Raw genomic sequence first — 56136 nt, 5'->3', positions numbered from 1 at the left:
CCGGCGAGGGCGGCACGGTCATGGTGACCGACCGGCTGAGCCAGATCACCGACGTGGACGAGCGCAGGCGGACCTGCACCATGCAGGGCGGCGCGATCCTGTTCGAGGTGGACGAGCACCTCGCGCGGCGCGGCTGGGGCCTGTCGATCATCGGCGACCACGACCACATCACCGCCGGCGGCTTCGCCTCGGTGGGCGGCATCAGCCCCGCCTCCCACCGCTTCGGCCTGTTCGTGGACACCGTCACCGAGCTGGAGTACGTGGACTGGGACGGCGAGGTGCACGTCTGCGGCAGGGAGAACGACCCAGGGCGCTTCCACCGCGTCCTGGCCGGCACCGGCAGGCACGGCGTGATCACCTCGCTCACGGTCGAGATCATCCGTGTCGACAAGCACCGCACCGTGCTGAGCAACCACCGGCTGCTCACCCTCGACCTCGACGACTACATCCGCCGCTCGGCCGACCTGATCCGCGACCCCGGCGACGCGCTGATGGAGCGCGGCGTCTGGGCCGACTTCCCGACGCCCGTCGGCGCGCTGCGGCTCGGCCAGTTCTCCTCCTACCACGAGACCCCGCAGAACCCGATCAAGTCCCTCGTCAACAGCGCCGCCTTCGGCTACCAGCAGTTCCTCGGCTACTGGGCGGGCCGCCTGCCCTCGGCGGCGGACGAGCTCGTCAAGTACATGGGCATGGCCACGATCATGCTCAGCCCCTCGTACGCCAACGGCAAGAACATCGAGCGCTTCACCGACCAGGTGCTCGACGCCACCGTGGGCGACCCGACCCGCATGCTCGTCGTCCTGGCCCCGGCGGAGCGCTACGAGATCCTCTTCCGCCGCCTGTACGACCTCGCCGTCGAGGAGCGGCGCGACAGCGGCGGCATCACGTTCATCTCCGTGTACGTCAAGGCGATCCGCTCCGCCTACCTGTCCAAGGGCGACCGGACCAAGCGGCACTGCGAGCTGATGTTGTACTTCGGCGTCAACCCGGAGCAGATGACGGAGAAGGTCCTGGAGCGGCTGGTGGAGCGCGTGGACGACATCGTCATCGACAACGGCGGCTTCCGCTACATGCACTCGCTCACCAGCGCCTCGCCGGAGCGGCGGCGGCTGCTGGACCCGAACGCCATGTACGCGGAGGGCGCGGGCAAGAAGCGCGGCAAGGGTGTCACGAGCACGACCGGGGAGGTGTGAGCGCCGATGGCCGCCGGGTTGAGCTTCCGCGAGAAGATGTCCGGATATTTCGCGATGGGTTACACGGATCCGTACGAAGGTGCCCGCGTGGGCCGCCGTACGGACTGGAAGCTCACCCTGCGTGCCACCGTCACCGTCTCCGACATCGGGAAGTTCACCGCCGACCCCCTCCACCCCGGCACCCTGCGCGGCGAGATCGAGCTGCCAGGGGTGGGCCGGCGTATCCCGTTCCACGACGGCGTGTTCCGGCTCTTCGCGCCCTCCGGCACTCCCGGCCTCACCCTCCTCGTCTACGAGGCCCCGTTCTCCTACGACGGCCGCCGGTACTACCTGGCCGGCCGCAAGAACGTACGCGATGACCTGGGCCTGGACCTGTGGCCCGACACGACCACCCTGGAGGTGCGCCTGCACCGCGGGCCCGACGCGGAGGGCGAGGTGGTGGGCGCCGGGGTGCTGCGGCTCGGCGTCGGGGACCTGGCGGCGCTGCTGGTGTCGATGCGGGCCGGCGACGCGGCCACGCCGGTCGAGGCGGCGCGCGGCTACGCCCGGTTCGGGCTGCTGTTCGCGCGGAGCCTGCGCGACAGCTATCTGCGGCGCCCGCGCGCCTTCATGCGCGCCCGCCAACCCCGCTGACCTTCGCGGAGAGGAGCAGTCATGAGCACTTCCCCGATGCCCGCGACGAAGGAGCATGTGGACGCGGTGGTCGTCGGCTCCGGCTTCGGCGGTTCCGTGTCCGCCTACCGGCTGGCCGAAGCCGGGCTGCGGGTGGTCGTCCTGGAGCGCGGGCGCGCGTACCCGCCGGGGAGCTTCGCCCGCACGCCGCGCGAGATGAGCAGGAACCTGTGGGATCCGAGCGAGGGGCTGCAGGGGCTGTTCGACGTGTGGACGTTCAACGGGTTCGACTCCGTGGTGAGCAGCGGGCTCGGCGGCGGCTCGCTGATCTACGCGAACGTGCTGCTCAGGAAGGAGGAGAAGTGGTTCGTCAGGCGGGAGGGCCTGCCCGGCGGCGGCTACGAGACGTGGCCGGTGACCAGGGACGACCTCGACCCGCACTACGACGTCGTGGAGCGCATGCTGGGCGCCGCCCGCTACCCCCTGCACGCCCCCGCCTACGCCGACACCCGCAAGACGCTGGCCATGCAGGTCGCGGCCAAGGACCTGGGCTACGAGTGGGAGCTGCCGCCGCTGGCGGTCAGCTTCTCGCCGGGGCCGAAGGAGGCGCCGGGGCTCGGGTTGCCGATCAGAGATCCCGAGTACGGGAACCTGCACGGGCGGCCGCGGCGTACCTGCCGGTTGTGCGGGGAGTGCGACATCGGCTGCAACGACGGCGCGAAGAACACGCTCGACCACACCTACCTGTCGGCCGCCAAGGCCGCGCAGGCCGACATCCGGACTCGCTGCGAGGTGCGCGGGATGCGGCTGCGCGACAGCGGCGGCTACGAGGTCGGTTACGTCGAGCACGACCCTTCGAGCGAGGGCGGCCGCACCGACACGCGCCGCCTGCCCCTGCGCACGATCACCTGCGACCGCCTGATCCTCGGCGCGGGCACCTACGGCACCACGTACCTGCTGCTGCGCAACCGGCGCACGCTCCCGGGACTCAACCTGGACCGGCTCGGCAAGCGCTACTTGGGCAACGGCGACCTGCTGACGTTCCTGCTGCCCAGGCACGACGGCGGCGTGCCGCTGGAGGGCAGCCGCGGGCCGGTGATCACCAGCTCCATGCTGGTGCCGGACCGGCTCGACCGCCCCGACGTCATGGGGCGGGGCTTCTACGTCCAGGACGGCGGCTACCCGGGGTTCGTCGACTGGCTGACCGAGAGCACGGACGTGACAGGTTCGGTGTTCAGGGCCGGCGAGTTCGCGGTGCGGGCGGTGTTGTCCCGCCTGCTCGGCACCCCCGACGGCAACCTGGGCGGCGAGCTGTCCCGCCTGATCGGCGAGGGCAAGCTGTCGGCGGGCTCGCTGCCGATGCTCGGCATGGGCCGCGACGTGCCGGACGGGGAGATGCGGCTGAGCGGCGACCGGCTGCGGGTGGACTGGACGACCAGGACGAGCAAGGAGTACTTCGCCCGGATGCGGCGCGTCATGCGCGACATCGCCGACCACCTGGACACCCGGTACGCGGACAACCCCATGTGGTTCCTCCGCAAGATCGTCACCGTGCACCCGCTGGGCGGCGCGGCCATCGGGCACAGCAGGGAGGAAGGCGTGTGCGACCCGTACAACGCCGTGTTCGGCCTGCCCGGCCTGTACGTCGCCGACGGCGCGGCCATGCCGGGACCCGTGGGCGCCAACCCGTCGCTGACCATCGCGGCGCTGGCGGACCGCATGTGCACCCGCCTGCTGGAGAACCGCTCCCGTGAGAAGAAGGGGCGGACGGGGAAGGGGCGGGCGTCGTGAACCGCATCGCCGTGGCGATCGTCCACGGTGTCGAGATCGCCGACCCCGACTTCGCCGCGAAGCCGGCCCGCCTGCTGCGCGACGCCTTCGCCGACGCGCTCGGCGTGACCCGCCTCGACGCCGACAACGCGCTGGTCGTCGAGCCCGTCCACTGGGCGCCGCACATCGAGGATCGCCAGCGCGAGCTCTTCGGCAGGATGTACGAGGGCGAGGCCCGCTCGTTCTTCGACGACCACCTCGACGGCATCGTCAGGAGTCTCAACGCGGGTTCGGTGGCCGCGCTGGCGCCGCTGCTCCGCTCGATCGTCCGGCGTACGATGCCGGGCCTGCGCGAGTTGCACTACCCGACCGCGCGCTGGCTGACGTTGCACTTCGCCGGCGACATCATCGCCTACGACAGGAAGATGGACGAGTCCAACTACGTCGCCGCGCACGAGGTGCTGGCCAAGGCCCTGGCGCGGCTGGCCGACAAGGCGGGCGAGCGGGCGCCGCTGTGCGTGCTGGCGCACTCGTTCGGGACCGTGCTGGTCAGCGACTACGTCTACGACCAGCAGGAGACCCTGCGCGGGCACAAACTGGTGCCCGACGAGGTGCGCGCGGTCATGGGCACCTCGGCGCTGGCCAGGGGCGAGACGCTCGCCTGGTTGTACACGATGGGCAGCCCCCTCGCCCTGTGGAGCCTGCGCAACCCGGCCGCCCGGCTCGACAGGCCCATCGACTTCCCCGGCGTGGGGATCGGCGGGGAAAGGAACCGGCTGCAGAGCGAGTGGGTCAACTTCCACGACCGCGACGACGTGATCGCCTATCCGCTGCGGCCGCTCGGGCCCGGCTACGCGGAACGGGTGACCATGGACCGGGCGGTGAACGTGCGCGGGCGGTGGCCGGTGTTCCAGACGCCGCTGGTGCACCCGTACTACTGGAGTGACGGGAAGGTGATGGAGGCCGTCGCCCGGTCCCTGGCCAAGGGCTGGCGCACCCTCAACCCGTAGCCGGCACCGTCGCCGGCACCGTGGGCGACGGCGGGGCCGCGGGAACGGTCGGCAGGTTGGCGAACTGGCCGATCCGCTGCTTGACCGGCACCGACACCCGCACCGCCTTGGCGTCCTTGAACGTGAACGTCATCGGCACCTGCGTGCCACGCACCCCGCTGATCGTGCCGATGGGCTGACTGCCGGTGCCGACCGGCTGGTTCGGCGGCAGCGTGAGCGGCCCGGAGAGCTGTACGGAGCCCCCTCCGTCCACGGTGATCCGTTCGAGCTGGTCGGGCCGGCCCGCCTCGTTGATCAGCACCGCGAACAGGGCCTGCTGAGGCGAGGGCGAGGTCGCGTCACCGCTCTCGTTCAGCAGGAAGGCGTTGCGCAGGAGGAGGGTTCCTCCCGCGTCGTCGGCGTTGGCACCGTCGTTCTGCGGGGCTCTGTTGTCCTTGTCGAAGCCCGCGTTCGTGCAGCCGGTGGCCGCCAGGGCCACGACGATCACGGCGGTGACGATGGGACGCGTCGCTGGCATGCCCTCCCGCTACCCGCGAACACACTCCGTAACCATGGGCTCCAACCAGCGGGAACAGCGCGGTTTCCGCCTGGTGACCATCGATGATGCATCATGTACCGTCACCGGTAACGCGTGACCTACCCCAGGAGCGGTAGATGGTTGAGCAGCAAGGACTCGACACGACAGGTCAGCAGAAGAAACGGCAACTGGTCCGGGCGGTGGTCGCCTCCGCCGTGGGGACCTCGATCGAGTGGTACGACTTCTTCCTCTACGGCTTCGCCGCCACCACCATCTTCGCGAAGCTGTACTTCCCCACCAACGCCCCGACGACCGGCCTCCTGCTCGCCCTCGGCACCTACTTCGGCGGCTTCGCCGCCCGCCCCATCGGCGCGGCGATCTTCGGCCACTACGGCGACCGCATCGGCCGCAAGGCCACCCTGATCATCACCCTGCTGTCCATGGGCATCGCCACCGCCCTCGTCGGGCTGGTGCCCACGTACGAGCAGATCGGGATCTGGGGCGGCATCCTGCTCACCCTCCTGCGCCTGCTCCAGGGCATCAGCGTCGGCGGTGAATGGGGCGGCTCGGTGCTGCTGGCCACCGAGTGGGGCAAGTCGCGCGGCGGCAAACGCGGCTTCCTGGGGAGCTGGCCGCAGTTCGGGGTGCCCGTCGGGCTCGTGCTCGGGTATCTGGCGCTGCAGGTGTTCCAGCCGCTGGACCCGTACTGGGGGTGGCGCATCCCGTTCCTGCTCAGCATCGTCATGGCGGCCATCGGGCTCTACATCAGGCTCGGCATCCTGGAGACGCCGGTCTTCGCCAAGGTCGTCAGGGAGAACAGGGTCGAGCGGGTGCCCGTGCGGGTGGTCATCGCCAAGAACTGGAGGGAGATCGTGCTCAGCGCGTTGTTGCGTACCGGGCAGCAGGCGCCGTTCTACATCTTCACCGTCTTCATCCTGACTTATGCCACCAAGACGCTGGGGTTCAAGGCGAGCGACGTCTACACGTACGTGATCGTCGCCGGTGTCGTCTCGCTGTTCACGGTGCCGTTCTGGGGCTACATCTCCGACCTCGTGGGGCGCCGGCGGCTGTACATGATCGGCGCGGCGCTCATGGTCGTCTGGTCGTTCATCTACTGGCCGCTGCTGGACACCCGGGTGCCCGCGCTGGTCTTCCTGGCCATCGTGCTGGCCGCGCCCATCCATGACATCCAGTACGGACCGCAGGCCACGTTCATCGCCGAGAGCTTCACCGGGCGGCTGCGGTACAGCGGGGCCTCCCTCGGGTACCAGCTCGCCTCGATCACGGCCGGCGGGCCCGCGCCGCTGATCGCGGTCTGGTTGTACGCCACCTACGAGAGCTCGTTCGCCATCGCCGTCTACATGGCCATCTGCGGGGTGATCAGCGTGGTGGCGGCGTTCGCCTTGAAGGATCGGTCGCAGCAGGACTACGCCGTCGAATACGACGAAGTCCGCCCTTCCCCCGGTTAAGTCCCCTGCGCTTCTCTCGGCAGGGACCCACCGCCCCTTCCCTCTCTCACCGCAGGAACCCACCGCCCTTTCTCACCAAGGGCCCAGTCGGAGTACGGCGGGGTCGAGAAGGTCGGTGGGATCTTGGCCGGGGTGAGGGAGCGGGTCAGGCGAGGTGTTCGATCGCCGTCATCGTGGCGTCGAGGTGCCGCAGCACGATCCGTACGGCATCCTCCGCGTGCCGCCGCCGAAAGGCCGTCACCAGTTCGCGATGGTCGCGATCGGCCTCCTCCCGGCGCGCCCGCTCCTGCCCGCGCAGCGAGAGGCCGACGTAGACGGCGGCCCCGTCGCGCAGCCCCTTGAGGATCGCGCACAGCCGGGGCGAGCCGGCCGCGTCGCTGAGGACCGCGTGGAACTGGCGGTTGAGCTCGACCCACTCACCGGGGTCGGGCTCGTCCCGCATCAGCTCCTGCAGCCGCGCGGCCCGGTCGACCTCCTCGTCGGTGACGCGCTCGACGGCCTGGCGGATCGAGACGGGCTCCAGCATGCGGCGCAGCTCGTAGATCTCCCTGACCTCGGACATGTCCAGCTCGCGGATCATCGCCCCCTTGTGGGGGTCGATCCTGATCAGCCCCTCGCCGGCCAGGTCGCGCAGGGCCTCGCGGACCGGCGTGATGCTGACCTTGAGCTGCGCGGCGATGTCGGCCTGGACGAGCCGGTAGCCGAGCGGCAGGTCGCCGCCGAGGATCGCCCGCTTGAGCGTTTCGTAGACGAAGGCGTGCGCGGTGCGTGCGGGCGGGCCCGGCTTGAGCACGACGGTCGTCACCCGAACCACTATAAGACGCACGTCACCGCGGTCCCCGGCAAGGTCACGCCCCTTCTGCCACCACCGTGTTGCTCAGCTCGCCCAGCCCCTCGACCGCCACTGTCATCGTGTCGCCCGGCTGCACCGGGCGTACCCCGGGCGGCGTTCCCGTCATGATCACGTCGCCGGGTTCGAGGGTGGAGAAGGCCGACACGTACGCGATCAGCTCCGGGATGCCGAAGATGAAGTCCTTGGTACGCCCGTCCTGGCGCACCTCCCCGCCCACCGTGCAGGTGACGCGCACGTCTGACGGGTCGAACTCGGTGTCCACCCACGGGCCCAGCGGGCAGAAGGTGTCGAAGCCCTTGCCGCGCGTCCACTGCGGGTCGCTCTTCTGGATGTCGCGGGCGGTGACGTCGTTGCCGATGGTGTAGCCGAACACCAGGGACATCGCGTCCTCGGCCGCCACCCGCCGCCCCGAGCGCCCGATCACCACGACCAGCTCGGCCTCCGGGTCGAGCCGCCCGGACAACGACGGATAGACGACCTCGTCGCCGGGGCCGACGATCGACGACGGCGGCTTGAGGAAGATCAGCGGCTCCTTCGGCACCGGGTTGCCGAACTCGGCCGCGTGGTCGGCGTAGTTCCGGCCGACACAGATGATCTTGCTCGGGGTGACGGGGGCGCGCAGGCGTACGTTCGCTCCCAGGGGTTCGCCGGGGACCAGCCCCGTGTACGGGTCGCCGTCGGCGGCGCGCGCCGTGCCGTCCTGGTCGAGCACCCCCCACCGCACCGTGCCCGCGTCGTCGTACCTGATGATGCGCATTTCGCTCCTCAGCAGCCGTTGTACTCGTTCGTCCAGAGGCGGCCCTCGGCCGCGTCCGCCTTTTCCTCGACGATTTTCAGCCTGAGCATGACATCCAGCGTCCGCTGCACGACAACCGGGTCGAAACAGCCCTTTTCGGACAGCGCGGAGGTCATCGCCTTCACCGTGCGGAGCACCGTCGCCCGGTCGTTGCTGCCCAGGTCGTCCATGATCTGCCCGGCCACCGCGTCGGGCTGCTGCTTGACCTTCGCGGTGGCCTGCGCCAGGACGCGGCTGAACGCGGTCGCGGTCTGGACGTTCTCCTCGGCCCACTGCCGGGAGGTGGCCCAGGCGGTGTAGTCGTACTTGTCCAGCTCCGGCACCTCGCCCTTGGGCCCGTCGATGAGGACCACGCCGAAGCCCTTCTCGGCGGCCACGTACGGGGTCGGCGGCGACAGGTGGTAGGCGTCGATCTGGCCCTTCTCCAGGGCGGCCAGCAGCGCGGACCCGCCGCCGAGCGGCACCAGCTCCACGTCGCGCTCCGGGTCGAGGCCGACCGAGGCCAGGTAGTAGCGCATGTACGTGTCGGTGGGGGAGCCCGGCGAGGTGATTCCGATCTTGAGCCCCTTGAGCGCGCTCAGGCGGTCACGCAGGGGCGAGGCCGCGGTGACCTTCTTGCGTTCCGCGACCTCCTTGCGCATGACGAGGGTGAGCGTGACCCGGTTGAGGATGTCGTGGGCCATGACCACCGAGTCGTCGCCCGCCTTACGCAGCTCGGCGAGGTCCTCGAACCCGACGTCGGCGTACTGGGCCTGGCCGGAGGCGAGCGCGGCGATGCTGTCGTTGCCGCTCTCCACCTCGACGATCTCGACCGTGAGCCCCTCCTTGGCGAACAGGCCGTCGTCCTTGGCGACGTACAGGGCGGAGAGGAACACGTTCGGCGCCGACGCGATCGTGATCTTCTTCGCCTCCTGACCGGTCTGCCCGCAGCCTGCCACCAGTACGAGGAGCGCCGCGACCGCCGCTGACCTCATCTCAACCGACCTCCTCATAGGGTCTCGCCGCCGCGGAGCCTGACCTCGGGCCGCCAGCGCAACACGCGGGACAGGGGACGCAGGGACATGGACAGGAGCAGCACGATCGCGGCCAGCACGATCGTGCCCGCGATGACCCCCGCGGTCTGGTAGCGCCCGGCCGCCGCCCTGGTCAGGTAGCCGATGCCGCGGTTGGAGGCGATGAACTCGCCCACCACCGCGCCGATCATCGCCGCGGGCAGGGTGATGCGCAGGGCCGCGAGCACGTACGGCAGCGCGCCGGGCAACAACACCGACCGCATCGTCGCCCACCGGTCGCCGCCCATCACCCGCGTGACGTCGAGCAGCCCCTGCGGCACCTGCCTGATGCCCTCGACGGTGTTGATGAACACCACGAAGAACACGAAGTACGCGGCCAGCACGATCTTGGGCGCCAGTCCGATGCCGAACCACAGGATGAAGACCGGCCCGAGCGCCACCGCGGGGATCGAGTACGCCATGAGGAAGTACGGCTCCACCACCCGGTAGGCCACCCTCCGCAGGGCCAGGGGCCAGGCCAGCGACACGCCGAGCGCCGCCCCGATGAGGAAGCCCAGCGCGGTCGAGGTCAGCGTGAACCGCGCGTGGAACCAGAAGTCGGCCGAGCCGAACCAGTCGATCAACCGCTCGGCGACCGCGTGCGGACTGCTGATGAAGAACGGCCTGATCAGGGTCCCCGAGACGAGCTCCCACACGGCCACGGCTCCCGCCGCCACCCCGAGCCGGCCCGCCCACACGACCGCCCGCCGGGTCCTGCGCCGTCGCGCGCCGCGCCGCCGTACGTCCTCGAGAACCTGTTCGCTCATCCGCGTGGCTCCTGTGCGCACCAGGGCAGCGCCCGCGCCTCCACCGCCCGTATCGCCGCGTTGACCAGCATGACCAGCACGGCCACGACCACGATCCCGGCGAACACGGTCGCCGTCTCGAACTGGCGCGACGAGCGCACGATGAGGTAACCCAGGCCCTGGGTCGCCGCGATGAACTCGCCGAGTATGGCGCCGACCATGGCCCGCGAGAACGTCAGGCGGATGCTCGCCACCACGGCGGGCGCGGCTCCGGGCAGCACGATCGTCCGTACGAGCCCGCCGCCCCGCGCCCCCATCACCCGCGCCACCTCGACCAGCCCAGGACTGATCCCCCGTACCCCGGCCATGGTGTTGGCCAGCACGATGAGGAACACCATCAGCGCGGCCAGCAGCACCTTCGGCAGCAGGCCGAGACCGAACCACATGATGAACATCGGCGCGAGCGCGATCTTCGGAATGGAGTAGAACGCGGCCACGAACGGCCCCGCGATCTCGTCCAGCGCGGGCACCGCCACCAGGACCAGCGCCGCCACCAGCCCCACCGCGATGCCGATCAGGTATCCGGCGCCCGCCTCGCCCAGCGTCACCCCGATGTGCCCCCACAACTGCCCGTCGAGCACGAGCTCCACGAGACGGGTGGCGACCTCGGACGGGCTGCTCACGTACCGCCGTTCGACGGCCAGCGGCGCGCCGAACTCCCAGAGCAGCAGCAGCGCCGCACCCAGCAGCACGATCCCGGACCGCACGAGCAGCCGCTCCCTGGCCGCCGCGGCCCGGGCGCGTCCGGCGGCCCGGGCCAGCACCTCGGCGCCGTCGCTCACCGTGACCTCGCGGAGCGTCATGTCGCCGCGATCTCCATGCGGATGTCGTCCCACAACAGGTCGTACAACTCCCTGAACCGCGGCACGTCGTGAATGTGGAAGACGTCTCTGGGGCGGGGCAGGCTCACCTCGTACTCCCGTTTGATGCGGCCGGGACGGCACGTGAACGTGATGATCCGGTCGCTCAGCGCGATGGCCTCGACGAGGTCGTGGGTGACGAACAGCACGGTCGGCCGCCGCAGCTCCCACAGCTTGAGCAACTCGTCCTGGAGGATCACCCGGGTCTGCGCGTCGAGCGGGCCGAACGGCTCGTCCATGAGGACGACGTCGCTGTCGTACGCGAGCGTGCGCACGATCCCGGCCCGCTTGCGCATGCCGCCGGACAACTCGTGCGGGTAGTGGTTCTCGAAGCCCGCCAGGCCGACCAGTTCGATGAACTCGCGGGCCCGCCTGCGGCGTTCGTCCTTGGGCACGCGGCGGAGCTCCAGGCCGTACTCGACGTTGCGGGCCATCGAGCGCCACGGCAGCAGGTTGTCGTCCTGGGTGATGTAGCCGACCTCGGTGTTCACCCCGGTGACGGCCCTGCCGTGGTGCATGACCCGCCCCGCGGACGGCTGGGTGAGCCCGGCGAGCAGGTTGAGCACGGTGGACTTGCCGCACCCCGAAGGGCCGACCAGGCTGATGAACTCGCCGGGGCGCGCGGCGAAGCTCACGTCCTCCAGGGCGAGCAGGGGCTGCGTGGAACGGCCCCGCGGAACGAACGCCTTGTAGACCGCCTCCAGGCGGATGGCCTCGTCGAGTGGTGGGTTGGCCGGATCTACCATTCGATCAGCTCCATACCGGATACCGAAGATGGTAGACCGTCTACAATTCAGATCAAGACCTCGCGAGGAGATCGCGCAGGGCCTTCACCACCTCTCCCGGGGCCTCCTCGGCCATGAAGTGGCCGCTCGTGACCGTGCGGTGCTCCAGGTTCTCCGCCCAGGCCCGCCACCGCCCGGCCGCGTCGAACCCCAGCGCCGCGCCCCAGTCCTGCTGCAACACCGTCACCGGCATCGCCAGCCGGTGGCCCGCCCGCCGGTCGGCCTCGTCGTGCTCGACGTCGATCGTGGCCGTGGCCCGGTAGTCCGCCACGATCGACGGAACGGCCTCGCGGGACGCCTTCAGGTAGGCGGCGCGCACGTCGGCGGGGATCGCGTCCGGGTCGACGGCCCAGACGTCCAGGAAGTGGCCGAAGAACGTGTCCGCCGAGGCGGCGATCATGGTTTCCGGCAGGCCAGGGGGCTGCGCCATCAGGTACAGGTGGAAGCCGACGGCCGCCGAACGGCCCCGCATGACGTCCCAGCTGTCCAGGGTCGGCAGCACGTCCAGCGAGGCAAGGTGGGTGACGACGGCCGGATGGTCGAGCCCCGCCCTGACCGCGACCAGCGCGCCCCTGTCGTGGCCGGCCAGCGCGAACCGGTCGTGCCCGAGCGCCTTGGCCAGTTCGACGATGTCGGCGGCCATGGTGCGCTTGGAGTAGGTCTGTCCTGTGTCGGCCGGCTTGTCGCTGTCGCCGTAGCCGCGCAGGTCGGGGCAGATCACGGTGTGGTCGGCGGCCAGGTCCGCGGCGACGTGCCGCCACATCAGGTGGGTCTGGGGGAAGCCGTGCAGCAACACGATCGGGCTGCCGGAACCGCCGACGGCCACGTTCAGCGCCACGCCGTCGGCGACGGTGACCCGCCGCCGCGCGAATCCGGGGATCTTGGGCATCATGTCGATCTCTCCTCGGTGAGTCGTGTTCGTGAGTACGTGTTCGTGAGTGCGTGTTCGTGGGTACGTGCTACCAACCTGCCGCGCCTCGATCAGCACCTGGTCAGCGACCGGTCAGCCCAGGTCACACGGGCGGATAGGTTGGGGGCGCGATGGTGAATTTCGGTGTGCTGGGCTCGCTGACGGCCGCGGACGAGCGCGGCCCGATCCAGCTCAAGGGGCCCCGGCACCGGGCCGTCCTGGCGCGGCTGCTGGTCGCCAGAGGCCGGGTCGTGCCGGTGTCGTGGCTGATCGGCGACCTCTGGGAAGAGCCGGGGGAGGGGGCGCTGGGGGCCGTACAGACCTTCGTCGGGGCGCTCAGGAAGGCCCTCGAACCCTCCCGCCCGCCCCGCACGCCGTCGCGTCTTCTCATCACCTCGCCCCCCGGCTACGCGCTGCGCGCCGACCCGGGAACGGTGGACGCCTGGCGCTTCGAATCCGCCCTCGCCTCCTCCGCCCACCTGCCCGCCGAGGAGGCCCGCGTCCTGCTCGACGAGGCGCTGGGGCTGTGGCGGGGTCCGGCGTACGCGGAGTTCGCCGACCACGACTGGGCCAGGGGCGAGGCGTCCCGGCTGGACGAGCTCCGGCTGCTGGCCGTGGAACGCCGCGCCTCGGCTCTCCTGGGGTCGGGACTGGCGGCCGAGTCGGTGCCCGACCTGGAGGCGCACGTCTTCGCCCACCCGCTACGGGAGGACGGCTGGCGCCTCCTGGCCCTGGCGCTGTACCGGGCCGGGCGGCAGGGGGACGCGCTGGCGACGTTGCGGCGGGCCAGGGAGGTGCTGGCCGCCGAACTGGGACTGGACCCGGGCTCAGCCCTGCGCCGCCTCGAATCCGACATCCTCACCCACGCCCCCCACCTCACCGCCCCCGCCGAACAACTCCCAGACCACCGGCCGACCCCGCATCTGGCTGAGGGCGATGACGGGGCCTCGGCTGCCACGCGTCCCGCGGAGCCGGGTGAGCGTCCGTTTGTGGGGCGGGTCGGTGAGCTGGCTGAGCTGGAAGGTGTCGCGGCGGATGTGGCGTCGGCGGGGCGGTCGCGGCTCGTGCTGGTGTCCGGGGTGGCGGGCGCGGGCAAGACGGCGCTGGCCAGGACACTGGCTCGGCGGCTGGAGGCCGGCGGCTGGGCCATCGCGTGGGGCGCCAGTCCCGAACTCCAGGGCGCACCGGCGGCCTGGCCATGGACCCAGATGCGCGAGCAACTCGCCGCGGCCGGACGCCCGATCACCGCACCCGACGGCACCGACGCCTGGGCCACCGGCGACGCCCCTACGCTCGGCGGCGCCGATGGCGGTGACGCGCTTGGTGGGAGGTTCAGGCGGCATCGGGTGATCGCCGCGCAGCTTGCCGCAGTGGCCGCGCAAGGGCCGGTGTTGCTGGTGTTCGATGACCTGCACTGGGCGGATGAGGAGACCCTTGGCCTGCTCACCACGCCGGCCGCCGGCCTGGGTCCCGTGCTGGTCGTCGGCACGTACCGCTCGACCGAGATCTCCACGGGGCTGGCGGAGGCGCTGGGGCGGGCCGCACGGGTGGAACCGGCCCGGGTCTATCTGGGGGGACTGACGCAACCGCAGGTGCGCGAGCTGGTCCAGGCGGTCGGCGGGCGGGAGATCAGCGCGGACGAGGCCAGGACGATCCATGTGCGCAGCGCGGGGAACCCGTTCTTCGTGCGGGAGCTCATCCGTGTGTGGGAGAGCGAGGGTGAGGCGGGACTGCACACCGTTCCCGCAGGGGTACGTGACGTCATCCGGCACCGGCTGGCCGCACTACCCGACGCGGCCCGTACACACCTGCGCCAGGCCGCCGTCATCGGCCAGGAGGTCGATCTCGACGTGCTGATCCCGCTGGCGGGGGACGAGGAGCAGGTCCTGGACTCCGTGGAGTCCGCCCTGCTCGCGGGCTTCCTGGTCGAGCGGGACGCCGACCGGCTGCGGTTCGCGCACGCGCTGGTGCACGAGACGCTCTACGACGACGTCACCCGCTCCCGTCGCGCCCGCTGGCACGCACGAGTGGCCGAGCTCGTCGAACGTGCCCGGCCCGGCGACGTGGAGACCATCGCCCACCACTACGTACGCGCGGAGGGCAGGGCGGACGCGACCCGCACCGCCCACTACACGCGGGCGGCGGCCGAGCGGGCGGAGCGCAGATCCGCCCCGCACGAGGCGGCCCGTCTGTGGCGAGAGACGATCGCCGCCCTGGACCGCGCGAAAGCCACAGCCTCCCCGCACGCCGCCGGTTCCCCGCCGGCTACCGATGCGTCGGCTCGGGTGGAGGCGGTTATGGGGCTGGTCAGGGCGTTGGCGGTGACCGGGGGGTTGCGGGAGTCGCGGGAGTGCCGGGCCGAGGCGGTCGGGGCGGCGGAGGCGCTGGGCGATCCGGTGCTGACCGCTTCCGTGATCGGGTCGTTCGACGTGCCCGCCATCTGGACCACCAACGACGACCCGGCCCTGTCCGCACGTCTCGTCGCCGCCGCCGAGCGTACGCTGGCCGCCCTGCCTCCCGGGCATGACCCCGAACGCGCCCGGCTGCTGATCACCATCGCGATGGAACGGCGGGCCGACGCGGGCGGGCGGGGCGCGGAGGCGGCGCGCGAGGCCGAGGTCATCGCGCGCCGGCTGGACGATCGCACCCTGCTGGCCTACGCGCTCAACGGCCGTTACATGCAGACCTTCCACCGGGCCGGGCTCGCGCGGCAGCGGGCCGCGATCGGTGAGGAGTTGCTCGGCCTGGCCGCGGCGCAAGGCCGTGGTCCGGCGCCACACCGCCGCGACGGCCTGGTGACGTTCGAGGTGCTCGGGCACCTGATCCTGATCCAGGCCCGAGCCGCGCTCGCCGACCTCGAAGCCGCCGACCGGCACGCCGCCGCGGCCGATCGGCTCGCCGACCGCTACGACCTCCCGCTCGTCGGCGTCTTCACCACCTGGTACGCCGCCCTCCGGCGCGCCGTGACGGGAGAGAGCGGGGCACGAGCCGCGTACCGTACGGCCGCCGCCCGGCTCAGCGGCACCGGCATGCCCGGCGTGGAGGACGGCATCCTGCCCCTGGCCCTGCTCTGCCTGGAGGTGGCCGACACGCGGTGGGAGCCGCCGGGCAAGGATCGCGACCCGGCGGACATGGCGTGTGACCCCACCCCGGTGGCCGGGTCGGCGAGGGCTGGCTGGGGGCCGTACGAGCGCTGGGCCCGGCCGCTGGCCCTGCTGGCCCAGGGGCGGCGCGAGGAGGCGTCGGCCGCCGCCCAGGCGATCCCCGACTCACCGCGTGACCTGCTCTTCGAGGCCAGGACCTGCCTGCACGCCATGGTGGCGATCGAGACCGCCGACCGACCGGCGATGGAACGTCTCTACGACCGCCTGCTCCCCGCGGAGGACGAGCTGGCAGGCGCCGGCAGCGGACTGCTCACCCTCGGCCCCGTCGCCCGGCACCTCGGCCGCCTGGCCACCGCCCTCGGACGGCACCGCGAGGCCGAAGGACATTTCCGGCAGGCAGCGGCGCTCACCGCGCGCGCCCGAGCGGTGAAGGCCGCCACCGACCGGCCCCCGCCGAAGCCCGCGCAGACCGCCACCGACCAGCCCCGGCCGAAGCCCGCGCAGACTGCCGCCGACCGGCCACCTCCGGTGCACTGAGATTCCGCCGGTACCCTGCTTGTCGTCGGAGGAAGCCGATGTGTGACATGTGAGCGGTATCCGTCATCGGCAGCCCCACCTCTGAGTTTCCGAAAGTTTCGGGCAACTTAACGTCCCGCCATGCCTTGACCCGCTCCTGAACTCGGATGAAGCCCCGGTCGGCAGGATTCGCAACATAGCAGGTTGGCGGCACTCTTGACACGCCACAACAGGCCCCATATGTTGCCGCAAGATTAAACAAATCTGCTTGAAAGTTTCGGCGTCACCCCCGCGTTACACCCCCCGCTCTCGCCGCGGGCGGCGCCGTCATGGCCGAAGGGATGGCATGAGGGGCCAGGTACCAATCGACACAAGCTCGGCATCCGGCGAGAGCGAGCAGTGGCGGAACACGCGCTTGTCGCCCACCGAGCGGGCCGACGCGCTCATCCCGCTGATGACCCTCGAAGAGAAGGTCGCCCAGCTCGTCGGCGTGTGGGTCGGCGCCGACGCCTCTGGCGGAGGCGTCGCCCCGCACCAGACCGACATGGGCAGCGGCCCCGAATGGGACGACGCCATCCGGCAGGGCCTCGGCCAGCTCACCCGGCCGTTCGGGACGGCGCCGGTCGATCCCGTGGCGGGCGCCCGGTCGCTGGCGGCCTCCCAGGACGAGATCGTGCGGGCCAGCCGGTTCGGGATCCCGGCGCAGGTGCACGAGGAGTGCCTGACGGGGTTCGCGGCCTGGCGGGCGACGGTGTATCCGGCGCCGCTGAGCTGGGGCGCCTCGTTCGACCCCGAGCTGATCGAGGAGGTCGCCGGGCGGATCGGCCGCTCCATGCGCGCCGCGGGCATCCATCAGGGGCTGGCCCCGGTGGTGGACGTGACCAGGGATTACCGCTGGGGGCGTACCGAGGAGACGATCGGCGAGGACCCGTACCTGGTGGGGACGGTCGGCGCGGCGTACGTGCGGGGCCTGGAGGGCGCCGGGATCGTCGCCACGCTCAAGCACTTCGCGGGCTACTCGGCCTCCCGCGGCGGCAGGAACCTCGCGCCCGTCGCGATGGGGCGCAGGGAGCTGGCGGACGTGGTGCTGCCGCCGTTCGAGATGGCGCTGCGCCTGGGCGGCGCCCGTTCGGTCATGCACTCCTACACCGAGATCGACGGCGTGCCGGTGGCGGCCGACGAGAGCCTGCTCACCGGGCTGCTGCGCGACGAATGGGGCTTTGACGGCACCCTGGTCGCCGACTACTTCGCGATCCGCTTCCTGGAGCGGCTGCACCGCGTGGCCGCCGACGCCGGTGAGGCGGCCGGGATCGCCCTGCGGGCCGGGATCGACGTCGAGCTGCCCACGGTGGACACCTTCGGCGCCCCGCTCATCGAGGCGCTCAAGGCCGGGACGGTGGACGAGGCGCTGATCGACCGCGCCCTGCGCCGCGTGCTGGCGCAGAAGGCCGAGCTGGGCCTGCTCGACGAGGACTGGCGGCCGCTGCCGGGGCCCGCCGAGGAGGTGCGGCTCGACGACGAGGAGAGCCAGGAGCTCGCCCTGCGGCTGGCCCGCGAGGCCATCGTGCTGCTGCGCAACGAGGACGGCCTCCTGCCGCTGGCAGCGGGACGGAAGGTGGCCCTGGTCGGCCCGGTCGCCGACGACCCCATGGCGATGCTGGGCTGCTACGCCTTCCCCGCGCACGTGGGCCCGCACCCCGAGCACGGACTCGGGCTGGACCTGCCCTCGCTGCGCGAGTCGCTCCAAGGGCTCGTCCCCGGTCTCGCCTACGCCCGGGGCTGCGGCATCAGCGACGGCGACACCTCCGGCATCGCCGAGGCGGTCGCGCTGGCCGCCGAGAGCGACGTGTGCGTGCTGGCCGTCGGCGACCGCGCCGGGCTGTTCGGGCGCGGCACCTCGGGCGAGGGTTGCGACGCCACCGACCTGCGCCTGCCGGGCGTGCAGGCCGAGCTCGTCCAGGCGGTGCTCGCGACCGGCACCCCGGTGGTGCTGGTGCTGCTCGCGGGCCGCCCGTATGCGCTGGGCGGCGAGGTGGACGCCGCCAAGGCCGTCCTGTTCGGCTTCTTCCCCGGCCAGCGCGGCGGCCAGGCGCTGGCCGAGGTGCTGACCGGCGCCGTGAACCCGACCGGCCGCCTGCCGGTCAGCGTGCCGCGCGACGCGGGCGGCCTGCCGGCCACCTACCTGGCCCCGCCGCTCGGCCGCCGCTCGGACGTGTCGTCGGTCGACCCGACGCCCGCGTACCCGTTCGGCCACGGCCTGAGCTACACCGCCTACGAGTGGAGCGACGCCCGCGTCCAGGGCGGGTCCACGCAGTGGCCGGTGGACGGCGAGGTGGCCGTCGAGGTCACGGTCCGCAACACCGGCGAGCGCGACGGCGCGGAGGTCGTCCAGCTCTACCTGCACGACCCGGTCGCGCAGACGACCAGGCCGGAGGTCCGCCTGATCGGCTACGCCCGCGTACCGCTGGCGGCGGGGGAGTCGGCACGGGTGAGCTTCACCGTCCCCGCCGACGTCACGTCGTTCACCGGCACGCACGGCCGGCGCATCGTGGAGCCGGGCGCCGTCGAGCTGCGGCTCGGCCGCTCGTGCGCCGAGGCCGCGGCCACCCTGCCGCTGCGCCTGACCGGGTCGGAGCGGGAGGTCGGCCACCGCCGGCACCTGCGGGCGCCGGCGCACATCGACCGTAACCCTCCGGAGGGCCGAGGATGAGCACACCTGAGACGCTGAGCCCCAGCAAGGTGCGGGAACCAGAGGTGAAACCGGCGACCGGGCGCCGCCGGCGTCAGAACGGCAACTCGTGGGTGCGCGCGCTGCGCCGCGACTGGCAGCTCTACTCGCTGGCGGTCCTGCCGATGCTGTTCTTCCTGATCTTCCGGTACGCCCCCATGCTCGGCAACATCATCGCCTTCAGGAAGTTCGAGCCGGGCGGCAACATCTTCGGCGAGGAGTGGGTGGGCCTGCGCTACGTGAAGATGTTCCTGAGCGACCCGACGTTCTGGAACGTGTTCACCAACACCCTGATCCTGGGCACGCTGACCCTGATCTTCTGCTTCCCGCTGCCGATCGTGCTCGCGCTGCTGCTCAACGAGGTGCGGCGGCGCACGCTGAAGCGGTTCCTGCAGTCGGTGACGTACCTGCCGCACTTCCTGTCGATGGTGATCGTGGCCGGTCTCGTCATGCAGATGACGTCGATCGACGGGCCGATCAACGCCTTCCTCGACTTCGTCGGCAGCGAGAAGGTCTCGTTCATGCAGGACCCGGACTGGTTCCGGACGATCTACGTCAGCTCGGAGGTCTGGCAGACCGTCGGCTGGGGCACGATCCTCTACCTCGCCGCGCTGACCACCATCGACGGCCAGCTCTACGAGGCCGCCAGGATGGACGGCGCCGGCCGGTGGCGGCAGATCTGGCACGTGACGCTGCCCGGCATCCGGCCGACGGCGGTCACGCTGCTGATCCTCAACATCGGCACGTTCATGGCGGTGGGCTTCGAGAAGGTCTTCCTGCTCTACAACCCGCTGACGTATCCGACCGCCGACGTGATCTCCACGTACCTGTACCGGATGGGCCTGGAGGCGAGCAACTTCAGCTACGCCGCCGCCATCGGCCTGTTCGAGGCGCTGGTCGGCCTGGTGCTGATCCTCTCGGCGAATGTGATCTCCCGTCGCACAGTTGGGACGAGCCTGTGGTGACAACGCACGACATGAACCGGGGCCACCGTGTCTTCCAGTGGTTCAACGGGGTCATCCTGACCGTGGTCGTGGTGGTGACGCTCTATCCGTTCGTCAACATCCTGGCCCGCTCGTTCAGCTCCCAGGGCGCCATCAGCGCGGGCGAGGTGAACCTCATTCCCAAGGGGTTCAACCTGACGACGTACAAGATCGTGGCGTCGGACCCGATGTTCTGGACGAACTACCGCAACACGATCGTGTACACGGTCGTCGCGACGTTCATCGCGATCGTGATGACGACCTGTTACGCGTACGTGCTGTCCAAGAAGCACCTCAGGGGCCGCAAGTTCCTCGTCGGCGTCGCGGTCTTCACCATGTTCTTCTCCGGCGGCCTGATCCCGAACTACGTGCTGATCAGCGGGCTCGGCATGAAGAACTCGCTCTGGGCGATCGTCCTGCCCAACGCCATCAGCGTGTTCAACCTCCTGGTCATGAAGGCCTTCTTCGAGAGCCTGCCCCAGGACCTGGAGGAGGCCGCCGCCATCGACGGGCTGAACACCTACGGCATCCTGTGGAAGATCGTGCTGCCGCTGTCGAAGGCGGTCCTCGCCACGATGATCCTGTTCTACGCGGTCTCGTTCTGGAACTCCTGGTTCCCTGCGTTCCTCTACATGAACGATTCGGACCTGTTCCCCGTGACGGTCTATTTGCGCAACCTCATCGCCGGTGCCACCGGCGCCGACTCCTTCGGCGCGGCGGCCGCGGAAGTGACGCAGGCGGGGGCCAACATCCAGGCGGTGACGATCGTGCTCACCGTGCTGCCGATCCTCGTCGTCTACCCGTTCGTCCAGCGTTACTTCGTCTCCGGCGTCATGCTCGGCGCGGTCAAGGGCTGACCTTCCCGGCGCCTCACACCCCAGAAAGGATCCCCCCAATGCGCGAAATTTCGCGGCGTCAGGCGATCATCGGCCTCGGTGCCTTCGCCTCTCTCGCCCTGACCGCCTGCGGCAGCGACGGCGAGACCCCGGCGAAGGGCGCGGGAACGCCGGCCAACAAGGCGGGCTCGATGGCCTCCTATGGCGTCGGCCAGCAGTTCAAGGCCACCGAGCCGGTGTCGTTCGACGTGCTCTACAACAACCACCCGTTCTACCCGGACAAGGCCGACTGGTTGCTCTGGCAGGAGATGACCAAGCGCACCAACGTCACGCTCAAGCCGGTCGAGGTGCCGCTCAGCGACTACGAGAAGAAGCGCAGCCTGCTCATCGCCTCCGGCGATGCCCCGCTGATCATCCCGAAGACCTACCACCCGCAGGAGGAGGCGTTCGTCTCCTCCGGCGCCGTCCTGCCTGTCAGCGAGTACTTCAACCTGATGCCCAACTTCCAGGACAAGCTCGCCAAGTGGAAGTTCCAGCCTGAGCTGAACTCGATCATGCAGAACGACGGCGAGATCTATCTGCTGCCCGGCCTGCACGAGGGCGTCTGGGCCGACTACTCCTTCGCGGTGCGCACCGACATCCTGGAGAAGCTCAAGCTGGAGGTCCCCAAGACCCTGGACGACTTCTACAACATGCTCAAGGCGATGAAGGCCGAGTATCCGGACCTCTACCCGATGACCGACCGGTGGGGCGTGCCCACGCCGGGCGGCAACCTGTTCAAGCTCATCATGTGGGCGTACGGCAGCAAGGGCGGCTGGGCCTACGCCCACTCGACGTGGGACGCCGCCCTGGGCAAGTTCGCCTACACCGGCGCCATGCCGCAGTACAAGCAGGCGCTGGAGTACCTCAACAAGCTGGTGAAGGAGAAGCTGCTCGACCCCGAGAGCTTCACCCAGCAGGACGAGGCCGCCAAGCAGAAGTTCATCTCGGGCAAGTCCTTCGTGATCAGCAGCAACGCGCAGTCGCTGATCAACGACTATCGGGCCGCGCTGACCGAGAACAACCCGGACGCCAAGATCGCCAAGATCCCGGTGCCGATCGGGCCGGTCGGCGCGTACAAGTTCGACAGCCGCATGGAGAACGGCATCATGATCTCCAAGAAGGCCAAGGAGAACAAGAACTTCGTCGCCATGATGCAGTTCATCGACTGGCTCTGGTACTCCGAGGCGGGCCTGGAGTTCGTCAAGTGGGGCGTCGAGGGCACCACGTTCACCAAGGACGCCTCCGGCAAGTACAAGCTGGCCGACGACGTCGACTACGTCGGGCTCAATCCCGGGGCCCCCAAGCACCTGCAGAAGGACTTCGGCTTCGGCAACGGCGTGTTCGCCTACGGCGGCCCCACCAAGCTGCTCCAGTCCACGTTCTCGGACGAGGAGATGGAGTTCCAGAACGTGATGAACACCAGGAAGCAGTGGCCGGTCGAGCCGGGCGCCCCGCTCAGCGAGGAGGAGCGCGAGCAGGCCTCGATGTGGGAGACGCCGCTGAAGGACCACGTCACCCAGAACTCGCTGAAGTTCGTCCTCGGTGAGCGTGACCTCGGCGAGTGGGACGCCTACGTCAAGGAGCTGGAGGCCAAGAACTCCACGCAGTACATCACGCTCGTGAACGGCGCCTACGAGCGGTTCAAGAAGACGCACGGCGGCTGATTCCCCTCCAGGCCGGGCCACCCCCTCCTGCCGGGGTGGCCCGGCCGCCCTCTTTCCCAAGGACTGATCCATGCGCGACCTCGTACCCGGCGAGCCCACCGGGCGGCTGTCCGACGCCTGGCGCCACTGCGTCGGCACCGGACGCTTCGACCTCGCGCTGCGGCGCGACTACCAGGACTCGCTGGCGCTGGTCCAGCGGGAGATCGGCTTCCGCCACATCAGGGGGCACGGCCTGCTGAGCGACGGCGCAGGCGTCCACCGGCCCTACGAGCACGAGGGCGAGCGCCATGTCCTGCACTCCTTCACGTACGTGGACCAGGTGATCGACGCCTACCTCGACCTCGGCATCGAGCCCTTCCTTGAGCTGGGCTTCATGCCCTCCGGGCTGGCCTCCGGCGAGCAGACCGTGTTCTGGTGGCGCGGCAACGTCACCCCGCCCAGCTCGTGGCAGGAGTGGGCGGACCTGGTCAGGGCCACGCTCACCCACCTGATCGACCGGTACGGCCTCGACCGCGTGCGCCGCTGGCCGATCGAGGTCTGGAACGAGCCCAACCTCAAGGAGTTCTGGCAGGGCGCCGACGAGGCCGCCTACCACCGCCTGTACGAGGTCACCGCCCTGACGGTCAAGGACGTGGACGCCTCGCTCCAGGTCGGCGGCCCCGCCATCTCGCCCGGCTCCGACGACTGGATGACGCGCTTCGCCGACTTCGTCACCGCCCGCGACCTCCCGGTCGACTTCGTCAGCCGCCACGCCTACACCTCGGGCCCGGCCCAGCACGTGCCGTTCGGCGTGCACCAGACGCTCCGGCCCGCCTCGGAGCTGCTGGAGCAGTTCGCCACCCCGCGCCGCCAGCTCAAGGGCGGCCCGCTGGCCGGCCTGCCCGTGCACATCACGGAGTTCAACACCTCCTACCGCCCCGACAACCCGATCCACGACACGGCCTTCAACGCCGCCTACCTCGCCCCGGTCCTGGCGGAGGGTGGCGAGCTGGCCGACTCCTGCTCGTACTGGACCTTCAGCGACACGTTCGAGGAGGCCGGCATCCCGACGTCGATCTTCCACGGCGGCTTCGGCCTGCTCACGCACCGGCAGATCAAGAAGCCTGCTTATCACCTGTACGCCTTCATGGCCCGCATGGGCGACCAGCTCCTGACCAGGGGCGAGGACCACCTGGTCACCAGGGACGAGACGGGCCGCGTCACCGTGCTCGCCTGGGCGCCGGTGGACGTGACCGGCGCTCCCGCCGTGGCCGGGCACACCGTGCGCCTGCGGATCCCCTTCGAGGCGCCGTCGGTCTTCATGCTGCGCTCGTCGGTGAGTGAGGAGATGGGCAACGCCTGGGCGGCCTGGTGCGAAATGGGCCGTCCCCGGTCACCACACCCCAGACAGCTCGATATCCTCCGGGAAGCGGCGGAACCGGTCCGCCGTCACCGGAGCCTGCCGGCCGAGGGCGGGTCGGTCGATCTCGACCTGACGCTCGACCGCCACGAGGTCACGCTGGTCGAGCTGACGCCGGTGGCGGACGAGACCCCGCCGTGGCATGACGACCGCCGGATCCTTGGACGGGGGGAGCGCACAGGATGAGCGACGTGACGACGCTCCTCGGAGCAGGAGAGGCCGGGGGATGAGCGACGTGACGACGCTTCTCGGAGCGGGAGGGGCCACGGTATGAGCGACGTGACGACGCGCAAGTTCGGCACGGGGCCGCTCTCACGCGTCTCCGCGCTGGTCTACACCCTGCTGACCGTCGAGCTGCTGATCCTGCTCACCACCGTCCCCGGCCTGGTGGCGCTGGTCCTGCTCGACCGGAGCGCCGGCAACTTCCCGCTGGTCGCCGCCTGCCTGCTGCCCGCCGGCCCGGCGATCTCCGCCGCCCTGTACGCCCTGCGCCACCGCAGCAGGGAGCTGACCGACCTGCGCCCGGCGACGGCGTTCTGGCGCGGCTACAAGCTCAACTTCGGCGGCGTCATGAAGATCTGGGCGCCCTGGCTGGTGCTGCTGGCCCTGCTCGGGACGAACCTGGGCAACCTCTCCGCCGCCGGCGTACCCGGCTGGTGGGCCGCGCTGCTCGTCGTGCTCGCCGCCGGCTCCACGCTCTGGGTGGCCAACGCGCTGGTCATCACGTCGTTGTTCGCGTTCAGGGCGGTGGACGTGGCCAAGCTGGCGGCATATTCACTGGGCCGCTTCCCCCGCGCGACCCTGGCCAACGTGTGCCTGCTCATCGTGGCCGGCGGCGTCACGCTGGTCGCCTCGGAGGCCGTGCTGGGCCTGCTGGCCTCGGTGCTCGCGGCGACGCTCCTGTGGAACGCCGGGCCGATGATCACCGAGGTCCAGCGGCGGTTCACCCGTCCTCAGTAGACGCGCCGCCCGCGCGCGTCGGGCACGCCGGACTTGCGCAGGAAATAGGTGTTGACCTGGTCACGCCACTCCTCCGCGCAGCGGATCTGCTCGTCGAGCCGCTCCTTCACCCGCGCGTGCAGCGCCGGGTCCACCTCGCCGGCCAGCTTCTCCCAGAGGGGCCGCAGCGCGGCGGCCTCCTCGGCGCCCGCGAAGTGGGTGTCGTAGATGTGCTGGACGACCGTGACGCCGCTGCGCAGCACGTGCTCGTAGGGCACGTGGTGGAAGAACAGGAGCAGCTCGTCGGGGCACTCGGCGAGCGACTCGTACACCTCCGACCACGGCTCCGGGTACTGCCCCGTGAACCCGGTGCCCGTGGCGCGGGTGCGGTCCACGCCGATGCCGTCGCGGTCGGCGAAGTGGTAGGTGCCCCACGGCGTGTACTCGTATCCGTCCACGTCGGGGCCGTAGTGGTGGCCGGGGCGGACCATGAAGCCGACGCCGAGGGGCGCGGTGTAGCGCTCGTAGGTCCGCCAGGAGCCGTCCATCATCGTGTGCAGCGTGCTCCGCAGCGCCTCGCCCGCCTCCGGGAACGTCAGGCCGATCCACTCGTCGAGGATCGCGGCCGGGTCGCTTCGCGGCGCCCAGGCGAGCCTGCCGAACGCGTACAGGTTGGCCTGGGCGAGGGGGTGACCCGTCCAGTACGGGTCGTCGCCCGCGTTCGAGACCGCGACCAGTTCGGTGGCGACGTCCGCGACCGTGTCCTCGCTCCGGAAGCGGAACCCGAGCACCTCGCTCCACATCGGGGGCAGGTAGCACACGTGCCGCTGCTGCCCGGTGTACTCCTGCGTCACCTGCAACTCCACCGCCAGCCGGGTGCCCGGCATGGCCCCGATCACCGGTGACACCGGCTCGCGCGTCTGGAAGTCCATGGGGCCGTGCTTGACCTGCAGGATCGCGTTGTCCCTGAACTGCCCGTCGAGCGGGGCGAAGTGGTCGTGGGCCGCGCGGGCCCGGTCGGTGGCGCGGTCGCGCCAGTCCTGGCGGTGGTTGTAGACGAAGGCGCGCCAGTGCACGACCCCGCCGTGCGGCGCCAGGGCGTCGGCCAGCGTGTTGGCGCCGTCGGCGTGGCTGCGCCCGTAGGCGAACGGTCCCGGCTGGCCCTCCGAGTCGGCCTTGACCACGTAGCCGCCGAAATCGGGGATCGTCTCGTAGACCCGCTCGGTCGTCCTGGCCCACCACTCCCGCACGCTCTCGTCCAGCGGGTCGGCGCTCGGAAGGCCGCCGAGCTGGATGGGGGAGGCGAAGTTGACCGACAGGTGCACGCGGATGCCGTACGGGCGCAGCTCCGCCGCGATCGCCGCGACCTCGCCGAGCCGGTCGGTCAGCAGGCGGGCCTCGGTGGCGTGCACGTTCACGTTGTTCACCGTGACCGCGTTGATCCCGGACGCGGCCAGCAGCCGCCCGTAGGCGCGCACCCGGGTCAGGTCCGCGCATCGGGCACCGTCCCGCCAGAAGATCGAGCCGCCCGAGTAGCCGCGCTCGACCTGCCCCATCACCGGGTGCACGTCGATGTTGTCCCAATGGTCCAGCATGCGCCGCTTGAGCGCCGGCCGGTGCCGCTCGGCGGGTCTCTGCGCGGGCCGGTGCGGCTCGGCGGGTCTCTGCGCGGGCCGGTGCGGCTCGGTGGGCTCCAGCGCCGGAGGGTGCGGTTCGGTGGGCTCCAGTTCGGGCCGGTGCGGCTCGGCCGGTGGCGCTGCCTCGGGGGCATGGTCACCGGCCGGCCCGAACGCCGCCTCGCCCTGCCGGACCACCTCGAACCACCCGTACAACAACCCGGCCGGGTCGTCGGCGAGCACCACCGTGACGCCGTCCTGACGACCCAGCAGGAAGCCCTCAGGACCGATTTCAGGCCCTCTGACCGCCTCGGCGGCGGGCGGCAACGCCCGCGCCGAGGTCAGCGCCAGAACGAGGTCGCACGCCTGCCCAAGAGCGGCCACGGCGCCGCCGTGCCGGCCACAGGCCTCCGCCACCTCAGCCCGCACGGTCGCAACCAACGCCGCCCCATCGGCCGGCGCCGCCCCTTGAGTCGGCGCCGTCCCTTCGGCCGGTGTGTGCCCGTGAGCTGTTGTCGGCTCGTCGGCCAGGACGAGGACGCGGCGTGAGCCGGCCGCGCGGAACGCCGCTGGGGGCAGCCAGGCCGGATGGACGCCGGTCGGGTGGGGAATGGTCACGGGGGCTCCTTAGGTCTCTCCGGAAGCGAATCTACCGGTGCCCGCCGAGCCGCTCTTATGTGGTGGCGGTGAAGGGTGTGAGGCGCAGCCGGATCGACGTGGGGGCCAGGTCCTGGATGTAGGTGGACCAGTCGGCGACGTCGTCGTACGGGTAGCCGTACGCCCTGCCGCTGACGGTGTTCTCGTGCAGGACGCGGGCGTAGTGGTTGGTGATGGCCGGCAGGTAGAACGTGGCCCGGTCGGTCGTCGGCTGGTTCGGGTGGCTGAGCAGGGTGGTGCGGTTGAACCCGGCGCCGAGGATGGCCGCGACCGGGCCGGAGACGCCGTCGGAGTGCAGGGCGCCGTTGCAGTAGAACACGTCGCGGGTGCTCGGCTTGGCGAAGGCGCGGATGCCCCTGTCGAAGACGAGCTGCCCGCCCGAGACCCGCCCCGTGTACGTCACGCCGCTCGCCGTGACCCGCACGCTGGCCGAGGTGTAGGCGCTCCACACCTGGTTGATGTAGGAGTCGAGGTAGTTGGCGGGGAAGATGCCGGCGTCGATGCCGTGGCCGGGGGCGATCACGCGCAGATTGTCGCCCACGATGAGCGGCTTGAAGTTCGGCCTGGCCGCGATGCCGGCGAAGATCTGGTCGCGGCCGTTGGCCACGAGCGTGCCGGAGGTCTGGGTGGACTGGCCGGCCAGCCGCAGCTCCATCGGGATGCTGAACATGTCGACCATGGTCGTGTTGCAGAACATGCCGCCGCCGTTGAAGTTGAACTCCATGAAGTCGTGCAGCACGTTGTAGCCCGGGTCCGACTTCACCCAGCCGGCGGGGTGCTGGAGCGCGGGCCGGCCGTTGCCGTCGAGCACCACCTTGAACTTGAGCTTCTGTCCCATGGAGACGTACACCCGGCCCGCCATCCAGGGCAGCGTGACGCGCGTGTCGCCGCTGCCCGCGAGCGGGATGGACAGGTCGGCGAACCCGTCAGGGCCGTTGAGCGAGAGCGACACCGGCACCTTGGTCCCGTCGGCCCGGACGTAGACCTGGTTGCCGGTGGCGGGGTCGGTGCCGACGACGTAGAGGTAGATCGCGTTGTTGGCGTAGCGGTAGGTGTGGTTGACGACGGTCAGAGGGAGTGTGGTCGCGGCGTCGGCCCGCTGGGCGAGGGCAAGGATGGGGGTGGCCGCCGCGCCGGCCAGCAGAGCCCGTCTGGTGATCATCGGTAGACTCCTAAGAGAGCGCTCTCTCGCGATTTCGGTTAAGTTTCTTTCCAGTAACGTCCGGCTGTCAAGAGCCTTCACTCCGCCTGGCTTGCCTCTTCATGAACGGCACCGAGGTCGCCGCCGCGTGGGAGAGCGCTCTCTTAGTGGATGCCGTTGCTGGTCTGGTCCGATGAGTTCAACGGATCCGCCGACAGCGACCGAGCCAAGATCGACAGTCGATCGACAGGCCGGACCGGCATGGTGGTGGACATGAGCCGACACCCGACTATGGAAGTGGTCCCGATGGTCATGTGCCACCCGCCCAAGGCCCACGATGTGGCCGGCTGGGGGCTCCCGCACCGGCCCGGCACACCGGCGCAGGCGCGTACGGACGTGTTCGAGCGGACGCGGCAGTTCGCGGCGGACGCCTCGCATGAGATGCGCACCCCGCTGGCGGGGCTGCGCGCGGAGCTGGAGGAGGCCCGGCTGCATCCGGACGAGACCGACCTGTCCGAGCTGCTGGAGCACGCCCTGCGGAATGTCGACCGGCTTCAGGCGATCGTCACCGACCTGCTGCTGCTGGCGCGGGTCGAGGTGGGCGCGCCCGTGGAGCGGGTGGCGGTGGATCTGGCCGAGGTGGCCGGGGCCGAGGTGGATCGGCGCACGAACGTCGCCGGGCGCCACCGGCCGGTGCGCGGCTGCCGGCGACCGGCCGGCGAGGCCGAGATCCGGTTGCGGGTCGTGGGCGAGCCGAGTGTCAGCGCCGTACGCGGCCAGCTCGACCGGCTGCTGGCCAACCTGCTCGACAACGCGCAGCGGCACGCCCGTTGCCTGATCCACATCGAGGTGCGCGAGGACGGGGACGCCGTCGAGCTGACGGTCTCCGACGACGGTACGGGAATCGCCGAGGCGGACCGCGAACGGGTCTTCGAACGGTTCGTCAGGCTGGATGCCGCGCGCAGTCGCGACCACGGCGGCACCGGCCTCGGCCTGGCGATCGCCCACGACATCGCGCTCGCGCACAACGGAACCCTGCGCGCCGAGAACTCGCCGGCCGGCGGCGCCCGATTCGTGCTACGACTGCCGAAACAGCCCCGCGCCACGTGACTGACCGCCTGCTTCTCACGACACGTCAATCCGCGCTACCGGGCGGGAGCAGCGGACGCATGAAGGTGCGTTCATAGCGAATGACGCACGCGCTTTCATCGCGGATCCTGTCGGCGGCGATGAACTCCGGATCCTTGCCGAACAATTGGCGGTAGGTCTCGTAGGCGGCCAGGCTGGGGAAGCTGAAAAGGGCCAGAGCTTTGTCACTGGCGCCCTCGGCGGGCAGGAAATATCCGTGGTGTGTCCCGCCGTGCCGGTTGACCAGGTCGATCCAGCGGCGTGCGAATTCCTCGAACGCGGCGATCTTCGACGGGTCGATGGTGTAGTCGACGACGCAAGTGATCATTATTCCTCCCGCCCTGGACGCGGATCAAGAATATCGATGCTCCTCGGCGGGAGGGGCAGGCCAGGTCCCCGGCATGGAGATGTGCTCGTGCGTGATCAGCCACTCGTCACCGGACCGTTCGCAACAAACACTTGACCGTATCCATACCGCGCCATCGACGCCGTTGTTGCGCGTCCCGCTGTCCAGGTGCAGCATGTGCGCGAACGCGACATCCGCACTCACCGCGACGTTGAGCTCGTGGGTCTCCAGGCCGATCGGGCCTTCGTATTCGTCGAACCACCGCACAAAGTTACGACGGACGTCAGCGGCTCCCACGAACTGCAGAGGTGGCACCACATCGAAATAGACGATGTCAGAAGCGTAAAGCGACATGAGCTGGTCGATGTCCTTTTCCCGGCAGGCGGCGACCCGCCTGTCGAGCAGCTCTCTGACGTCGGACTCGTTTGAAGTCATCGCATCCTCCAGGAAGATGAGTGAATCGGTCAGGCGGCGCGGCCGGCCTTGAGCGCGGCGGCGATGTCCACTGCCCGCCGGGCCTGGTATCTGGCCGCTTCCAGGGCCACCTCGCCGGGCGAGCCGTCGCCGGCCACATGAGAGGTGCCGTACGGATTGCCCGACTTGAACTGGACGGGATCGGTGTAGCCGGGCGGCACGATGACGCCGCCCCAGTGGTAGAAGGTGTTGCCCAGCGCCAGGATGGTGGACTCCTGCCCGCCGTGGGCGGTGTTGGAGGCGGTGAAGGCCGAATACACCTTGTCGGAGAGCTTGCCCTGGAACCACAAGGGGCCGGTGGTGTCGATGAACGCCCTGAGCTGGCTGGCCGGGTTGCCGAAGCGGCTGGGTGTGCCGAACAGCACCACATCGGCCCAGTCCAGATCCTCCAGGCCGGCCTCGGTGACGCCGGTCGTGCTCTCGAGGTGCCGGCCCCAGCCCGGATTGGCGTCGATCGCCTCCCGAGGGGCCGTTTCCGCGACCTTGCGCAGTCGTACGTTCGCGCCGGCCTTTTCCGCACCCTCGGCGGCGGCCTGTGCCAGGGCGTGCACGGTGCCTGTGGCGCTGTAGTAGATGATCGCGGCGTTCACGGGTGCCATGATCGATTTCCCTTCTTTCGCGAGGTCCTATCGATACGACAAAGCAGCCCCCCGGAACGTCAGGCGACGCCCACCTCACATTTACGGGTGCTGTTTTGTCGAACTGATGAGGGGCAGCCGCGAGCAAGGGAATCGACACCACCATGACCACCCCATCCGAGCCAGGAGACGGCCGGCTCGACCCGCGCCTGAGCGTGATCGTGAGCGAGCGACACCAGCTGATCAATCTCGCCTACCGGCTGCTCGGCTCCCTGGCCGAGGCGGAGGACGCCGTCCAAGAGACCTACGCCCGCTGGTACGCCATGTCCCGGCAGCAGCAGGAAGCCATCGAATCCCCGGGAGCCTGGCTGACGAAGGTCGCCAGTCGCATCTGTCTCAACCTGCTCGGCTCGGCGCGGGCGCGGCGGGAGAGCTATGTGGGCGAATGGGTCCCGGAGCCGCTGCCCGAGCCCACGGAGTGGATCAGCGGCCGGCCGGGCGGCACCACAGGCGACCCGGCCGAGCGCGTCACCCTCGATGAATCGATCAACATGGCCTTCCTCATCGTGCTCGAGTCGATGACCCCGGCTGAGCGCGTCGCGTTCATCCTGCACGACGTCTTCCGCTACTCCTTCGCCGAAGTGTCGGAGATCGTCGGCCGTACGCCGGCGGCGTGCCGTCAGCTGGCCTTCTCGGCCCGTCGCCGCATCCGCGAGTCGCAGCCGTCCGCGACCCCGGCGGCTCAGCAGGCCGGCATCGTCAGGGACTTCAAGCAGGCGTGGGAGGCCAAGGACATCGACGCCCTGGTCGGCCTGCTCGACCCCGATGCCACGGCGATCGGCGACGGTGGCGGCCTGGCCAGCGCGGAAACCCATCCGATCGAAGGCGCCGGGCAGGTCGCCCGCTTCTTCGCCGACCGGGCCGGCGCGGGCGACGTGACGATCCTGGAGTGCACGGTCAACGGTCAGCCCGGTCTGGTGGCTCAGCAAGACGGCGGCACCGTGTCGGTGCTGGCGTTCGACGTCGCGGGAGGCCGGATCAAGCGGATCTGGGCGGTACGGAATCCCGACAAGCTCCGTTCCTGGACGACAGCCGGCTCGTAGAAGGGGTCAGCGGGCAGGCCTGACGTACGACCCCTGCGAGAGATCCTCGACGAGCGTGGGCCTGGCCGGCGTCCAGCCGAGAGCCTGCCTGGTCCGCGCGCTGCTGATCGCCTGGTCCAGAGCCAGCGAGGCGGCATACTGCTCGCCGATCTCGGCCGCCGCCTCGGCCACCGGCCAGGCCAGAGCCCGTCCGGGGCCGCCGGCGGCGAGGTCGGCCGCCACGGCGACGTCGCTCACCCGCACGGCCTCCTCCCCGACCCCGTGCAGGATGGCTCCGGGCGCGGCCGCCGGCCGATCAACCGGCACGTGTTCGCCATCACCCGGCATGAAGGCGATCGCCATCCCGCGATCAGCGTCTTGCTGGAGCATCTGACCAGGGCGGCGAATCGTCTCGACCTCGCTCCTTCTTCGCGGTCAGACTTATCGAACGGTTCCGTTTCATAGTACAACGGAACCGTTCTATAGTGGTCGGCATGCGTGCCCCCAGATCGGCCCTCCGCGGTCCTCAGCTCGCCGGCTGGACGCCGGCGGTGCCGCCGAAGCCGCGGTATCGGGTCCGCACTGAGCCCGATGTGGCCATTCCGCTGGCCGACGGCACGGTCCTCGTCGGCGACGTCTACCGCCCCGACACCGACCAGCCGCAGCCTGCCCTGCTGGGCTGGAGCCCCTACAACAAGGACCTGATGCCCACCGGGGTTCCGGCGCCGTTCAACGAGCCGGGCGACGTCACTTACCTGGCAGGTTGCGGCTATCCGGTCGCGGTGGTCAACGCCCGGGGGACCGGACGGTCCGGAGGCGAACTGCCTGCGGAGATGTTCGGCCCGGGCGAGGTGGACGACCTCGGCGCGACCATCGCCTGGCTCGCCTCCCAGCCGTGGTGTGACGGCCGGGTCGCGATGACGGGAATGTCATACTTCGCCATCAGTCAGCTGGTGGCGGCCGGGCACCGGATCCCGCACCTCGCCGCGATCGCTCCCTTCGGCGCGGCGACCGACCTCTACCGGATGATGATCTACCACAACGGCACCCTCACCTCCGGGTTCCTCGGCCGCTACGTCGCCATCAACGGCGCGGCCCAACGAGCGCGGCTGCGCCCTGCCGTACGGCACGCGCTCGGGCACGTCGTCGGCACCCGGCCCGCGCAGGCCGCGATCCGCACGGCGATGGCCCGCGCGTTGCCGCGGCTGACCCGGCGGCTTCCCGTGCCCGAACCGTGGCTGCGCCGCTGGGCCGCCTACGCCCTGGACGCGCCCTTCGACGGGCCCCTCTACCGGGACGCCTCGGCCTGGCCGCGGCTGGGCGACATCGACGTTCCCGTGCTGATCGGGTCCGAGTGGAGCATGGTCGGCCTGCACCTGTTCGGCGCGTTCGACGCCTGGCACGCGGTGACGGCCCCGAAGAGGATGTTCATCGGGCCGCGCTGGAGCCGGTGGCCGTTCCTGCGCTATCAGCAGGAGATCGCCGCCTACTACGACCACGTGCTGCGCGGCGTGGACAACGGCTACGACGCGCTGCCGCCCATCCGCTACTGGCTGCACGGCGCCGAGCGGTGGGAGAGCGCCGAGGACTGGCCGGTGCCCGACGCCCGCCCGTGGCGGCTCCACCTGACGGGTGAGGAGCTGTCCGGCTCGGCCGCGGCGGCGGACGAACGCTGGTGGGCGGCCATCCCGCCCGGCATGGAATACCCGGGCGCCTTCGACGGCCACCACGTCCTGCGCTATCGCACCGCGCCCCTGCCCGTCCACGCGCACCTCGCCGGGCCCGCCCACCTCACCCTGCGGATGACCAGCACGGCCATGGACACCCACGTGCAGGTACGGCTGAGCGACGTAGCTCCGGACGGCACCGCCACGGTCATCAGCGTCGGCTGGTTGCCGGCCTCCCACCGGGCCGAGGACGAGCGCCGCAGCACGCCCACCGAGATCGTGCACGACCACACCCGCCCGACGGCGCTGACGCCCGGCGAGCCCGTCACCCTCCGGATGAGCCTGGCGCCCTTCGCCCAGCTCGTGCGTGCCGGGCACCGGCTGCAACTGGAGATCGGCAGCGACCCGGTACGGCTCGCCCCGCCCGCCTCCGACTACGTCTACTTCGGCATGGCCGGCCCGCCCTACGCCGCGCGCAACACGGTGCTCCACGGCAGCCGGCTGGAACTCAGCGTCAGAGGGGAACTGCCCTGGTGAGCCGCCCGGAACCCGAGCTCGACCCCCGCATCCCGCGCACCCGCGACCGGGTGCGGCGCGCCACGCTCGACCTGCTCGCCGAGCGCGGCGCCGGCGGCCTCACCATCGAGGCCGTGGCGCAGCGCTCCGGGGTGGCCAAGAGCACCATCTACCGCCACTGGCCCGGCCTGTCCCCGCTCATCCTGGACTCCTTCAAGTCGGTCAACCCGGCCTTCCCCGAGCGCCCATCGACCGGCCACGTCGGGGAGGAGGCCCAGATCTTTCTCACCGAGCTGGCCCGCACCATCACCCAGGCTCCGTGGGCTCCGCTGATGGTCGCCCTCGCCGACGCCGCCGAGCGGGACGACGAGCTGCGCGACCTGCTCAGCGCCTTCATCACGCAACGACGGGCGCCGCTGCGGGACATCCTCGCCGACGGCGTGGAGCGCGGCCAGCTTCCCGCCGGCACCGACCCTGACTTCCTGGCCGGAGTCCTCGGCGGAGCCCTCTTCTACCGCCGCCTCATCAGCCACGAACCGGTCGACGACGCCTTCATCCGCCAGTTGCTCGGCCTCTGTCTGCCTGGCTGACCGATCCGCGCTGAGGCGGGTAAGCCCCACACCACCGCACCGGAAGGAGACCTCGCTCGTGTACGCCAAGCAGTACGAGATCACCCTGCCCGCCGACTACGACATGAGGATCATCCGCAAAAGGGTGGCCGACGGCGGCCACGTCCTCGACGACCGCGCCGGACTGGGCCTGAAGGCGAGCAGCTCGACACCGATGACGCGATCCGATACGCCCTGCAGGAGCAGGCGGATGGCGTGCCCGGCCGGCCTCCCGTTCCGACAGCGAACCGACAGTGACACCCGCTCGACCGACAACGTATCGACAGAAGGCGTTGGCAGAGTGGACTCAGAAGGCGGAAGGGAAGGCCCCGAGCAGGTCACAGAAGTTCCGGCCAGGACTCACGGGACAACCGGAGCCCTGGCCGCGGAAGGGATCGATCATGAGCGTGCGCGACGCGGAGGCGGTGCAGATCCGCCGGTTCAGTGCGCGGCTGTCTGAAGTCCGGCACGTAAGGCGTTTCGTCGGCGAATTCATGGCCGGGCGTTCGTGCGCGGACGACGCGATCATCGCGGTCTCCGAGCTCGCCGCGAACGCCATCCAGCACTCCGGCTCCGATGGCGGCGGCGATTTCACGGTCCGGCTGGCTCCCAGAGAGGGGGCCGTGCTCATCACGGTCACCAATGCCGGCGGGGCGGAACGGCCGACGCTGGGCCGCAACAGCCCGGAGGACACGAGCGGGCGTGGATTGTTCATCGTCGACAGCATCTCCCGCCGCTGGGGCGTCGTTCAGGGCTCGGCAGGGACCAGTGTGTGGTGCGAGATCGGCTGCGTCCATGCGCCCGCCCTCCAGGAGTGCCTGGCCGCCTGACGGCCGATTCGCAGCGGAGTCTCACGTAGCGGCGAGCAGAGCCTGTGCCTGCCGGCGGGCATGGCCGATGGGATCCGCGAAGATGTTCAGGCCCTCGGCGACGAGCGCTCCTTCGTGGAGCAGCATCAGGGTCAGGCCCAGCTCGCCGGCCCGCTTCTGGTCGATGTCCTCGGCGAGGCCGGTGAACAGGGCGAGCATCCACTGCTTCTGCCCAGTGATGATCGAGTACGCCGGATGTGACGGATCGCTGATCTCAGCGTGCGCGTTGACCATGCTGCACCCCTTGGAGCTGTATTTCGCCGTCCACGCGCGTGAGGCGTCGAAGACGGCCAGGACGCGCGCTGTGGGCGTCGGCTGCGCGGCGCGCAACCGACGGTCGAGGAAGGCCCGCCAGCGTTCGTCGCGATCCGCGAGGTACTCCACGATGACCTGCTCCTTGCTGCCGAACCGGTCATAGAGGGTCTTCTTCGTCACCCCGGCTTCGGCGGCGATCCGGTCCACTCCGACGGCATGGATGCCGTGCTCGTAGAACAGTCTTTCCGCAGCCTCCAGGACGCGACGTGCGGCCGGCGTCATCGTGATCCGCTGCGGCCCCTCGCTGGTACCCATGGCGCACAGTATACCGATCTGTATAGTGAACCCGTTGAGTATACCGATCTGTATAGCAAAAGGGCTGGTCATGAACCTCCTGCTCTCGATCGCCTTCGTGCTCTGCTGGAGCTCCGGCTTCATCGGCGCCAAGCTCGGCGCGGGCACCGCGTCCGCGGTCACGATCCTGACGTGGCGGTTTCTGCCCCTGGCCGTCATCCTGATGATCATCGCCGCCTTCTCCAGAGCGTCGTGGCGGGGCCTCGCGGTGCGCGATGTGGCACGGCAGGCCATGATCGGCGTGCTGTCGCAGAGCGGCTACCTGCTCACGGTCTACTACGCCATTCAGCTCGGAGTCTCAAGCGGCACCACGGCCCTGATCGACGGCGTCCAGCCGCTGGTGGCCGGAGCGCTCGCCGGACCCTTGTTGCGTCAGTACGTCTCACGCCGGCAGTGGTTCGGCCTGTGCCTGGGGATGGGGGGCGCCGCCATCGTCACCATGGCCGATGCCACGGCGGGCGCCGGCGCGGTCTGGTGGGCCTATCTCATCCCGTTCCTCGGCATGTTCTCGCTGGTGGCGGCGACCCTCCTCGAAGGGCGCTCCCGCGTGCGGGTGGCGCCCACGGTGGCGATGGCCGTTCACTGCGCCACCAGCGCCGTCATCTTCACCGCACTGGCTCTGAGCGCGGGAGCCGTGGTCCCGCCCGCCGAGATCTCGTTCTGGGCCGCGATCATCTGGCTCGTCGCCCTGTCGACCTTCGGCGGGTACGGGCTGTACTGGCTCATCCTGAGGCGCAGCGGAGTCGCCAAGGTCAATACGCTCATGTTCCTCATGGCCCCGGTCACGGCCATCTGGGGAGCCCTGATGTTCGGCGAGCCGTTCGGTCCGCAGACCGCCCTCGGCCTGGCCGTCGCCCTCGCCGCGGTTGCCATCGTCTATCGTGCTGACACCTCATCCACCAGGGCGCGCTCACGGAACGCGGACACCTGCGAGGCCGCGAGACCAGCCATCCGTCGAGCCCCGTCTCCCGCTTCAGCCGGCCGCCCCGGGCGCCGGAGGCTGCCTTGACCGCGACCACCTTCGCGGCTGACCGACGGCACGGACTCCCAGGTGAGCCGGCTCGGGCCGGGCCGAGTTCGTCCGTCACCCTGGCACGGAAGTCGTCCTGGGCGACGCGGGGGACGAAGCCGCGGACGGGCTGACTAGAGTCTGTCCCGGGCGTAGTTGGCGGCCTCGGTGCGGTTGCGGACGCCGATCTTGGCGAAGGCGTTGTTGGTGTGCGTCTTGACGGTCGTCTCGGCGATGAACAGCCGACCGGCGATCTCCGCGTTGTTCAGCCCGCGCGCGATCAGCCGCAGCACCTCGACCTCCCGCGCCGTCAGGCCGTCCGGGCACTGCGTCACCGGCTCGGGCACGCCTCGAGAGAGGGCCTCCACCAGCCGCTTCGCCGCCGTGGGGGAGAAGGTGGACTGCCCGGCGGCGGCCGAGCGCAACGCGGCGGTGATCTCGGCTCGCCCCGCGTCCTTGGTGAGGTACCCGCGCGCCCCCGCCAGCAGCGCCGAGTCCACGGACCTGTCGTCGTCGTACGTGGTCAGCACCACCACGGCCACCTCGGGATACTCCCTGGCGATCCGCCGCGTCGCCTCCACACCGTCCATGACCGGCATGCGCAGGTCCATCAGCACCACGTCGGGCCGCAGCGCCGCCACCAGGCTCAGCGCCCGCTCGCCCTCGCCGGCGTCGCCCACGACCTCCACGCCGTCCACCAGCCCGAGCAGCGCCACCAGCCCTTCGCGCATCGCCTGCTGGTCATCCACCACCAGCACCCTCACTCCGGCACCTCCGCCCGCACCTCCCAGCCGCCGTCCGACGGCCCCGCACCCAAGGTCCCGCCCGCGAGCGCGACCCGCTCCCGCATCCCGGACAGCCCATACCCGGACTCGGGCACCGCCCCCGCCGGACTACCCCGCGTCCGGCCCTCCCCGCGTCGGCCCCCGACAGTATCGCCACGCACACCCGAAGACGCCGGAGCACCCGCCTCCGCGGCCGAAGACGCCGGAGCGTCCGCTTCCGCTCCCCGGACAACATCACCTTCCCGGGCCGCACCATCGCCCGGTTCCGTTGCCGGGGCGGCGCCGTTCTCCGGCGCCTCGGCCGTGCGGCCGCCCAGCCCTGGTGCCTCGCCCGGGACGGACATGGGTGGGAGGGGGTTGCGGATCGTCAGGCGGACGGTGTCGTCGCCGTAGGACAGGTCGAGGGTCACCGGCCGGCCAGGGGAGTGCTTGGCGGCGTTGGTGAGGGCCTCGCGGGCCGTGCGCAGCAGGCAGACCTCCGCCGCCGGCGTGATCGGGCGGCGGGTCCCCGTCGTGCGCAGCGCGACCCCTACGTCGTGGTTGCGCCGGTGCTCGGCCACCAGCAGCCCGAGCGCGTCCGGCAGCGGCGGCACGTCCTCACGCAGCGCCGCCACCGCCGCCCGCGCCTCCACCAGCCCTTCTCTGGCCAGCCCCCGCGACCGCCGGATGCGGGCCACCGCCCCCTCCACGTCCCCCCGCTCGGTCAGCAGCGCCTCGGCCACGTCGAGTTGCACCCCCAGCGCCCCGAGCGAGTGGGCGAGCACGTCGTGCAACTCCCTGGCGATGCGGGCGCGCTCGTCCAGCGCCATGGTCCTGGCCCGGTCGTCCAGGGCGCGGCGGTATTGGCGCCGGTGCAGCGCGAACAGCACCGCGCAGGCCACCACCGCCCCCTGGACGACGATCCCCGACCGGGGCCGCCCGAACCAGAGCATGCTGCCCGTCATCAGCACCAGATCGCCCATCGCGACGGCGGCGATCGCGCCCAGGCTGGGCGTCATATGCGTCGAGAAGAGCAGCAACATCGCGAACAGGAAGATCGTCGGCGCCGCCGACTCCGACCCGGCCATCGCCGCCGCCAGCGCGGAACCGGCCGCCAGCAGCACCGGGGCCGAGCGCGGGAAACGGCTGTCGAGCAGGACGAACGCCAGCCAGCAGACCAGCGACACGCTCAGCCCCGACCACACCAGCGGCGCCGCCTCCGCGGGCGCGGCGACCGCCAGCGACCAGCACAGGAGCAGGCTGATCAGGACCCTGATCAGCTGCCCGGTCTCGGGGTCGTCGGCGGCCAGCAGCCGCGCGACCCGTCCCCACACCTCGCGCATCTTCTAGCGGGAGTCCCTCAGGCTCAGAACCATGTCCACCAAGATAAGGCGGAACGCGATGAACCCGACGACGACGATCACGGCCACGGCGGCGACCGCCAGCAAGAACTTTCCGTTCACTTTTCCCCCAGTGGCGTTCAGCAGCCATTTGAGCAGCTCAAGACGTTTGTCCATGGCCACGACGTTAGGAAGGGGAGGGGGTGGAACGGCACCTGCGAAAGGTGGAGACGAGGGTGGAGTCCTACGTGGAGGTGGCCCGCAGGCGGGAGCGGTACCACAACACGGCCCCCAGCCCGGCCGCCATCAGGGCCCACCCGATCGGGCGGGAGAGCGCGAGATAGGTGGCTGTGGGCAGCCGCAGCGCGAGCAGCAGCATGACCAGCGAGTGGACCGCCAGCGTGCCGCCGATGATCGTGGTCAGGACGGACGCGACGCGGCGGATGTCAGGCCGGCGCACCATGTCCGCCGCCCTCCGGTTCCGCGCGGCCAGCCGGCGCAGCACCACCAGGTAGAGCGGCCGGCCCACGACCACCGACACCAGCCCGACCAGACCGAGCGGCCCGGTCAGCACGGCCTCGTGCAGCTTCAGCACCAGCGGGTTCCCGCCGCTGAGCAGCAGCGCCAGCAGGGCCACGCCGTAGGCGAGCACGGCGATCACGCCGATCACGTCGATCCGCCGCCGCACGGCGAATGTGGCGACGGTGTAGAGCACCGGGATCCCCGCCGCGACGGTCAGCGCGGTGGCGTCGGACCCGGTGTGCGGCCGGACCAGCGCGTACGCGGCCAGCGGCGCCAGCACGTTCAGCGCCCCGCTCACCGCCATCCGCCACACCCTGTCCCGTCGGCCCCGCTCTGGTGGCGCGGCCGTCTTCGCGTACGACATGATGACGCTTCCTCTCTCTGGAATTCACCACCAAAGATCGCGCGTGGGACCCCCGCCGGTCGTCGGAGCCCGGGTGGAGCTTCGCCTCTCCACCCACGGGTGGACACGGAACCGCTGGAAACGCCTGCGCTATGATCGCAGCGCGGAACCCAGCAAGCTGGAACGATCCCACGCCGGGGACATGAGGGACGATGTCGAGCATCAAAGAGGTCGCCCGTCTCGCCGGGGTCTCCGTCGGCACCGTGAGCAACGTGCTCAACCGGCCGGAGATGGTGGCCCCCGACACCCTGCACCGTGTGCGGGCGGCGATCGAGCGGCTCGGCTACGTACGCAACGGATCGGCCCGCCAGTTACGGGCCGGGCGCAGCCGCATCATCGGGGTCGTCGCCCTCGACCTGGCCAACCCGTTCTTCATCGACGTCCTGCGCGGCGTCGAGACCGCCGCCCAGCGGGCCGACGTCACCGTGATGGTCTTCAACAGCAACAAGGACGCGGGCCGCGAGGCCGGGCTGCTGGACACGTTCGAGGAGCAGCGCCCTCTCGGCGTCCTGATCACGCCGGTGAACGACAGTGGCGAGGAGGCGCGGCTGAGCCGGCTCATCGCCCGCGGCATCCCGGTGGTGCGCTTCGACAGCTCCGCCCGGCACAGCCACGGCTGCGCGGTCGCGGTGGACGACGTGCTCGGCGGGCGGATGGCGGGCCGTCACCTGCGTGAGCGCGGGCACCGCCGCATCGCCTTCGCAGGGGGCCCGTTCAGCGTGCGGCAGGTACGCGAGCGGCGCGACGGCCTGGCGGCCGTGCTCGGCCCCGACGACACGCTGACCGTGATCCCCTTACCCGACCTCACCGTGGCCACCGGCCGCACCGTCGGCCAGGAGATCGCCGCCCTGCCCCCGGCCGAACGGCCGACCGCGGTGTTCTGCGCCAACGACCTGGTCGCGATCGGGGTGCTCCAGGAGATGACGCTGCGCGGCCTGCGGGTCCCCGCCGACCTGGCCATCCTCGGCTACGACGACATCGACTTCGCCGCGGCGGCCGCCGTGCCGCTGTCGTCGATCAGGCAGCCGCGCGAGCAGCTCGGCCACACCGCCGCCCTGCTCCTGCTCGAAGAGGCCAACCAGCCCGCGGGGCACGAGCACCGCCAGGTCATCTTCCAGCCCGACCTGGTGGCCCGCACCTCCACGGCGGCACCCGTGCACAGCGCGAATTAGTTTGTCACCGGGGCGTCTGGTTAATGTGCGGAAAAGCCAGGGGATAATTTGATCGGCAATTCGCCGACACCCGAAGGAGAAGCATGATTGCGCTCCTTGTCATCGACGCGCAGCAGGAATACTCCCGATCCGGGTCGCTACCCGTCGAGAGATTCGACCAGGCGATAGGCAACATAAAACGCCTCCTGGAAACCGCGCGCTCGAGCGACGTCGCCACCGTGGTGCACATTCGCCACATCAGCAAGGTGCCCGGAGATCAGAGTTTCGACGCGGGCAGCCCGGGGATCAACTTCGTGGACGCGGTCCGGCCGGAACCGAACGAATTGGTGCTGACCAAGCACTATATCGGTTCGTTCTCGAATCCCGATCTCGACAGGTTCCTCCGCGGCCAGCAGGTCGATCGCGTCGTGATCTGCGGGTTCACCTCGTTCATCTGCTGCGACACGACCGCACGGGAGGCGGTGCAGCTCGGCTACAAAGTCTTTTATGTGGACGACGCCATCAGCGAATTCAGTCTCGGCGAAATAAGCGCCGAGGAGCTGCACCGGATCGTCGGCGCGGTCCAGGGCGCCGTGTTCTCGACGGTGACCACCACCGAAGACGCGATCGCCCTGCTGGCGGGCAAGGTCTAGCCACCGTGTAGTCACCGTGTAGTCACCGTGAGGCCGGGGCGGCCCACTCCGCCCCGGCCTCCGGTGCTCGTTCAGACGGAGACCACCCTGATCGAGGGGTGGTTCTCGGTGTTCAGGTGGATCCGCTCCTTCTTGCCCTCCTGCTCCAGCTCGACGACCAGCCGGTAGCGGTACACGCCCGGCCTGGCGGTGCTCAGCACGGTGCCGGCCCAGTAGTAGTAGACGGGCGTCAGCGCGTCGCGCATGCGGTCGGGCGCACCGTAGATCTTGAGCTCGATGCAGATCTTCTTCTCCGAGACGTCCTCCTCGTCACCGGACTCGGTGTCCAGGAAGACGATGTTGTTGATCTTGGGCATGGGCGGCCAGGTGCCGTCCCGCCGCCGCTCCATGTCGATCGGCCGGATGATCCAGTTGAGCACCTGTCCCTGCTTGCAGACCGTCTCCAGCCGCGAGGTGCCCTGACCCGTGCCGCCGATGCTGTTGTCCACCATGTACATGGCGTCGGCCAGCGACTTGTTCTCGACCGCCTTCTCCATGTCCACCAGCGTGACGATGTTGAGCTGTACGGAGTTCAGCTGCCCGGGGTTCTGCTTCTCGACGCCTCCGGAGCGGGCCTTGGTGGTCGGCATGACCATCAGCGTTGCCTCCTTTCAGCCCACCAGCGTGGGCGACAGGGTGGTGACGATCGGCTCGGCCCTCGTCCCCACGAGGAACCTGATCTGGTACGGCACGACGGAGATGTCGTCCTTCTTCACGGTTCCGATCCAGTACGCGACGTCGGTGCCCGGGTACACCTTCCGCTCCGGTTCGCACACGTCCTTGTCGATGTCGATGCCGGCGATCCCGACGTACGCCTCGCACTCCAGCGCCAGGACGTTCCACAACACGCGGTCGCCCATCCGGACCCTGGTCCGGAGCTCCTCGGTGCCGAAGCCGGAGGAGCCGCCGGCCTTGTTGGTGTCGTACATGTACAGGTGGCCGCGGACGCTGCCGGAGGACAGGGCGCCTACGGCGTCCACGACGGTGGTGATCGAGATCGGCGCCCTGCCGTTCTCACGCGGCTTCGCTCTGGGGGGCACGGTTCCTCCTTCAGGCCGGCGGGATGGGAAGCAGGCCGAGGCCCGACTTGGTGAAGGCGTTGCGCTTGGGCTCCGAGCTGATCCTGATCTTCGACTCGCAGGTCAGGTCCACCGGCTCCCAGGTCCAGTCCCCGCCCTGCAGCAGCAGCCGGTGGAGCTGGATCGCCATCGTGTAGCCGTAGGTTCCCGGCCTGGTCGAGTCCACGGTGGCGGACCAGTACCAGCCGTCGGTCACCATGTCAGGTGAGCCGTACTCCGCCGGATACATGATCTTCTTGTCGACCGCCTCGCCGTAGACGTCGGTGATCACCGGCGGCGGATAGCTGTGCGCGGCCGAGCCGTCGTAGGAGATCACGTTGCCCGTGACGTCCAGGACCTTCTGCGCGGCGGGGCCGCGGGTGCGCTTGGTGCTCCTGACCCGCGTGCCGATCGTCTGCTGGATGTGGGTGAGCTGGGTCGTGGCGTCGGTGCCCGCGTTCGGCGGCTTCTGCACCATGGCGGACAGCTCGGACAGGGCCTGCTGGTCGGTCTGGCGCGCCCGGTCGGCCTGGTAGCCGCGGGGGACCGTCGGGGGGATGGAGCCCAGGCTGTACGGCAGCCAGTTCAGCACCTGCTCGCTGGCCTGCGAACCGTCCCGCCAGTAGGAGCCGTGGATCGCCGTCACCAGCTCGCCGGTGCCCTGACCCTCCGAGCCGTGCAGCCTCATGTTGTCGAACAGGTAGGTGTTCCCGTCCAGCGTCTTCATCTCCAGCGCGTTGCCGACGTCGACGAGCACGATGATCGCGAGTTGCTGGGGCATGGCCTTCCTTCCTAGATGCGCATCAGCGAGGGGGTTTCGACGTGCAGCACGCTGTAGGAGCCTTCGTACATCTGGAACTCCATCCGGTACCGGTAGGCCACGCCCGGCACCATGTAGTACGGCACCACCCCGGCCCAGATGTCGAGGTCCAGCTTCTCGCTCTCCATGGTGGGGGCGCCCATCATGGAGCTGGGCCCCGGCGGGAAGGCGGCGGCCCCCGCGTACGCGGGCTGGGCGGCCATCTGCGGCGGTTGCGGGACGGGAGCGGGGGGCTGCGGGCCGGGCATCGGCAGCCGGAGGAACTCGATGTTCTTGATCTCGACCGGCGTCTGCAGGTCCACCGCCAGCGCGGTCCACTGCACGACCTGCCCCGTCTGGACGATGGTGCACAGGTCCGGCGTGCCCTGGGCCCTGCTCTGGTACGACCCGTCGTCGATCATGCACAGGTTGCCGTCGAGCAGGGAGCGGCTGGAGAGTGCCCCGATGACGTCCACCAGGGCGATGATGTTGACTTGCTCTTTCATGGCCACTTCTGATCTCCTTTCTCGTCGTGCCAGGTCAGCCCCGTTCCCGGACCAGGGGCACCTTGCCCACGTTCGTCCGCTCGATCTCCGGTGACGACCGGTGCACGAACCGCAGGTGGAACCGGTAGCCGGTCTTCTCGATCGAGGCGGGGTTGGCCTCACCCTGGTTGAACAGCGACAACGAGCGCGGCAGCGCGTTGAGGAACAGGTGCTGCGCGCCGTACGGGCCCAGCGCGGCCTCGGCCGCGTACGTCGTGGCCGCCACGTCGTCCACGGCCGCCAGCAGCGTGATCGCCCGGTCCTCGCGCTGGTTGACGAACTGGATCTCGTGCGCCACCTCGTCCAGGTCCACGGGCGTGACCGCCCGTAGGTCCTCCCGGACGGCCGTGTAGGCGCGGCCGGCGGAGTACTGGCTGTCGGCGATGTGCAGCACGTCCCCGGTCCGGCCGGCGAACTCGAACCGGTGGGCGCGCAGGCCGGGCTCGTCGAGCGCGGGCCGCCTGATCATCCGGTCGCCCAGCTTGAGCCGCAGCAGCGGCGCCTCGTGCGCGTGCAGGCGCGTGACGACCAGCTCGCCCTCCTCGCCCTCGGCGACCCAGCGCCCCGCCTCGTCCACGATCTCGATGAGGTGCAGGCCCGGCACCGCCGTAAGGTAGGGGGATTGCTCCTCCAGTTGCAGCCCGATGGTCTCGGCCTGGGTGGCGGCGAAATAGCTGAGGATGGCCAGGTTCGGGAAGAGGGCCTTGAGCTCGGCCCGCCTGCGGTGGGCCAGCACGCCGCTGCCGTACAGGGCGACGCGGAAGCTCTCCCTGGCCTCGCGCTTGAGCCCCACGCCCAGGTCGGCCAGGATCGCGATGCCCGCGCTGATCCCCATCAGCGCCTTCGGGCCCGGGTAGGAGAACATGTGCTCCAGCACCCCGGCCGTCACCGGTCCCGCGCCGACGTAGTTGACGCCCGGCACGTTCTGCAGCACACCGCCGACCATGGTGCCGCTGCTCCACATCTGGTAGTCGGCCAGCGTGGTGAACAACCATTTGGGCTGGTCACCGGTGAGATGGCGGGCGAGCTGGTGCTCGCCCATGAACGTCGCGGCGATCCGGTAGGTGTCGTGCAGCTCGCGGATGGCGTACACGATCTCCAGCGGGCTTCCGCCGCTGGTGCCGCCGCTGGCCACCACCTCGAACCCGCCCCGTTCGAGCGGGACCACCAGGCCGGGCCGCGACTCCATGTACAGATCGCGCTGGACGTCCTTGTCCGACAGCGGGATCCGCTGCCACTCCTCGAACGTCGCCGGGTCGCCGTGGCCCTCCAGCCGCTCGCGCCAGGCCGGGTTGAGCCGCACGGTGTTGACCATCTGCCGCAGGCGGCGCAGCACCAGGGCGTCCTGCACCTCGTGGGGCAGCGCGCTGTAGGGCGTCCCGTGGATCCGCTCGCACTCGCGCATCTTGCTCGCGAACGACGGCAGCGCTGTCACCGCCTCCACCGAGGCGGGCCTCAGCTCCTCCTCCGGGATCAGCTTCTCCGCGAGCTCGCGGGTCTTCTGGCTCATCGCAGTCCCCCCACGTGCTGCCGGTCGCCGGACAACTCCAGGCCCACCGCCCTGATCTCGGCGAGCAACATCCTGAAGTGCTCCTCGGTGATCAGGTGGTTCATCATGACGACGCGCAGCGCGGCGACGCCGTCGATGTCCACCTTGGAGATGAAGAAGGTGCCCTGGAGCTTGATCCGGTCCCTGATGGTGACCTGGAGACGGTGTACGTCCTCGTCGCGGACCCAGCCGGGCCGGTAGCGGAAGCACAGGATGTTCGACTCCGGGAAGTGCGTGGTCTCGAAGTCGGGCTCGCTCAGCAGGATCCGGTGGACGTCCCGGGTCAACCGGCACAGGTAGTCGATCTTCTCGGCGAACAGGGCGCGGCCGTACATGGCCCAGAGCACCCACAGCGGCATGATCATCGGGCGTTTGGTGCACTCGATGGTCTTCCCGCCGCTGTCCATCGCGGTGTAGACGTCCGGCTCCTCGTCGAACACGTAGCTCGCCACCTGCCGGAACGCCCGGCGGCTCTTGTCCTTCTCCCGGTAGAACAGCAGCGTGCACGGCGCGGGCGTGAACATCATCTTGTGCGCGTCCCAGGTCAGGGAGTCGGCCTGCTCGATGCCCCTGAGCCGGTGGCGCAGCTGGTCCGACACCAGCAGGCTGGCCCCGTGCGCGCCGTCCACGTGCAGCCAGATGTCACGTTCCCGGGCCACCTCCGCGAGCCGGTCGATCCGGTCGAAAGCGCCGACCGACGTCGTGCCGGCGGAGGCCACCAGGCAGAACACCCGCAGTCCGCGCCGCTCGGCGGCGTCCAGGGCGGGCCGCACCCGGTTCATGTCGATCTGCTGCGCGCCGTTCAGCGGCAGGCGGACGATCTGGGCCTCGCCGATGCCCATGACCCCGGCCGTACGCGAGACGCTGTAGTGCACGTCGTCGCCCACCGCGATCGCGGGGCGGGCCTGGCCGGGTAGGGCCGCGCTGCCCTCGGACCAGAAGCCGGGGAACTTGTCGTTCCTGGCCGCCAGCATCGCGGTCAGGTTGGCCAGCGAGCCGCCCGAGGTGGTGACCATGGCGAAGCTGTCGGGAGGCCAGCCGATGAAGCGGTTGAGCTCGTCGGCCATGATCTTCTCCACCACGTTGGGGAGCTGGCCGGCCTCGTAGAACGACGACGGCTGGTTGACCACGGAGCTGACGAAGTCGATGACGCCGGCGAGCGGCACGGTGCTGGAGAACTGACGGCCCATGTAGCCGGGGGAGTGGACCTGGATCCCGGTCTTGACGTACAGGTCGAGGATCGCGGCCAGGCGGTCCCCGTCGTAGCCCGCGATGTGCTCCTGCTCTGTCGTCATCAGGGCCTTGGCCGCCCGCGACAACACGGCGGGCTCGGTCAGCGCCAGTCCTTTGATCGACAGGTCGGCCAGATGTTTCTCCAACGTGGCCACGGTCGCCTCGGAGCTCTCACGGAACAGCCCGACATCGAAGGGTTTGAGCGATAACCCGCCCCGATCAGTGGGTGGAGATGAGGGCTCTGGATCCTGCGGCCGAGATTGTGTCAAGGCAGCCTCCAATGAATTCTGCTGAAGTTTTGCGGACGAGAAGCAGGCCGTCCCCGAAATTCGGAATGCGTCCTCATACCTGGGATGAAAGCGTGGTGAATGGCGCGCCAACAGGCATGGTGCGCTCGCGGCCATGAGAAGTGGAGCCTCTCCATTTCCCCCGGGCGGAGGTCCGGGCTATGCAGCAGGAAAGATCTGTGCATCCTTACCGTGACCCGGCCATGGAAGGGGGGTGGGCCGGTATGAGCGAACAAGCCGGATCAAAACACGGATCCGAGACCGGCGCAATAGGCGTCCGATGTCTCAATGCGGACAGCCTGATTTTACTGTCCGCATATCGCGGCGCAGCGGACCAATACCGTTTTCCTGAAAGTTGTTTTCGGTGTCCGGGATTACCTGAAAGAGCGGGCGAATAAAAAGCCGGCCGGATCGGGCCGAAAGTGCGCGGCCCGGCTCCGACCGGGAGTTCTATCGGTTGTTTCGGCCGATTGTTGAGTGGCCGCTCAGTGGTGCCCGGGGACGTCCAGCGTCGGATTGCGGTCGAAGAAGCCCACGGGCTTGAGCGTGAATCCGGCGTGTTCCACCGGCATGATCGGCCAATCCTCCGGGCGGGGGGAGTGCGTGAGCCCGAACACGTGCCAGACGACCAGAGAACGGCCGTCGAGGTCGCGATCGGCGGCGGCGAAGGCGGGCAGCCCGGCCCCGCCCGGGTGCTGGTTGACGAAGTCGCCGGCCGGGAAACGCTCGGCCGGATCGTAGGCGGTCACCCACAGGTGCCGGGTGGCGAACGCGGCCCGCGCGGCGATCGAGGAGCCCGGGTCGGCCAGCAGCACCGGCTTGCCCTCCGGATAGAGCGCGTACGCCACCGGGTTGCCCAGCGCGTTGAGCGAGGCCGGGTTGGTGACGTGCCAGACCCGGTTGACGCTCGTGTCGGCCGCCCGCTGGGCCAGGCTCTCCCTGGTCAGCGGGGTACGCTGATAGGTGTAGGCGTTGCCGCGCGGATTGCCCGGCCCCATCGGGACCCGGGCGACCTCCACCTCCTCGACCCGGTTGTCCGGCCCGTCCACCGCCATGTCCAGGCGGGCGCAGAACAGGTGCTGGTGGTAGGTCGCGCCCAGGCTCGGCGCGACCTCCACCGCGTACGCCGACCCGCCCTCCGGATAGACCGAGGTGAACAGCACGCCCGTGGCCTTGGCCTCGAACTGGATGGCGCCGTCGAGGTAGAGGTACCAGTAGAAGCCGTAGTCGTAGTTGCCGACCGTGGCGAAGAACGACACCACCAGGCGGCGCTGGCGCCGGACCTCCGAGGCGCCCGTCCACAGGTCCGTGTGCTTCCACAGGATGCCGTGGTCCTCCTCGTGCACGCAGATCGCGTTGGGCAGGGTGCGCGGGGCGCCGTGCTCGTCGGCGATGACGGCGTCGAGGTAGGTGATCTCGCCCACGCAGTCGCAGCCGAGTTCGAGGGCGTTGGCGTACTGGCCGAGGAGGTACTCGCCGACGTCGAAGTAGTTCTGCCAGGAGCGTACGGGGGCGGGGTCGGCGTACGGCACCACCATCTCGGCGATCGAGGCCCGGTGCACGATCGAGCGCCCGCCGAACCCGATCTGGTGCAGGATCAGCCCCTCACGGGCGTCGAACCCGATGCGCAGCGACCAGTTCTCCCAGCTCAGCAGATTGCCCTCCAGGGTGAAGGAGGGCCCGTCCGGCTGGGTGATCTGGATGGGCCGCTGCGTGGTGCGCGGCGGGCCGGTGACGGCGGGGTCGTCGTAGTTGCCCGACCCGCCGGGCACCGGGACCGGGCCGAAGTCGATGACCTGGTCCACGGTGCGGTTGAGCACGTCCACGTACGCGACGAGCCCGTCCACCGGGTGCGCCCAGGCGTGGTCCTTCTCGTGTTCCTGCACGAACGCGAGCCCGCGCAGGATGCGGCGGCCGGACTCGCCGGGGTACTCCTCGGCGTACACGCCGGCCGACAGCGGCGCCACCCGGACCTTGGCGACGTCCAGCCCCCGGCTCTTGAGCGCGGCCAGCCACCGCTCATCGGTGGCGAGCACCTCCTCGACGATCCCGAACTCCGCGTCCAGCACGGGAGGCTGGCCGTCGACGGCGGGGTCGAGCACCCGGTCGGCGTCGATCGCCCCCCGCGTGATCGCGACGATCAGGTCGCGTGGCGGCGCTCCGGCGGTGTCGAGCAGCAGGACCCGGGCCCGCCGGTCGATCGGGTCGTCGGCCGCGCGGCCCAGCACCGTGTCCTTCGCGGGCTCCTCCAGACCGGCGTACGCGACGCGGGTCGTGTCCTTGACCAGCCCGGCGGCGGCCAGCACGGTGCGGGTGGCGGTGATCTCGCCGGGCGTCAGCGGGTCGAGCGGGTGAGTCATGGCTTCTCCCTAGGACGGGGGGTACGCCCGCCAGAGAACACCAGCGGCACGGTGATTTCCAGGGCGGCCCGTCACGACAGGAGATCTGCAACCGATTGTCTTCGTTGTCATTCGATGTTACACATGCGTCAGTCAACTCTCGTGTCAGCATCAGCACCCTCAGCGCCTCTTTTCCTGGAGTGGCGATGTCCCATGCAGCCAGGCTCAGCGGGATCGTGGTCGCGGTGGCCGCCCTCCTGACACCGTTCCTGACGGCGGCCCCGGCGCGGGCGGCGGTGGACGTCTACCGCTACCTGGAGGATCCGCAGATGGTCGCGGAGGGCCAGCAGGCCCCGCACGCGATGCTGCGGCCCTACGCCGACACCCGCGCCGCCCTCGCCGACGCCGCCGAACATGACGCCCGCTCGCCGTGGATCGCCACGCTGAACGGCGACTGGCGGCTCACCATCGCGCAGCGGCCGGAGGAGGTGCCGGCCGGCTTCCACGAGGCCGGTTACGACGTGTCGCGCTGGCCGGTGGCGAAGGTGCCGCACACGTGGCAGTCCGACTTCACCGACCACCCGATGTTCCGCAACATCGCCGAGGAGGTCTGGCCGGACGACCCGCCCAAGGTGCCCCGAGACGTGAACCCGACCGGCGCGTACGTCCGCCAGATCGACGTCCCCCGGACGTGGTCGGACCGCCGCGTGTTCCTCAGGTTCGAGGGCGTCACCAGCGGCTACTTCGTCTGGGTCAACGGCGAGTACGTCGGCTACGACCAGGGCGGCTACACCCCCGCCGAGTTCGAGGTGACCGGCGCCCTGCGGCCGGGGGCGAACCGGGTGGCCGTGCAGGTGCACCGGTGGGGCGCGGGGTCGTACATGGAGGACTACGACCAGTGGCGCTACAGCGGCATCTTCCGCGACGTCTGGATGTACTCGACCCCCCAGACGCTGCTGCGCGACGCGTACATCACCACCGACCTCGACGCCCAGCACCGCGACGCCGCGCTCACGGCGCGCGTCCAGGTGGCCGGAACGGCCACCGGCTACAGCGTGCGCGGCACGCTGGCCGACCCGCGCGGCCGGCCGGTCGCCACGGTCACCCAGCCCGTGGACGCCGCCGGCCAGGCCACCCTGACCGCCCAGGTGAGCGACCCCGCCAAGTGGAGCGCCGACTCACCCACGCTGTACGCCCTCGCGCTCGAACTCCTGGACCCCGGCGGGAAACCGGCGCACACCACGGCCCAGGCCGTCGGCTTCCGCGAGGTGGAGGTCCGCGACCGCCAGATGCTCGTCAACGGCGAACGCATCCTCATCAAGGGCACCAACCGCGCAGAGACCGACCCCGACACCGGCCGCCACCTCACCCGCGCGGCCCAGCGGCGCGACGTGGAGCTCATGAAGAGCCTGCACCTCAACGCCGTCCGCACCTCGCACTACCCCTCCGACCCCTACCTGTACGACCTGGCCGACCGCCACGGCCTGTGGATCGCCGACGAGGTGGACATCGAGACCCACTCGCGCGAGTCGTGCCCCCGCAACTGCCTGGCCGACCGCCCGGAATGGCAGGCCGCCTTCGCCGACCGCTTCCGCGCCATGGTCGCCAGGGACAAGAACCACCCCAGCGTCATCATCTGGGACACCGGCAACGAGGCCGGTCTCGGCGCCGCGCACTACGCGATGGCCGAGTGGGCCGACGCCAACGAGCCCACCCGCCTGCTCTACCACCAGTCCAACAGCCCCAACGGCGACGCCCCGTACGCCGACGTCTGGGGCCCCCGCTACCCCACCCCCGGCTACGTGGACTCCATCGGCAGGACCACCACGCGCCCGGTCGTCTTCGGCGAGTACGCCCACGCGATGGGCAACAGCCTGGGCAACTTCGACCGCTTCTGGGAGCTGATCCGCCGCTACCCCTCCCTCCAGGGCGGTTTCATCTGGGACTGGGCCGAGGCCAACCCGCGCCAGCCGCTCGTCCTGACCCCCGACTCCTCCCGCAACCGCATCCAGGCCTTCCTCGTCGGCAAACCCCGCGCCGTCCAGGGCCATCGCGGCCAGGCCGTCGAACTGTCCAGCCTGGACGACTTCGTCAACGTCTTCAGGGACCGCCGGCTCGACCTCACCGGCCAGGCCGTGACCCTGGACGCCTGGGTCAAGCCGGGCCCGTGGGCGGGCAGCTTCCCCATCGTGACGAAGGGCAGGGCGTACGCGCTCCAGATGCGCGACGAGCACACCCTGGAGTTCGGCGTCACCACGGGAGCCTGGAAGGCGGTCTCCGCCCCGGTGCCCGGCGACTGGTACGGCTCCTGGCACCACGTCACGGGCCGCTACGACGGCTCGGCGCTGAGCCTGTCCGTCGACGGCGAACAACTGGCGACGATCGCGCAGTCCGGCGCCCTGACCCCCGGCCTGTACGAGGTCAACATCGGCCGCAACGCCGAGACCCAGCAGGACAACACGCCCACCAGGCTCGCTCGGGGCGTCATCGACGACGTCCGGGTGTACGCGGCCGGCGACGAGCCGGTGCTGGCCCTCGACCTCGACCGGTACGAGCGGCGCGGCGACTTCCTCAGCCTCGGCCTCAGCCTGTCCGGCACCGACGGCCTGGTCGGCTCCGACCGCTACCTCCAGCCCGAGACGCGGGAGATGGCCTGGGCGCACGCCCCGATCCGCTTCACCTCCGCCGACCCGGCGACCGGCAAGGTAGGCGTGCACAACGAGCAGCCCTTCGGCGCCCTCAACGTCAAGGTGCGCTGGTCGCTGGAGGAGGTCGATCGCACGCTCCGCTCGGGCACCCGCGACCTGCGCCTCGCCCCGGGCGCCACCGTGGACCTCGACCTCGGGGCCGCGCCCGCCAACCCCAGGGACCGGCAGCGCCTGCTGAACCTGGAGGCCGTGGCCGACGGCCGTCGTTACGGCTGGCAGCAGTTCGCCGCCGGGGGCGGCGTCGTGCCCGGCATCGCCCACCCGCCCTCCGGCACGCCTTCCCTGCGCCGCGACGGCGACACGATCACCGTTTCTGGCACCGTCTCCGGGCAGGGCTGGCGCTACCGCTTCGAGGCGGGCGCCCTGACCTCGATGAACGCCGGGGGCCGCGAACTGCTGCGCGCCGGCCCCGGGCTCGACGTCTACCGTTCGCCCACCAGCAACGAGACCTACGACTGGGGCACCGCCGACCGTAACGTCTGGCATCAGACGGGGCTCGACCGGCTCCGTACGCAGGTCACCGGCGTCCAGGCGGACCTCGACGGGGACACGGCGGTCGTCGCGGTCACCAGCACGGCCGCCGCGCCCGGCATGGAGAGCCTGCTCTCCTTCGAGCAGGGCATGACGTACCGGATCGACGGGCGCGGCACCATCACCCTGCGGCACCGCGTGGTCCCGCGCGGCTCCCGGCTCACGACGCTGCCGTACCTGCCCAGGGTCGGCGTCCAGGTCCGGGTGCCGGAGTCGATGGACGGGCTCGCGTACTACGGCAAGGGGCCGTACGAGACGTACAACGACCGCTCCAGCGGCGCGTTCACCGGCGTGTGGCGCGGCGACGTGGACGAGGAGTACGTGCGCTACTCCCGCCCCCAGGCCCACGGCAACCACACCGGGGCCCGCTGGATGACCCTCAACGACGGCCGCTCCGGGCTGCTCGTCGGCCGTTCCGACGGCGGGATCGACGTCAGCGCCACCCGGTACGACGAGCTGGACCGCGCCGAGTACGACTTCCAGCTCCCCCTCGTCCGCAACGACGACTGGATCACCCTGCACGCCGCGATCGGCGAGACCGGCATGGGAGAGACGCCCAACTCGGTGCTGGAGGAGTTCCGCGTGCCTCCCACCAGGACCCAGGACTACACGCTGACGTTGCGCCCGCTCACCGCCAAGGAGGTCAGGTCGGGCGGCGTCGTCGACTCCGACGCCACCGCGCCCTGCCCGCCCTCCGTGACGGCGACCGGCGACGGGGACGCCGACCCCGGCGCCCCCGAGCGCGTCACCGTGACCGTCACCGCCACCTGCGCCGACGGGCTGAGCGCCGCGACCGCCGCCCTGACCGCGCCGCAGGGCTGGACGGTGGCCCCCGCCACCGCCTCACTCGGCACGATCGCCCAGGGCACACCCGCCCAGGCCGCGTTCACGCTCACCCCGCCCGCCGACGCCGACTTCGGCGAGCACGAGCTGACCGCCACCGTCACGGCCACCTCCTCCGGCTTCCCCGTCACCGCGCGGGCCACCACGACGCTGCGCACTCCGCTGCCTCCGGGCGCTGTGTGGGCCGGCGACCTGCCCTTCACGGCGTCGGAGAACGGCTGGGGGCCGGTGGAGCGGGACCGGAGCAACGGTGAGCAGCCGGCCGGGGACGGGAGGGTGCTGTCCATCGGCGGGCGGACGTACGAGAAGGGCATCGGCGCCCACGCGCCCTCCCGCGTCGCCATCGAGCTCGGCGGGCGGTGCACGTCGTTCCGCGCCGACGTCGGAGTGGACGACGAGATGGGCGGGAGCGGGTCCGTGACGTTCGAGGTGTGGGTGGACGGGGAGCGGCGTGCCGCCTCCGGCGTGCTGACCGGTTCCGGCGGCGCGGAGCCGCTCTCGGCGGACGTCACCGGCGGCGACCTGCTGGAGCTGCGCGTCACGGACGCCGGGGACGGCAACGGCGCCGACCATGGCGACTGGGCCGCCGCCCGCCTTCTCTGCGCCTAGTGTGCCGAGGTCGTCACGGTCCCGCCGGTGGGGCGAGGGCCGTGATGATCCGGGTGAGCAGCGCCGTCCACTCCTCATCGTTCACCGCGTGCAGGTCCGGCGTGACGAGCGCGCTGCCCATCGCGAGCAGGAGGCAGAAATGGGCCAGCGCGTCCGCCGACAGGCCGGTGTCCAGCTCACGGTCGCCCTGCGCGGCGCGTACGAGGTCGGCGATCCACTCGGCCCGCTCGCCCATGTAGTCACGCATCGGCCCGGCCACGTCCTCATCCCGGCGGGCCGCGACCAGCGCCTCGACGATGAGATACCCCTCCGCGTCCCGGCGGCGAGACAGCCGGCGGCCGAGCGCGAGCAGCAACTCCGTGGCCGACCGGTCGGGATCGGTGGCCAGCAGGGTCGCCAGCATGCGCCGCCCGTGCGCCCGCAACGCGGCCACCAGCAGGTCGGCCTTGGAGCCGAAGTGCGCGTACAGGGCGCCGTTGCTGACCCCGGCGGCCGCGGCGATGTCGGCCACGCGTGTACCGTCGTAACCGCGCTCGCCGAAGACGTCGGCGGCGGCCCGTAGCAGCCGCTCCCGCGTCGCGGCCGCGGTGACCCCAGCGATGCGTCCCATGAACGAATTGAAAAGTCGTTCATTTGTCCCGTCAAGTGCCCGTCCGAAAGTCGTCATCCTTTCGGCCCGTAGGCCGACATGAGGATGTGCACGAGGGTGAGGACGACGATCCAGACCATGGCGCGCCTGGTCGGTGGGGGGCCGCCGCGCAGCAGCGAGATGCCCAGCGGGATGAGGGCGACGCAGAGGCCGCCCACGGCGATGAAGGACCCTCGTCGGCAAGGGCATGTCCAACTCCGAGCTCGCCGAGCACCTTCACCTCACCGTCGGCACGGTCAAGACCCACATCAGCCGCCTCCTGGCCAAACTGCACGCCCGCGACCGAGCCCAGCTCGTCGTCGCCGCCTACGAAAGCGGGCTCATCACCATCCCGGACGGTCGGCGCTAACTACTGCGCCGGGCAGTTCCGGGGGTCGACGCTCTTTCCCGCACCGATGACGGTGACCTGGGCGGGGCTTTCCGGTGCGGTGGCGGCGGCGGTCGTGCACACGATCTGCTCGACGGCCAGGGCGGACAGCTCGCTCGCCGGAGTGGACAGGCTCACCACCAAGCGGTCGTCCGGCGCGGCGGTCACCAAGAACGGGACGGCTTCGGGCGGGACGTCGGTGCTGAGTCCGTGCGCCTCTTCCCTCGGGGTGGGTCCGGCTGCCAGCAGCGCGAGCTTGTCCTCTTGGAACAGCGGACGATCAGTGGGCCGCGTTACCACGCTGAGCCGGCCGTTCTTCACCAGATAGAGGGCGATCGTCATGGTTGGTGCGAGGCGTCCGCTCGGCGGGGCGACGCGTCCGCTCGGTGGGTCGCCGGCGCGGATGGCGTCGCTGGGCTGCACACCGCAGCCGGCCACGGCGACGAGGGATACGAGGCCCGCGGCGAGCGCACGGCGGGCGGGTCCGGTGCTCATGCGGGTGCTCATGTGGGGGTTCCGTCGGGGTCGGGTGTTTGGTGGGGGAGGTGCAGGGTGAAGATGGCGCCGCCGTCGGGGGCGTTGGTGACGGTGAGGTCGCCGTGG

At 70.5% G+C, this 56136-nt stretch carries 51 protein-coding genes and 1 pseudogene (1 of these 52 only partly in view); 23 read left to right on the top strand and 29 right to left on the bottom strand.

Going from position 1 to position 56136, the window contains the following annotated elements:
- The 4 genes in view from ACFPZ3_RS30130 to ACFPZ3_RS30115 are tightly spaced (at most 21 nt apart) and all read left to right on the top strand, a layout consistent with a single transcriptional unit that may run on beyond the window.
- A protein-coding gene (locus tag ACFPZ3_RS30130; protein WP_379517648.1) for an FAD-binding oxidoreductase crosses the window boundary here: on the top strand, positions 1-1193 show its 3' portion. 232 nt of this gene lie to the left of the window's left edge; 1193 of the gene's 1425 nt are visible here — the last part of the coding sequence; its start codon lies beyond the left edge, outside the window; it ends in the stop codon at positions 1191-1193.
- A gap of 6 nt (positions 1194-1199) precedes the next feature.
- A complete protein-coding gene (locus ACFPZ3_RS30125) occupies positions 1200-1826 on the top strand; it encodes a hypothetical protein (RefSeq protein ID WP_379517647.1) in 627 nt (208 codons plus the stop codon).
- Positions 1827-1847: 21 nt separating this feature from the next.
- A complete protein-coding gene (locus ACFPZ3_RS30120; protein WP_379517646.1) occupies positions 1848-3596 on the top strand; it encodes a GMC oxidoreductase in 1749 nt (582 codons plus the stop codon).
- Entirely contained in the window at positions 3593-4585 is a 993-nt protein-coding gene (locus ACFPZ3_RS30115) for a hypothetical protein (protein WP_379517645.1), read from the top strand. Before ACFPZ3_RS30120 ends, ACFPZ3_RS30115 begins: the two co-directional genes overlap by 4 nt.
- Here ACFPZ3_RS30115 and ACFPZ3_RS30110 read toward each other — a convergent pair.
- Positions 4575-5102 carry a copper chaperone PCu(A)C gene (locus tag ACFPZ3_RS30110; RefSeq protein WP_379517644.1) on the bottom strand — a complete coding sequence of 176 codons (528 nt, stop codon included), beginning with the start codon at positions 5100-5102 and terminating at the stop codon, positions 4575-4577. The two genes, ACFPZ3_RS30115 and ACFPZ3_RS30110, sit on opposite strands and share 11 nt — an antisense overlap.
- Positions 5103-5239: 137 nt before the next feature.
- Here ACFPZ3_RS30110 and ACFPZ3_RS30105 point away from each other — a divergent pair, with 137 nt between their 5' ends.
- A complete protein-coding gene (locus tag ACFPZ3_RS30105; RefSeq protein WP_379517643.1) occupies positions 5240-6571 on the top strand; it encodes an MFS transporter in 1332 nt (443 codons plus the stop codon).
- A gap of 145 nt (positions 6572-6716) precedes the next feature.
- Here ACFPZ3_RS30105 and ACFPZ3_RS30100 read toward each other — a convergent pair whose 3' ends face one another.
- Genes ACFPZ3_RS30100 through ACFPZ3_RS30070 form a run of 7 tightly spaced genes read right to left on the bottom strand, consistent with a single transcriptional unit; the run spans position 6717 to position 12615 of the window.
- A complete protein-coding gene (locus tag ACFPZ3_RS30100; protein WP_379517642.1) occupies positions 6717-7376 on the bottom strand; it encodes a GntR family transcriptional regulator in 660 nt (219 codons plus the stop codon).
- 43 nt (positions 7377-7419) lie between these two features.
- Positions 7420-8181, bottom strand: coding sequence for a fumarylacetoacetate hydrolase family protein (locus ACFPZ3_RS30095; RefSeq protein ID WP_379517641.1), 762 nt, complete (start codon positions 8179-8181; stop codon positions 7420-7422).
- 8 nt (positions 8182-8189) lie between these two features.
- Positions 8190-9194 carry an ABC transporter substrate-binding protein gene (locus ACFPZ3_RS30090; RefSeq protein WP_379517640.1) on the bottom strand — a complete coding sequence of 335 codons (1005 nt, stop codon included), beginning with the start codon at positions 9192-9194 and terminating at the stop codon, positions 8190-8192.
- 14 nt (positions 9195-9208) lie between these two features.
- Positions 9209-10039 (bottom strand): ABC transporter permease, encoded by an 831-nt coding sequence (locus ACFPZ3_RS30085; RefSeq protein WP_379517639.1) that lies wholly within the window; start codon positions 10037-10039, stop codon positions 9209-9211.
- Positions 10036-10881, bottom strand: coding sequence for an ABC transporter permease (locus ACFPZ3_RS30080; RefSeq protein ID WP_379517638.1), 846 nt, complete (start codon positions 10879-10881; stop codon positions 10036-10038). The genes ACFPZ3_RS30085 and ACFPZ3_RS30080 overlap by 4 nt, the downstream gene beginning before the upstream one ends.
- The gene (locus tag ACFPZ3_RS30075) at positions 10878-11684 is read right to left on the bottom strand and encodes an ABC transporter ATP-binding protein (protein ID WP_379517637.1); all 807 of its coding nucleotides are present in this window, start codon (positions 11682-11684) and stop codon (positions 10878-10880) included. Before ACFPZ3_RS30075 ends, ACFPZ3_RS30080 begins: the two co-directional genes overlap by 4 nt.
- Positions 11685-11736: 52 nt before the next feature.
- Positions 11737-12615, bottom strand: coding sequence for an alpha/beta fold hydrolase (locus ACFPZ3_RS30070; protein WP_379517636.1), 879 nt, complete (start codon positions 12613-12615; stop codon positions 11737-11739).
- A gap of 149 nt (positions 12616-12764) precedes the next feature.
- Here ACFPZ3_RS30070 and ACFPZ3_RS30065 point away from each other — a divergent pair, with 149 nt between their 5' ends.
- The 7 genes from ACFPZ3_RS30065 (at position 12765) to ACFPZ3_RS30035 (ending at position 24865) form a co-directional block, all read left to right on the top strand.
- Positions 12765-16274: a BTAD domain-containing putative transcriptional regulator gene (locus ACFPZ3_RS30065; RefSeq protein WP_379517635.1), complete on the top strand. Its 3510-nt coding sequence runs from the start codon at positions 12765-12767 to the stop codon at positions 16272-16274.
- Between the two features lie 394 nt (positions 16275-16668).
- Complete coding sequence (locus ACFPZ3_RS30060; protein ID WP_379517634.1) at positions 16669-18963, top strand: beta-xylosidase/alpha-l-arabinosidase; 2295 nt, start codon at positions 16669-16671, stop codon at positions 18961-18963.
- The gene (locus ACFPZ3_RS30055) at positions 18960-19946 is read left to right on the top strand and encodes an ABC transporter permease (RefSeq protein WP_379517633.1); all 987 of its coding nucleotides are present in this window, start codon (positions 18960-18962) and stop codon (positions 19944-19946) included. The genes ACFPZ3_RS30060 and ACFPZ3_RS30055 overlap by 4 nt, the downstream gene beginning before the upstream one ends.
- Complete coding sequence (locus ACFPZ3_RS30050) at positions 19943-20821, top strand: carbohydrate ABC transporter permease (RefSeq protein WP_379517632.1); 879 nt, start codon at positions 19943-19945, stop codon at positions 20819-20821. Before ACFPZ3_RS30055 ends, ACFPZ3_RS30050 begins: the two co-directional genes overlap by 4 nt.
- Before the next feature lie 38 nt (positions 20822-20859).
- Positions 20860-22506, top strand: a complete 1647-nt coding sequence (locus tag ACFPZ3_RS30045; protein ID WP_379517631.1) for an ABC transporter substrate-binding protein — start codon at positions 20860-20862, stop codon at positions 22504-22506.
- Positions 22507-22576: 70 nt separating this feature from the next.
- Positions 22577-24091, top strand: a complete 1515-nt coding sequence (locus ACFPZ3_RS30040) for a GH39 family glycosyl hydrolase (RefSeq protein ID WP_379517630.1) — start codon at positions 22577-22579, stop codon at positions 24089-24091.
- 84 nt (positions 24092-24175) lie between these two features.
- Complete coding sequence (locus ACFPZ3_RS30035; protein WP_379517629.1) at positions 24176-24865, top strand: DUF624 domain-containing protein; 690 nt, start codon at positions 24176-24178, stop codon at positions 24863-24865.
- Here the strand turns inward: ACFPZ3_RS30035 and ACFPZ3_RS30030 are convergent.
- Together ACFPZ3_RS30030 and ACFPZ3_RS30025 are read right to left on the bottom strand one after the other, a co-directional pair.
- The gene (locus ACFPZ3_RS30030) at positions 24859-27078 is read right to left on the bottom strand and encodes an alpha-glucuronidase (RefSeq protein WP_379517628.1); all 2220 of its coding nucleotides are present in this window, start codon (positions 27076-27078) and stop codon (positions 24859-24861) included. The genes ACFPZ3_RS30035 and ACFPZ3_RS30030 overlap by 7 nt on opposite strands.
- Positions 27079-27133: 55 nt before the next feature.
- Entirely contained in the window at positions 27134-28279 is a 1146-nt protein-coding gene (locus ACFPZ3_RS30025; RefSeq protein WP_379517627.1) for a beta-1,3-glucanase family protein, read from the bottom strand.
- Between the two features lie 252 nt (positions 28280-28531).
- On the opposite strand from ACFPZ3_RS30025, the gene ACFPZ3_RS30020 reads away from it, so the two are divergent.
- A complete protein-coding gene (locus ACFPZ3_RS30020; RefSeq protein WP_379517626.1) occupies positions 28532-29368 on the top strand; it encodes a sensor histidine kinase in 837 nt (278 codons plus the stop codon).
- 25 nt (positions 29369-29393) lie between these two features.
- Here ACFPZ3_RS30020 and ACFPZ3_RS30015 read toward each other — a convergent pair whose 3' ends face one another.
- From ACFPZ3_RS30015 to wrbA, 3 genes are read right to left on the bottom strand one after another with little or no spacing between them, the layout of a single operon-like run.
- Positions 29394-29714, bottom strand: coding sequence for an NIPSNAP family protein (locus tag ACFPZ3_RS30015; RefSeq protein WP_379517625.1), 321 nt, complete (start codon positions 29712-29714; stop codon positions 29394-29396).
- Positions 29715-29738: 24 nt separating this feature from the next.
- Entirely contained in the window at positions 29739-30167 is a 429-nt protein-coding gene (locus tag ACFPZ3_RS30010; RefSeq protein ID WP_379517624.1) for a YybH family protein, read from the bottom strand.
- 29 nt (positions 30168-30196) lie between these two features.
- A complete protein-coding gene (wrbA, locus tag ACFPZ3_RS30005) occupies positions 30197-30805 on the bottom strand; it encodes an NAD(P)H:quinone oxidoreductase (RefSeq protein WP_379517623.1) in 609 nt (202 codons plus the stop codon).
- Positions 30806-30948: 143 nt separating this feature from the next.
- Between wrbA and sigJ the strand changes: the two genes are divergently transcribed.
- Positions 30949-31887: an RNA polymerase sigma factor SigJ gene (gene sigJ, locus ACFPZ3_RS30000; protein WP_379517622.1), complete on the top strand. Its 939-nt coding sequence runs from the start codon at positions 30949-30951 to the stop codon at positions 31885-31887.
- 6 nt (positions 31888-31893) lie between these two features.
- Here the strand turns inward: sigJ and ACFPZ3_RS29995 are convergent, their stop codons facing one another.
- On the bottom strand, positions 31894-32256 hold the full coding sequence (locus ACFPZ3_RS29995; protein WP_379517621.1) for a Rossmann-fold NAD(P)-binding domain-containing protein: 363 nt from the start codon (positions 32254-32256) through the stop codon (positions 31894-31896).
- A gap of 104 nt (positions 32257-32360) precedes the next feature.
- On the opposite strand from ACFPZ3_RS29995, the gene ACFPZ3_RS29990 reads away from it, so the two are divergent.
- The 4 genes from ACFPZ3_RS29990 to ACFPZ3_RS29975 are packed head-to-tail and all read left to right on the top strand — an operon-like array spanning position 32361 to position 35487.
- The gene (locus tag ACFPZ3_RS29990) at positions 32361-34070 is read left to right on the top strand and encodes a CocE/NonD family hydrolase (protein WP_379517620.1); all 1710 of its coding nucleotides are present in this window, start codon (positions 32361-32363) and stop codon (positions 34068-34070) included.
- Positions 34067-34639 (top strand): TetR/AcrR family transcriptional regulator, encoded by a 573-nt coding sequence (locus ACFPZ3_RS29985; RefSeq protein ID WP_379517619.1) that lies wholly within the window; start codon positions 34067-34069, stop codon positions 34637-34639. Before ACFPZ3_RS29990 ends, ACFPZ3_RS29985 begins: the two co-directional genes overlap by 4 nt.
- Positions 34640-34697: 58 nt before the next feature.
- A complete protein-coding gene (locus ACFPZ3_RS29980) occupies positions 34698-35117 on the top strand; it encodes a DUF4865 family protein (protein ID WP_379517618.1) in 420 nt (139 codons plus the stop codon).
- Positions 35059-35487: an ATP-binding protein gene (locus ACFPZ3_RS29975; protein WP_379517617.1), complete on the top strand. Its 429-nt coding sequence runs from the start codon at positions 35059-35061 to the stop codon at positions 35485-35487. The genes ACFPZ3_RS29980 and ACFPZ3_RS29975 overlap by 59 nt, the downstream gene beginning before the upstream one ends.
- A 21-nt stretch (positions 35488-35508) precedes the next feature.
- On the opposite strand, the gene ACFPZ3_RS29970 is transcribed toward ACFPZ3_RS29975, so the two are convergent.
- Complete coding sequence (locus ACFPZ3_RS29970; RefSeq protein ID WP_379517616.1) at positions 35509-36096, bottom strand: TetR/AcrR family transcriptional regulator; 588 nt, start codon at positions 36094-36096, stop codon at positions 35509-35511.
- Between the two features lie 70 nt (positions 36097-36166).
- On the opposite strand from ACFPZ3_RS29970, the gene ACFPZ3_RS29965 reads away from it, so the two are divergent.
- Positions 36167-37144, top strand: a complete 978-nt coding sequence (locus tag ACFPZ3_RS29965) for a DMT family transporter (protein WP_379517615.1) — start codon at positions 36167-36169, stop codon at positions 37142-37144.
- A gap of 134 nt (positions 37145-37278) precedes the next feature.
- Here ACFPZ3_RS29965 and ACFPZ3_RS29960 read toward each other — a convergent pair whose 3' ends face one another.
- The 4 genes from ACFPZ3_RS29960 to ACFPZ3_RS29945 form a co-directional block, all read right to left on the bottom strand.
- A complete protein-coding gene (locus ACFPZ3_RS29960; RefSeq protein ID WP_379517614.1) occupies positions 37279-37908 on the bottom strand; it encodes a response regulator in 630 nt (209 codons plus the stop codon).
- Positions 37905-39251 carry a sensor histidine kinase gene (locus tag ACFPZ3_RS29955; protein WP_379517613.1) on the bottom strand — a complete coding sequence of 449 codons (1347 nt, stop codon included), beginning with the start codon at positions 39249-39251 and terminating at the stop codon, positions 37905-37907. The genes ACFPZ3_RS29960 and ACFPZ3_RS29955 overlap by 4 nt, the downstream gene beginning before the upstream one ends.
- A gap of 3 nt (positions 39252-39254) precedes the next feature.
- Positions 39255-39425: a hypothetical protein gene (locus ACFPZ3_RS29950; RefSeq protein ID WP_379517612.1), complete on the bottom strand. Its 171-nt coding sequence runs from the start codon at positions 39423-39425 to the stop codon at positions 39255-39257.
- Positions 39426-39492: 67 nt separating this feature from the next.
- Positions 39493-40134, bottom strand: a complete 642-nt coding sequence (locus ACFPZ3_RS29945; protein ID WP_379517611.1) for a VC0807 family protein — start codon at positions 40132-40134, stop codon at positions 39493-39495.
- A 191-nt stretch (positions 40135-40325) separates the two neighbouring features.
- Between ACFPZ3_RS29945 and ACFPZ3_RS29940 the strand changes: the two genes are divergently transcribed.
- Positions 40326-41345, top strand: a complete 1020-nt coding sequence (locus tag ACFPZ3_RS29940) for a LacI family DNA-binding transcriptional regulator (protein WP_379517610.1) — start codon at positions 40326-40328, stop codon at positions 41343-41345.
- Between the two features lie 83 nt (positions 41346-41428).
- On the top strand, positions 41429-41977 hold the full coding sequence (locus tag ACFPZ3_RS29935) for an isochorismatase family protein (protein WP_379517609.1): 549 nt from the start codon (positions 41429-41431) through the stop codon (positions 41975-41977).
- A gap of 71 nt (positions 41978-42048) precedes the next feature.
- Here the strand turns inward: ACFPZ3_RS29935 and ACFPZ3_RS29930 are convergent, their stop codons facing one another.
- The 7 genes from ACFPZ3_RS29930 to ACFPZ3_RS29900 form a co-directional block, all read right to left on the bottom strand.
- Positions 42049-42606, bottom strand: coding sequence for a hypothetical protein (locus tag ACFPZ3_RS29930; protein WP_379517608.1), 558 nt, complete (start codon positions 42604-42606; stop codon positions 42049-42051).
- Between the two features lie 21 nt (positions 42607-42627).
- Positions 42628-43056, bottom strand: a complete 429-nt coding sequence (locus tag ACFPZ3_RS29925; RefSeq protein ID WP_379517607.1) for a hypothetical protein — start codon at positions 43054-43056, stop codon at positions 42628-42630.
- A gap of 10 nt (positions 43057-43066) precedes the next feature.
- Positions 43067-43855 (bottom strand): hypothetical protein, encoded by a 789-nt coding sequence (locus ACFPZ3_RS29920; protein WP_379517606.1) that lies wholly within the window; start codon positions 43853-43855, stop codon positions 43067-43069.
- Between the two features lie 11 nt (positions 43856-43866).
- Positions 43867-44379 (bottom strand): hypothetical protein, encoded by a 513-nt coding sequence (locus tag ACFPZ3_RS29915; protein ID WP_379517605.1) that lies wholly within the window; start codon positions 44377-44379, stop codon positions 43867-43869.
- 34 nt (positions 44380-44413) lie between these two features.
- Positions 44414-45928 carry a phenylacetate--CoA ligase family protein gene (locus ACFPZ3_RS29910; RefSeq protein ID WP_379517604.1) on the bottom strand — a complete coding sequence of 505 codons (1515 nt, stop codon included), beginning with the start codon at positions 45926-45928 and terminating at the stop codon, positions 44414-44416.
- Positions 45925-47346: a pyridoxal phosphate-dependent decarboxylase family protein gene (locus ACFPZ3_RS29905; RefSeq protein WP_379517603.1), complete on the bottom strand. Its 1422-nt coding sequence runs from the start codon at positions 47344-47346 to the stop codon at positions 45925-45927. Before ACFPZ3_RS29905 ends, ACFPZ3_RS29910 begins: the two co-directional genes overlap by 4 nt.
- Before the next feature lie 626 nt (positions 47347-47972).
- Entirely contained in the window at positions 47973-49847 is a 1875-nt protein-coding gene (locus ACFPZ3_RS29900; protein ID WP_379517602.1) for a primary-amine oxidase, read from the bottom strand.
- Positions 49848-50032: 185 nt separating this feature from the next.
- Between ACFPZ3_RS29900 and ACFPZ3_RS29895 the strand changes: the two genes are divergently transcribed.
- Positions 50033-54517, top strand: a complete 4485-nt coding sequence (locus ACFPZ3_RS29895; RefSeq protein ID WP_379517601.1) for a glycoside hydrolase family 2 TIM barrel-domain containing protein — start codon at positions 50033-50035, stop codon at positions 54515-54517.
- A 13-nt stretch (positions 54518-54530) separates the two neighbouring features.
- On the opposite strand, the gene ACFPZ3_RS29890 is transcribed toward ACFPZ3_RS29895, so the two are convergent.
- Positions 54531-55127 (bottom strand): TetR family transcriptional regulator, encoded by a 597-nt coding sequence (locus ACFPZ3_RS29890; protein WP_379517600.1) that lies wholly within the window; start codon positions 55125-55127, stop codon positions 54531-54533.
- 53 nt (positions 55128-55180) lie between these two features.
- A complete protein-coding gene (locus tag ACFPZ3_RS29885; RefSeq protein ID WP_379517599.1) occupies positions 55181-55324 on the bottom strand; it encodes a hypothetical protein in 144 nt (47 codons plus the stop codon).
- A gap of 14 nt (positions 55325-55338) precedes the next feature.
- Between ACFPZ3_RS29885 and ACFPZ3_RS29880 the strand changes: the two are divergent.
- Positions 55339-55515: pseudogene (locus ACFPZ3_RS29880) on the top strand (response regulator transcription factor); the annotation flags it as partial.
- On the opposite strand, the gene ACFPZ3_RS29875 reads toward ACFPZ3_RS29880, so the two are convergent.
- Positions 55516-56040 (bottom strand): hypothetical protein, encoded by a 525-nt coding sequence (locus ACFPZ3_RS29875; protein WP_379517598.1) that lies wholly within the window; start codon positions 56038-56040, stop codon positions 55516-55518.
- Positions 56041-56136: the final 96 nt, after the last annotated feature.

Source organism: Nonomuraea insulae (assembly GCF_042656245.1).
The sequence above is the reverse complement of the archived record's forward strand: the minus strand, read 5'-3'. Positions and strand labels throughout refer to the sequence as shown.

Coding starts and splice junctions, on each gene's coding strand:
- ACFPZ3_RS30125 (WP_379517647.1), top strand. CDS start 1,200: ATGGCCGCCGGGTTGAGCTTCCGCGAGAAGATGTCCGGATATTTCGCG.
- ACFPZ3_RS30120 (WP_379517646.1), top strand. CDS start 1,848: ATGAGCACTTCCCCGATGCCCGCGACGAAGGAGCATGTGGACGCGGTG.
- ACFPZ3_RS30110 (WP_379517644.1), bottom strand. CDS start 5,102: ATGCCAGCGACGCGTCCCATCGTCACCGCCGTGATCGTCGTGGCCCTG.
- ACFPZ3_RS30105 (WP_379517643.1), top strand. CDS start 5,240: ATGGTTGAGCAGCAAGGACTCGACACGACAGGTCAGCAGAAGAAACGG.
- ACFPZ3_RS30095 (WP_379517641.1), bottom strand. CDS start 8,181: ATGCGCATCATCAGGTACGACGACGCGGGCACGGTGCGGTGGGGGGTG.
- ACFPZ3_RS30090 (WP_379517640.1), bottom strand. CDS start 9,194: ATGAGGTCAGCGGCGGTCGCGGCGCTCCTCGTACTGGTGGCAGGCTGC.
- ACFPZ3_RS30085 (WP_379517639.1), bottom strand. CDS start 10,039: ATGAGCGAACAGGTTCTCGAGGACGTACGGCGGCGCGGCGCGCGACGG.
- ACFPZ3_RS30080 (WP_379517638.1), bottom strand. CDS start 10,881: ATGACGCTCCGCGAGGTCACGGTGAGCGACGGCGCCGAGGTGCTGGCC.
- ACFPZ3_RS30075 (WP_379517637.1), bottom strand. CDS start 11,684: ATGGTAGATCCGGCCAACCCACCACTCGACGAGGCCATCCGCCTGGAG.
- ACFPZ3_RS30070 (WP_379517636.1), bottom strand. CDS start 12,615: ATGATGCCCAAGATCCCCGGATTCGCGCGGCGGCGGGTCACCGTCGCC.
- ACFPZ3_RS30065 (WP_379517635.1), top strand. CDS start 12,765: ATGGTGAATTTCGGTGTGCTGGGCTCGCTGACGGCCGCGGACGAGCGC.
- ACFPZ3_RS30055 (WP_379517633.1), top strand. CDS start 18,960: ATGAGCACACCTGAGACGCTGAGCCCCAGCAAGGTGCGGGAACCAGAG.
- ACFPZ3_RS30045 (WP_379517631.1), top strand. CDS start 20,860: ATGCGCGAAATTTCGCGGCGTCAGGCGATCATCGGCCTCGGTGCCTTC.
- ACFPZ3_RS30040 (WP_379517630.1), top strand. CDS start 22,577: ATGCGCGACCTCGTACCCGGCGAGCCCACCGGGCGGCTGTCCGACGCC.
- ACFPZ3_RS30035 (WP_379517629.1), top strand. CDS start 24,176: ATGAGCGACGTGACGACGCGCAAGTTCGGCACGGGGCCGCTCTCACGC.
- ACFPZ3_RS30025 (WP_379517627.1), bottom strand. CDS start 28,279: ATGATCACCAGACGGGCTCTGCTGGCCGGCGCGGCGGCCACCCCCATC.
- ACFPZ3_RS30020 (WP_379517626.1), top strand. CDS start 28,532: ATGAGCCGACACCCGACTATGGAAGTGGTCCCGATGGTCATGTGCCAC.
- ACFPZ3_RS30015 (WP_379517625.1), bottom strand. CDS start 29,714: ATGATCACTTGCGTCGTCGACTACACCATCGACCCGTCGAAGATCGCC.
- ACFPZ3_RS30010 (WP_379517624.1), bottom strand. CDS start 30,167: ATGACTTCAAACGAGTCCGACGTCAGAGAGCTGCTCGACAGGCGGGTC.
- wrbA (WP_379517623.1), bottom strand. CDS start 30,805: ATGGCACCCGTGAACGCCGCGATCATCTACTACAGCGCCACAGGCACC.
- sigJ (WP_379517622.1), top strand. CDS start 30,949: ATGACCACCCCATCCGAGCCAGGAGACGGCCGGCTCGACCCGCGCCTG.
- ACFPZ3_RS29995 (WP_379517621.1), bottom strand. CDS start 32,256: ATGCTCCAGCAAGACGCTGATCGCGGGATGGCGATCGCCTTCATGCCG.
- ACFPZ3_RS29990 (WP_379517620.1), top strand. CDS start 32,361: ATGCGTGCCCCCAGATCGGCCCTCCGCGGTCCTCAGCTCGCCGGCTGG.
- ACFPZ3_RS29975 (WP_379517617.1), top strand. CDS start 35,059: ATGAGCGTGCGCGACGCGGAGGCGGTGCAGATCCGCCGGTTCAGTGCG.
- ACFPZ3_RS29970 (WP_379517616.1), bottom strand. CDS start 36,096: ATGGGTACCAGCGAGGGGCCGCAGCGGATCACGATGACGCCGGCCGCA.
- ACFPZ3_RS29965 (WP_379517615.1), top strand. CDS start 36,167: ATGAACCTCCTGCTCTCGATCGCCTTCGTGCTCTGCTGGAGCTCCGGC.
- ACFPZ3_RS29955 (WP_379517613.1), bottom strand. CDS start 39,251: ATGCGCGAGGTGTGGGGACGGGTCGCGCGGCTGCTGGCCGCCGACGAC.
- ACFPZ3_RS29950 (WP_379517612.1), bottom strand. CDS start 39,425: ATGGACAAACGTCTTGAGCTGCTCAAATGGCTGCTGAACGCCACTGGG.
- ACFPZ3_RS29945 (WP_379517611.1), bottom strand. CDS start 40,134: ATGTCGTACGCGAAGACGGCCGCGCCACCAGAGCGGGGCCGACGGGAC.
- ACFPZ3_RS29940 (WP_379517610.1), top strand. CDS start 40,326: ATGTCGAGCATCAAAGAGGTCGCCCGTCTCGCCGGGGTCTCCGTCGGC.
- ACFPZ3_RS29935 (WP_379517609.1), top strand. CDS start 41,429: ATGATTGCGCTCCTTGTCATCGACGCGCAGCAGGAATACTCCCGATCC.
- ACFPZ3_RS29930 (WP_379517608.1), bottom strand. CDS start 42,606: ATGCCGACCACCAAGGCCCGCTCCGGAGGCGTCGAGAAGCAGAACCCC.
- ACFPZ3_RS29920 (WP_379517606.1), bottom strand. CDS start 43,855: ATGCCCCAGCAACTCGCGATCATCGTGCTCGTCGACGTCGGCAACGCG.
- ACFPZ3_RS29915 (WP_379517605.1), bottom strand. CDS start 44,379: ATGAAAGAGCAAGTCAACATCATCGCCCTGGTGGACGTCATCGGGGCA.
- ACFPZ3_RS29910 (WP_379517604.1), bottom strand. CDS start 45,928: ATGAGCCAGAAGACCCGCGAGCTCGCGGAGAAGCTGATCCCGGAGGAG.
- ACFPZ3_RS29900 (WP_379517602.1), bottom strand. CDS start 49,847: ATGACTCACCCGCTCGACCCGCTGACGCCCGGCGAGATCACCGCCACC.
- ACFPZ3_RS29895 (WP_379517601.1), top strand. CDS start 50,033: ATGTCCCATGCAGCCAGGCTCAGCGGGATCGTGGTCGCGGTGGCCGCC.
- ACFPZ3_RS29890 (WP_379517600.1), bottom strand. CDS start 55,127: ATGGGACGCATCGCTGGGGTCACCGCGGCCGCGACGCGGGAGCGGCTG.
- ACFPZ3_RS29875 (WP_379517598.1), bottom strand. CDS start 56,040: ATGAGCACCCGCATGAGCACCGGACCCGCCCGCCGTGCGCTCGCCGCG.